Consider the following 56,827-nt stretch of genomic DNA (forward strand, 5'->3'; position numbering starts at 1 on the left):
CCGTGGCCGCGATCAGTGTCCGGGCCACCCGGAAAGTCCAATCGCGGCCACGGGCCGCTCCTACAAAACATAAGTTCCAGCGAACAAGGTAAATCACTATGGCAGGCGGAAAAGAAGTACGCACAAAAATTGCCAGCATCAAGAGCACGCAGAAGATTACCTCCGCGATGGAAATGGTCGCGGCGAGTAAGATGCGCAAGGCTCAGGATCGCATGGCACTGGGGCGTCCTTACGCCCAGCGCATTCGCGCAGTGATCGGCCACGTCGCCAACGCCTCGGCCGAATACCAGCACATCTACCTGCAGGAACGCGAAGTCAAGCGGGTCGGGTTTATCCTGGTATCCACCGATCGCGGTCTCTGTGGTGGCTTGAACATCAATATGTTCAAGGCGGCCATCCGCGAGATGCAGGCCTGGTCCCAGAAGGGGGCCGATGTCGAGATCTGTGCCGTGGGCAACAAGGCAGCCGGTTTCTTCAACGCCATCGGCGGCAAGGTTGTGGCCGCGGTGCGCGATCTGGGCGACCAGCCCCAGGCGAACCAGCTGATCGGTTCGGTCAAGGTGATGATGGACCGCTTCGCGGAGGGCGATATCGATCGCCTGTTCCTGGTGTCCAACGAGTTCATCAACACCATGTCGCAGAAGCCGCGGGTCGAGCAACTGCTGCCGCTGCCGAAAGACGACGACGAAATGCTCAAGCACGAGTGGGACTACCTCTACGAGCCGGATCCGAAGGAGTTGCTGGACGGCTTGCTGGCTCGCTATATCGAGTCTCAGGTGTACCAGGCGGTGGTTGAAAACAAGGCCTGCGAACAGGCCGCGCGCATGATTGCAATGAAGAGCGCCACCGACAATGCCGGTGAGCTGATCGACGCATTGCAGCTTGTGTACAACAAGGCGCGCCAGGCGGCCATTACCCAGGAGCTGTCCGAGATTGTGGGCGGCGCCGCGGCGGTATAAGGCTGCGAAGACAGAATTTAAAGCTGAGGATCCGGAAATGAGTAACGGGCAAATTGTGCAAGTGATCGGCGCGGTCATCGACGTGGAGTTTCCACGCGATTCCGTACCGAATGTATACGACGCACTCCTGTGTGAGGACAAGAACCTCACCATGGAAGTGCAGCAGCAGTTGGGTGACGGTGTCGTACGCGCCATCGCCATGGGGTCATCCGAAGGTGTGCGCCGCGGCTTGGCGGTGAAAAACACCGGCGCGCCGGTTTCCGTACCCGTGGGTACCGAGACCCTGGGCCGCATCATGGACGTACTGGGCAACCCGATCGACGAGTGTGGCCCCATCGGTGAGAAGGAGCGCGCCTCCATTCACCGCGCCGCGCCGACCTACGAAGAGCAGTCAAGCTCCACCGAACTGCTGGAGACCGGCATCAAGGTGATCGACCTGGTATGTCCTTTCGCCAAGGGCGGTAAAGTCGGCCTGTTCGGCGGCGCCGGCGTGGGCAAGACCGTCAACATGATGGAACTGATCAACAACATCGCCACCGAGCACTCCGGTCTGTCCGTATTCGCCGGTGTTGGTGAGCGCACCCGGGAAGGTAACGACTTCTACTTCGAGATGCAGGAAGCCGGCGTTGTTAACGTCGAGAACTTCGCTGAGTCCAAGGTGGCGATGGTCTACGGCCAGATGAACGAGCCGCCCGGCAACCGCCTGCGCGTGGCCCTGACCGGCCTGACCATGGCGGAAAAGTTCCGTGACGAAGGCCGCGACGTACTGCTGTTCGTCGACAACATCTACCGCTACACATTGGCGGGCACCGAAGTATCCGCCCTACTCGGCCGTATGCCGTCCGCGGTGGGTTACCAGCCGACCCTGGCGGAAGAAATGGGCGTGCTGCAGGAGCGTATTACCTCCACCAAGACCGGCTCCATCACCTCCATCCAGGCGGTATACGTACCGGCGGACGACCTCACCGACCCGTCTCCGGCCACCACCTTTGCGCACCTGGACTCCACCGTGGTACTGAGCCGCGATATCGCCGCCAAGGGTATCTACCCGGCCGTTGACCCGCTGGACTCCACCTCCCGCCAGCTGGACCCGCTGGTGATCGGTCAGGAGCACTACGAGTGTGCCCGCGGTGTTCAGTCGGTACTGCAGCGCTACAAGGAGCTGAAGGACATCATTGCCATCCTGGGTATGGATGAGCTGTCCGAGGAAGACAAGCAGATCGTTGCGCGCGCGCGTAAGATCGAGCGCTTCCTGTCCCAGCCGTTCCACGTGGCGGAAGTATTTACCGGCGCGCCGGGCAAATACGTATCCCTGAAAGAAACCATTCGCGGTTTCCAGGGTATCCTCAACGGTGACTACGACCACATGCCTGAGCAGGCCTTCTACATGGTTGGCACCATCGACGAAGCGGTGGAAAAAGCCAACAAGGCGAAGGGCTAAGCGACAGAGGCAGACAATATGGCCATGACAGTACATTGTGACGTTGTCAGCGCCGAGCAGTCTCTCTTCTCCGGACTGGTGGAGATGGTGATAGTGAGCGGAGTCGAGGGGGAGATTGGTATCTCCTACGGCCACGCACAGCTGCTCACCGCCCTGAAACCCGGTCCGGTGCGCATCATCAAGAAAGGTGGTGAAGAGGAAGTGCTGTTCGTCAGCGGCGGCTACGCCGAGGTGCAGCCGAGTATGGTGACCATCCTTGCGGATGTCGCCGAGCGTGAAATCGACGAAGACGCAGCGCAGAAGGCCCGCGAGGAAGCGGCCCACGCCCTGCACAAGGCGCCCTCGGAAATCGACTACGCCCGCATCTCCGCCCAGCTGGCCGAAGCCGAAGCGCGCCTGCGCACACTGCAGGCAATCCGCAAGGCGGCCGGCAAGTAAGTGGTTCTTACATCTCTGTAGGAGCCTGCTTGCAGGCGATCGAAAAAGCAGCTTCGGCTGCTTTTTTTTGTTTCCTAATCAATCAATAACCGTCAAATTCATCGAAAAGCGGGCCAGTGATAACCCCAAAGTATCGGAATGAGATTCTACCAATGATGTCCCCCACTATTAGGTCCGCAGTTTTTTCAATGGCAGCTTTGCTTTTGTCTGCCTGTGGAGGATCAAGTTCCTCCGGCGACAACACAAACACTGAGCCGGTGATGGACACAGAATTGCCAACTGCAAGTATTTTATTTCCTCGACAGCAGGGATTGTGGAGCGACCGGGATACACTGCTTGTGCGTGGCACCGCGAGCGACAATCAGGGAGTCGCCAGTGTTGTTGTAAATGGAATTGAAGCCACTTCCGATAATGGCTTTGCAACTTGGCTTGCGGAGATTCCTGTCAGTTACGGAGTATTGACCGAAATTCATGTCACGGTTGTCGACGTGAATGGAAACGCAAATGAGGGGGCTGCAGCCAGCACTGTCAACAGCTATGCGCAGAATGAAAGCTACAAATTTTGCGGCCCACTGGCCTTCGATCCCTCGCGAAATTCAATCTACGTATTTAACCCCCTTACAGAACTGAACCTGAATGAAAATACCGAAGCTCGCCTGGAATCCGAGCTGGAAGAGGTTACTGGTGCGCTATTCGATACTAGAAGTGGACAGTTTCTTGTTATCGAAAAGGACAACCTATTATCTCTGGACAAGCAATTCAACTCGGTTAAGGTTATTTCTTCTGCAGAGGATTCAGACGTATCATTTCGAGGATACTCTCAAATCGCGATAGATGAAGCTACAGGATCTATCTACGTCCTTGATGACGATCACTCAAATCTAATAAAGGTAAACCCGGAAAATGGTGAAAGGAATATTATAGACAGTTGGAAGTCGGAGGGTGACTTGTCACTTGGACAGCATCGCCCCGGGTTTGTTATAGATAGTGGAAGGTTTTTTGCAATAATAAGTGATGCGTTAATTGAGCTGAACCCACTAGATTGGTCTGGCACTGAACTATCGGGAAAAAACGTTGGTGAGGGGCCAAGCCTAAGGTGGCTTTCTGGACTTTCCATAGATATGGTTAACGGAAAAGCGTATGTAGGAAACTCCTATAACGAATTAATCGAGATTGACCTGAACACGGGAGATCGCACTCTCGTTTCAGCGGCGAATGAAGAAGACCCGCTCAACCTTTCTTTTAGATATTTGCGGAACGGATTCATTGATATAGGCGAATCCATAGCAATTAACTCCTGTTGGAGCGGGCAGACTTTTTCTATCGAGAAAAGTAGCGGTTCCAGGTTTTCAATATCAAGGCCCACTCGTGGAACTGGAACCTATTTCAATAGTGCCGAACAGCTAAAATTTGATGGTTTCAATAAGAGACTTTTAGTCTTAAATGAAGTTACTGCAGATCCGTGGAGTTACCCGCAATTCGATACGGCGGTTCAGCAGGTTTTGTCTGTCTCCCCTGAAAACGGGGATCGCAGTATTGTAACCGGGCCCAATACCGGGGAAGGGGATATCAATGCCTGGTTTGTGGATATTGCTGTTGATAGCCGTAATGGAAATATTTATGCAACAGACATGAGATCCAAATCTATTATTCAAATTGATCCGGTATCTGGTAATCGGCGAGTTCTATCCTCCGCAGAAAAAGGTTCTGGGCCAGGCGGTGCGGATCTTGGTCGTGCTGGGTTGACTGTTGATGAGTCGCGCAACCGCCTTTTGTTGGCTGGTGGAGTATCTGGAGAACCTGAATCATTAATCTCTGTGGATTTGGATACCGGAGATCGTTCTACCCTTGTTACTTATGGAGGGGCGGATACTGTCAAGTGGGTATCTTCATCTTATATTGAAGTGGATGACCTTTCAGTCTACGCCTATTTGGTAAATTACGAGGGAGTTATACTATCGGTTGATCTCGAGACCGGTCTCAGGCGGATTGTATCCGGAGATGGTGTCGGTGCTGGCCCAGATTTCCGGGAGATTAGCAATGTAGCTGTTGACCGAAAAAACAATCGCCTGCTCGTCGAGCACTATAAAGAGCGAGATCGTGAAAACCCGGAATATGACGGCCTACTTTACGAAGACCTGCCGATTGAAATGGAGTTGCTTTCAATCGATTTGGAAACGGGAGATAGGAAATCACTTCTCAGCTTTACGCAGAGAAAGAATGAAAGAATGATAATGACCCCGGCAGTCGACCCACAGAGTGGAGAAATATACCTGAGTTTGCCCAATCTCAGCATTTCTGTATTCGATGAAAAGACGGGTCAATACTTAACCGTTTCTCAGTGATAAAGGAGCCATCCCGGTCGGACCTCGAGAGCCTCTGTCTCAACCAGTCCAACGGAATTTATCGCGGGAGCTCTCTGCGTCCGTGGAAAAAGCAGTGAAGATTGCAATGTTTCAACCGCGAAACGGCTCAATCTGTCCTGTTGGCACAAAAAGCCCTCGCACAGATTTCCACTGAGTGCCTAAACTGATGCGCCTTAACAAACCTTCAGGGAGAGAGCGATGAGCGTGGATCTGATTTTCTACACCAACCCCCAGTCCCGCGGCCGCATAGTGCGCTGGATGCTCGAGGAAGTGGGTGTCCCCTATAAGACGGAGGTGCTGGAATACGGCACCACGATGAAAGCCCCCGAGTACCTGGCCATCAACCCGATGGGCAAGGTGCCGGCGATAGTGCACGGCGGTAGGGTGATCACCGAGGGTGCGGCCATCTGCGCCTACCTGGCCGACGTGTTTCCCGAGGCCGGGCTCTCCCCGAAAACTGCAGAAGAGAAGGCGAATTACTATCGCTGGCTCTTCTTTGCTGCCGGGCCGCTGGAGTCGGCGCTGAGCAACAAGGCGGTATTCAAGGAGAAGCCGGAAGCAGATAAGGAGATGACGCTGGGCTACGGCAACTACCGGAATACCCTGGATGCCCTGTCCATCGCGGTAAAGGCCAATCCTTATATCGCCGGCGACCGCTTCACCGCCGCCGATGTCTACGTCGGCTCCCATATTGGCTGGGGCATGCAGTTCGGCACTCTGGAAAAGCGCGATGAGTTTGTCGATTACTTCGCGCGCCTGCAGGATCGCGCGGCCTGTGTGCGCGCTGCCGAGCTGGACGACGCGCTGGTGAAGGAGACCAGCGAGGCTTGAGCCGATAGGTACAGTCCCCCTGTAGGAGCCTGCCTGCAGGCGGAAAGGAATGGAGTTCCAGAGCCATTCGCCTGCAGGCAGGGTCCTACGGTTCAGGGGTAGGAAAGCAAAAAATAAAAAGGCCGGCAGGTATTCTCTGCCGGCCTTTTTGTTTCTTGGTGAATTACGGCATCAGTGCACCCAGTGGTGCCGCTCCATCTTTTGCTGAATCGCCTCGGCGGTCGGTGCCGGCATGGCACTGATCGGCAGGCGCTCGTGGAAGAAGGCCAGGCGGTCCTCGGCGTCCAGTTCGTTCATCGTCTCCGCCTCAAAGACGCGACCGTTGATCACCGTGTAGCTGACGTTTTCCGACAGACGCAGATTCTCCAACGGATTGCCGTCGACGACGATCAGGTCCGCCAGCTTGCCGGCCTCGATACTGCCGATATCCCCGTCCATACCCAGGTAGCGGGCGCCGTCGATGGTACCGGCGCGGAAGGCCTCCCAGGGGGTAAAGCCGCCCTGCTCCATCATCCACAGCTCCCAGTGGGCGCCGAGGCCCTCGCGCTGACCGTGGGCGCCGATATGCACGGTGACGCCCTTGTCGCGCAGCTGCTTGGCATGCCTGGCCACATTGACGTGGTTGTAGTGGGAGTCCGGCGCCGTCGGGCGGCGGATGGAGCGCGGATTGACGATAAAGTCCGGCGTATAGCGGGTCAGGCGCTGGTTCTTCCACACCTCGGTGCGGTCGTACCAGTACTCCTCACCCCAGAGACCGCCGTAGGCGACGACGAAGGTGGGTGTGTAGCCGACCTTGGTCTGGCTCCACAGCTGCTCCACGTCCGAGTAGACGTTGGCGATCGGCAGCGAGTGCTCCACGCCGGTGTGGCCGTCCACGATCATGTTCATATTGTGCTGGTACTTGCCGCCGCCCTCGGGCACCACCATGATGCCCTGCTCGCGCGCGGCCTGCAGTACCTGCTGGCGCTGCTCCCTTCTCGGCTGGTTGTAGCTCTTCACGGAGATGGCACCCATTTCCTTCAGGCGCCCCAGGTGGAACTGCGCATCCTCCAGCGAGTTGATCTTGGCCTTGTAGCCGGGCCCCTTGGCGCCGTAGAGGATGGTGCCGGTGGAGAAGATGCGCGGCCCGGTGATGATGCCGGCCTTCTGCATCTCGGCGGCGGAGAAGATCTCGCTGCTGTCGTTGGACGGGTCGTGAATGGTGGTGACACCGAAGGCCAGGCTGGAGAAGAGGTTCCAGTTCTGCTGCGGGATTATCTCCTCGCGGCCCTGGGCGCCGTGGGCGTGGGCGTCGATCAGGCCCGGCAGCACCGTCTTGCCGCTGACATCAATGCGCTTGGCGCCGACCGGGATCTGTACCTGGTCGGCCGGGCCCACCGCGACTATGCGGTTGCCGCGGAAGACCACTGTGCCCCCCTCGATCACTTCCTGCGACTGCTCGGCATCGCGCATGGTAACCACCCTGCCGCCGGTCAGCGCGATCAGCTGGCCGTGGTTCTGGAAGCCTTGGCTGAAGCTGAGGTCGATTCCCGCGGCCACCGGCTCCGGAAGCTCGTCCGGCGCGCCGGCGACAAAGGCGAAGGCGTCTTTCAGTTGCCGCTCGTAGAGCTTGGGCCCGTGGGCCCAGCCCAGGGTGGCGCTGTCGGCGGACCAGTGCAGGTTCTCACCGGCGCGCGCGGAAACCTGGGTCACCGCCACTGCTTTTGAATCCGGACCTATGACCTCGGACTTGCCGGTGTGCATAAAGGGTGCCGCATAGGCCTTGAAGTCCTGGGTAAAGGCGAACCAGCGGCCGTCCGGCGACAGGCGGAAGGAAGTGATCTCGGTTCCGTGCAGATGCTCGCGCTCGTCCTTACCCTCGGCGTCGACGCTCTTCAGCACCCGCTTGCCGCCGCTCTCGTGCACGAACTCGGAGAAGTAGATGCGTCCGTCGTCGGCGCCGAAGTGCGGCTCGTAACCCGACTTGACGATGCGGCGCTGCCAGTCGCCATCGGCGTCCGCCAGGTAGATACCCGGCTCCAGGGAATACTCCGGGCTCAGCAGGTAACCGCCGGTAAAGCGGCGGAAGGCCACGGTATCGCCGCTGGGGGAGAAGGTCGGCTCCACATACAGCCCCGGCTGGCGTGTGATGTTTTCGCCGCGGCCGTTGCGGGCCGAGACCACGCGCACATGGCCGAGTTTCTCGTCGTCCCAGGTCACGTAGGTGATCTGGCGGCCGTCGCGGGACCAGCTGGGGTAGAACTCGAAGTGGTCATCCTGGCGCGTAAGGCGGCGGCGCTCGCCGCTGTCCACATCCTGGATATAGATCTTGCCCAGGGCCTGGAAGGCGATCTGCTCGCCGTCCGGGGACTTCTGCGCCCAGCGGATCATCTTCACGTCGAAGGCCTCCGGCGCCACTTCCACCGGGAAGCGCACCGCCTCGGCCACCTGCTTGTCGACTCTGATATGTGCGGTAATCTGCTCGATATTGCTGCCATCGGCAGCGATTCGCAGGAATTTGCCGCCGGTCCAGACGACCAGGGATTTGCCGTCCGGCATCCAGTCGTACTGCACATAGTTGCCGTGAGAGCCGAAAATCTCCTGCAGGTCGCGCTCGAGGCCGGCGTAGACCGGCCTCTCCAGGCCGGTCTCCAGGTCTTTCAGGAACAGTGATGTCCTGTCGTTCTGGCGGCGGATAAAGGCCAGTTGCCTGCCATCCGGGGATGGCACCGGTGCCACGGCGCCGCCGGGACCCGAGACGAAGGTCTCCTCCTTGCCGTCCTGAAGGTCGTAGCGGTTGATGGCGAAGATCTGCTGGGTGGAGTTCTTGTTGTACTCGAACACGGTACCCGGGGTGGTATCGATGGAATAGTAGACATAGCGACCGTCGGTGGAGAAGGCCGGATCGGCAATATTCTTCTGCGCGATTTCACCGCCGATACGCGCCTTTAACTGGCGCCCCTCGCCGCCGCCGTGGTGGTACATCCAGATTTCGCCGGCGGGGATGCTGCGTCCGGACATAAAGCCCTTGCGCGCGACCAGGTGCTGGCCGTCGGGACTCCAGTTGGGCGAGTGCAGCAGGTTTTCTTTTTCGTGGGTAAGCTGGCGCAGGTTTTCGCCGTTGCGGTCCATGACCCATATATTGTCGGCGCCGTCGCGGTCGCTGATAAAGACGATGGACTGGCCGTCGGGGCTGAAGCGCGGTTGCATATTCCAGGCGATCTCACTGGTGAGTGCCCTCGCCTCGCCGCCTGCGACCGGCACCGTGTAGATATCACCGAGCATGTCGAACAGGATGGTCTTGCCGTCCGGGCTGATATCCAGGTTGCTCCAGGTGGTCTCGCGGGTATCCAGGCGGATCGGCTTGAATTCGTAGGGCGGCTGGTTCACGTCCCAGGCCTGCGCCTGTTTTTCGCCCTCTTTCTCGCCGGCCTGTGCCGCGCCGGTTTCGGCCATGGCGCCCATTGGCAGGGCCAGCGCCAGGGCGGTCATCCCCAGCAGCCGGCGGTGGAATCTTTTCTGCTTGATTGTCGTCATTGATGCTTCCCCCCGCCGCGCCTTTTGAGCTGGCGGTTGTTATTGCTGTATTTGTCTGTCAGCGGATGCAATGGAATGTTTTGCGCGCAATAAACTATCCGGATTGGCGGTCGGCGGCAAATACATTGCGACAGCCTTCACGGATTCGGGACGACCCGAGGTCGGCGTGTCAGATGTAGGCCTCGTCCGTGGTGAAAACTACGTCAAATTCCTGTTCGGAGACGAAATCGGCCATGCGCTCGGTCAGCTGTTCGCGCCAGGCGTCCGCCTGCTCCACAGAGGCATTGCACTGGTCTTCCCGCAGCAGAATGCGCGCGTGCAGGTAGAGGGAGCGACCTGTCTTGGTCATACTCAGCGACCAGCGCCGCCCGGGAATGTCCTCCATGGCGGCGGCGAAGGCGCTGCGGATCTGCCGCTGCAGCGCAGATGACGGCGCGGCCAGCAGTACTTCCATCAGGTTGCGGTAGAGGATGCGCACCGGTACCGGCAGCATCACCGCCACCATGCCGATGACCATCCAGCTGTCCACAAAGGGCAGCCAGCCACCGAGCAGGTCGCCGAACTGCCACACGAAGGCGAAGGCGCAGAGCACCACGCCGCTCAGTATTCCGTCCATCATCCAGGCGAAGGCGTCCACCTCGAGCAGTGAGGAGCCGGTGCGCCGCGCAATGTGGCGCAGCACCAGGTGCACCGCGAGGCAGCCGATACTGGCCACGGCCGCATAGAAGGTGGCGATTCCCGCCTCGAGGGTGCGGCCGCCCTGGTAGAGCGCCGCCACCGCCGAGGACAGCGCCATCAGCATCACACCGAGAATCACCATGCTCTGCAACACATTGAAGGCAGGTTCGAAGCTGGCGTAGCCGAACGGAAAGCGCCGGTCGGCGCCGCGCCGTATCAGGCGCGACACGCTCAGCATCACCAGTGACATGACAAAGTTGACCAGGGAGAAGACGCCGTCGAGAAAGATGGCCTCGGAGCCGGTCCAGTGGGCAAAGCCGAAACCCAGCGCAGCCATGGCCAGGCAGCCGACAATCGACAGCCACAGACCTTTTGTTTCCATTGCCTACGTCTCCCTTCAGCGTCAGTTGGCGGCAGCCTGATTTTAGCCCGGGCGTCATTCCCCGCGCCAACTTGAGGTCTTCGTGCTTAGTCGCCACAATTCGCAGCCATTCTTGTATCTACAGCGCCGAAAGAAGAGTTTCCATGAGCATTGATATCGTTATCCTCGCCGCCGGCAAAGGCACCCGCATGCGCTCCGACCTGCCCAAGGTGCTGCACCCGATCGGCGGCGTGCCCATGCTGGGGCGGGTCATAGACGCCGCCAAGCAGTTGGGGGAAGTGGAGATCACCGTGGTGATCGGCCATGGCGCCGAGCTGGTGCGCGAGCGCTTCGCCGACAGTGGGGTGAAGTTTGTCGAGCAGACGGAGCAGCTGGGCACCGGCCACGCGGTGGCTCAGGCGATCCCGAATTTCCGCAGGGGCTCGACCGCGCTGGTGCTCTACGGCGATGTGCCGCTGGTCAAGAGCGGTACCCTGCAGTCCCTGCTGTCGGCTTCCGACAGGGGGCCGGCGCTGCTGTCGGTAGAGATGGCCAACCCGGCCGGCTACGGCCGCATAGTGCGCGACGAAGCCGGCCGCGTACTGGCTATCGTGGAGGAGAAGGACGCCGATGCGGACACCCTCGCCATCCGCGAAGTGAACACTGGCATACTCGCGGCCCCTTCGGACCTGCTGTCCCGCTGGCTGCCGGAGCTGTCCAACGACAATGCCCAGGGCGAGTACTACCTGACCGACGTGATAGCGCGCTCGGTCGGCGAGGAGACGCCGGTGACCGGCGTCATCGCCGGCGATCCGATCGAGGTGGCCGGCGTCAACAGCCGCGCCCAGCAGGCGCAATTGGAGCGCGCCCTGCAGCATGGGCGCGCACTGGCGCTGATGAACGCCGGTGTGACCCTGCTGGATCCGACGCGTATCGACGTGCGCGGCAGCCTCGAGTGCGATACCGACGTGTCCATCGATATCAACTGCATCTTCGAGGGCGAGGTGGTACTGGGCAAGGGCGTGCAGATAGGTCCCAACTGCCTGCTGAAAGACTGCCGCCTGGCCGACGGCACCATCGTCGAGGCCAGCTCGATCATCGAGGATGCTGAGGTGGGCGAGGCCTGCACCATAGGTCCCTTCGCGCGCCTGCGCCCCGGCACCCGGCTGGCGCAAGGCGCCAAGGTGGGCAACTTCGTCGAGACCAAGAAGGCGCAGATAGGCCGCGGCAGCAAGGTCAATCACCTGTCCTACGTCGGCGATGCCATCGTCGGAGACGGCGTCAATATCGGCGCCGGTACCATTACCTGCAACTACGACGGCGTGAACAAATCGATCACCGAGATTGGCGACGGCGCCTTTATCGGTTCCAACACCGCGCTGGTGGCGCCGGTGAGCGTCGGCGCCGGCGCCACCATCGGCGCCGGTTCCACCATTACCCGCGAAGTGGGTACTGACGAACTGGCGGTGGCCCGCGGCAAGCAGCGCAATATCTCCGGCTGGCAGAGACCCACCAAGAAGTCCTGATTACGGAACCGGCGGCGCCGCAGTCTCCGGCTTGCCCCGGCAGGCTGAAATCCGGCGCCCATCCCCTCCCCGGCCGGCCGGGGGCCCTGCACCCATCTACACTTGCGCATCGGGAAGAAGAGGAATTGCCCGATGCACAAACCCAGAATGCACCTGCTCGCCTCCTTCGATATCGCCCGGTTGCAGTACCTGGACGAAGAGGGGCGCGCGACCCAGGCGCTGCCGGATTTCGCCACCCCCGATACACTGCAGTCGCTCTACCGGCAGATGACCCTGGCGCGGCTGGTGGACGATCGCGCGGTCAAGCTGCAGCGCACCGGCCAGCTGGGCACCTACCCTTCCAGCCTCGGCCAGGAGGCCATCGGTGTCGGCGGGGGCGGCGCGCTGGAAAAGGACGACGTCTACTGCCCCTACTACCGCGAAACCGGCGCCCTGCTGGAGCGCGGTGTCGAAATCGAGGAGATTCTCGCCATCTGGGGCGGCGACGAGCGCGGCCAGGATTACCGGCACGCCCGCCAGGACCTGCCCCTGTGCATCCCGATTGCCACCCAGTTGCTGCACGCCGCCGGTGTCGCCTTTGCGCTCAAGTACAAGCGCGAGCAACTGAATGAGCCGAACCGCGTCGCGGTCTCCTGCGCCGGCGACGGCGCCACTTCCCGCGGCGACTTTTACGAGGCGTTGAACCTGGCCGGCGTCTGGCGGCTGCCGGTGGTCTTCGTGGTCAACAACAACCAGTGGGCCATCTCGGTGCCGCACGCGGCCCAGACCGCCAGCAAGACAGTGGCCCAGAAAGCCATAGCCGCGGGAATTCCCGGACTGCAGGTGGACGGCAACGACGTGATAGCCGTGCGCGCCGCGGTCGCGGACGCGGTGGCGCGCGCCCGCGACGGCGAGGGCCCGACGCTGATCGAGGCCACCAGCTATCGCCTCTGCGACCACACCACCGCCGACGATGCCGGCCGCTACCAGCCGCCGGGGGAAGTGGAGGAGGCCTGGCGGCGTGAGCCGCTGTCGCGCCTCGGCAATTACCTGCGCGGCGAGGGCCTGTGGGGCGACGCCCAGGAGGAGGAACTGCAACGGGAGCTGGCGGAGGTCATGGAGAAGGCGCTGCGCAGCTACACCGAGCGGCCGCGGGACAGGGACACCGCCATGTTTGATCACCTCTATGCAGAGCTGCCGGAGGCCTTTGTGGAGCAGTACCAACAGCTGGCGGGCCATCAATGAGCCAGATCACCCTGGTGGAAGCGGTGACCCTGGCGCTCGCTTATGAAATGCAGGCGGACCCCAGGGTGCTGGTTTTCGGCCAGGACGTGGGTCTCAACGGCGGCGTCTTCCGCGCCACCGAGGGACTGCAGGAGCGATTCGGTCGCGAGAGAGTGCTGGATACGCCGCTGGCGGAAAACATGATCGCCGGAATCGCCGTAGGTATGGCCGCGCAGGGGCTGCGCCCGGTGGCGGAGTTCCAGTTTATGGGCTTTATCTACCCGGGCCTGGACCAGATACTCAGCCACGCGGCGCGCTTCAGGAATCGCACCCGCGGGCGCCTGTCCTGTCCCGTCGTCTACCGGGCCCCCTATGGTGGCGGCATTCACGCGCCGGAACACCACTCCGAGAGTACCGAGGCACTGTTCGCGCATATTCCCGGCCTGCGCGTGGTGGTGCCCTCCTCCCCGGCGCGCGCCTACGGTCTGCTGCTGGCGGCGATTCGCGATCCTGACCCGGTGATTTTCCTGGAGCCGAAGCGCATCTATCGCGCCGTGCGCCAGGAGGTGCCGGACAGCGGTGAGGCGCTGCCGCTGGACCGCTGCTTCCGGCTGCGCGAGGGTGCGGATATCACCCTGATCGCCTGGGGCGCCTCGCTGAAGGAGACACTGGCCGCCGCGGAGCAGCTGGCCGGCGAGGGTATAGAGGCGGAGGTCATAGATCCGGCCACCCTGAAGCCGCTGGATATCCACGCCGTTATCGACTCGCTGGAAAAGACCCACCGCTGCCTGGTGGTACACGAGGCGGCGCGCTTCTGCGGGCTCGGCGCCGAAATTGCTGCACAGATCAATGAATACGCCTTCGACCTGCTGGATGCGCCGGTGCAGCGGGTGACCGGCTACGACACCGTCATGCCCTATTACCGACTGGAGGACAGTTATATTCCCGGTGTCGAGCAGATACTGGCAGCGGTGCGGGAGACCCTGGACTATCCGGACGGGGGGCGGCGATGAAGGTCTTCAAGCTGCCCGATTTGGGTGAAGGGCTGCCGGACGCGGTGATCCGCGAGTGGCACGTCGCCGAGGGAGACAGCATTGCCGCCCACCAGAGCCTGGTGACCGTGGAGACCGCCAAGGCGCTGGTGGAGGTGCCTGCCCCCTGGGGCGGCACTGTGGAGAAGCTGTTCGCTGCCGAGGACGAGACGGTCAATGTGGGCGAACCGCTGATCGGCTTCACCGAAGCCAGGGCCGGTGAGAAAGCCCCCCCTGTAGGAGTGGCCCATGGCCGCGATCGGACTCGCGGCGAAGAAAAGCAGGCCGACTCAGGCACAGTCGTCGGCAGGATCCAGCAGACCGGCGAAGTGCTGGGACAGGAAATAGCCCCCACCGAAATTTCCCGTCGACTGGCTACCCCGTCGGTGCGCGCCCTGGCCCGTCGCCTGGGCGTGGACCTGGGTGAGTTGCAGCCAAAAGGTGAGCGCTTCAGCGCCGACGAGGTGCGCGCCGCCGCGGGGCGCAAACCCGCAGTGGAAAAGCGCAAAGAGCCGGCCAGCCCCGACGCCGAGATGTCCCCGGCCCGCCGCGCCATGGCCATGGCCATGAGTCGCGCCCGCGATGAAGTGGCGCCCATGACTCTGTGCGACCAGGTGGATATCTCCGCCTGGTGGGGGAAGGAGTCCGCCACCCTGCGCCTGATTCGTGCGATGCAGCGGGCCTGCGAGGCAGAGCCAAACCTGAACGCCCTCTACGAAGACGGGCGCTTGAACCCTTCGGAGACCATCAATATAGGCCTGGCGGTGGACTCGCCCCGCGGTCTCTTGGTGCCGGTGCTGAGGGATGTGGCCGCGCGCTCGGACGGGGCGCTGTTGCAACAGATAGAGGACTACAAGGAACAGGCCCACACCAGGGGTATCGCCCAGAGCGACCTGCGGGGCGGCAGCATACTGCTGTCCAACTTCGGCGCCCTGGCCGGCCGCTATGCGACCCCGGTGGTACTGCCGCCGATGGTGGCCATAATTGGCGCCGGGCGCACTTTCGAGGGCGTGGTTGCGGTGGACGGAAAACCCGCGGTGCGCGCTTTACTCCCCCTCTCCATCAGCGCCGATCACCGCGCCGTCACCGGCGGCGAGCTGGCCCGGTTTCTCGGGGCCATGTTGGATTCCCTCTCTTCGTAGGCTGCGCTCCTCTGCCCATCCTACGGTTCCACGACTCTGATAAATCTTTGTGGGAATCTCGGTTTCACTTTGCTATCGTTAAGTTTCAAATCGAAACTTAACCGATCATGTCCAAACGCAATACCCAGCAACGCCGTCACCAGATACTGGCCCTGCTCAACGAGGCGGGAGAGGCCAGCGTAGAGAAATTGGCGCGCCAGTTCGAAACATCAGAAGTTACGATTCGCAAGGATCTGACCGCGATGGAGAACAGCGGCCTGCTGCTGAGACGCCACGGTGGCGCCATCCCGGTGCCGCGGGAACTGGTGATCGAGGAGGCGCCGTCCGAGGTCAAGCGCGCCATAGGCCGCGCCGCCGCGGCACTGATTCCGGATCACCACCGCATAGTGATCGACTATGGCCGCACCACCGCGGCCATGATCCCGGAGCTGGAGCGCAAGCGCGGCCTGGTGGTGATGACCAACTCGCTGCATGTGGCCAACGCCCTGCGCGAGCTGGAGAACGAGCCCACCCTGCTGATGACCGGCGGCACCTGGGATCCGCACTTCGAGGCCTTCCAGGGCCAGGTGGCCGAGCAGGTGTTGCGCGGCTACGACTTCGACCGCGCCTTTATCGGCGCCGATGGCATAGACCTGGAGCGCGGCACCTGCACCTTCAACGAGCAGATAGGCCTGTCGCGGGTGATGGCGGAGGTGGCGCGCGAGGTGGTGGTGCTGGCGGAATCCAGCAAGGTCGGGCGGCGCATCCCCAATCTGGAACTGCCCTGGGAGCAGGTGAATACATTGGTGACCGACAGCGGCCTGGACGACGGTGTCCGGGCGCAGCTGGAGGCGCTCGGCGTGCGGGTTATCTGCGCGGAAGTGAGTACTCACGCCTGATTCCGTCCCCCGGGGGCGGCGGACTGGCGCTATATTTTTCTGAGAATTACCGAGGTTGAAGTTATGTGTGGAATCGTCGGCGCGCTGGCCCAGCGCAATGTCAATGAAATCCTGCTGGAAGGGCTGCGGCGCCTGGAGTACCGCGGCTATGACTCCGCCGGCGTCTGCCTGCTGGACGGCGACCGCCAGCTGCAGCTGCGCAAGAGCCAGGGCAAGGTCGCGGACCTGGAGACGCGCCTGGACGCGGAGCCGGCGTCCGGTCGCCTCGGCATAGCCCACACCCGCTGGGCCACCCACGGCGCCCCGTCGGACGTCAACTCGCACCCGCATGTATCCGACAATATTGCCCTGGTCCACAACGGTATCATCGAGAACTACCAGTCCCTGCGCACCCAGTTGCAGGACAAGGGCTACCGGTTCCTGTCCGACACCGACACAGAGGTGGTGGTACACCTGATTCACTCCCTGGCGGCCTCCGGTCGCAACCTGCTGGCGGCGGTCACCGAGGCCACCAAGCAGCTGGAAGGTGCCTACGCGCTGGGGGTTATCAGTGCCGATGAGCCTGAGGTGCTGGTCTGCGCCAGATCCGGCAGCCCGCTGGTGGTGGGCGTCGGTATCGAGGAGAACTTTATCGCTTCGGACCCCATGGCCCTGCGCCAGGTCACCGATCGCTTTATCTATCTCGAGGAGGGCGACGTGGCCGAGATCACCCTCGGCGGCATCGCCGTGCGCGACAAGCTGGGCGAAGAGGTCAGCCGCCCGGTGCACAAGCTGAACGGCGGTCACGATGCCGCCGACAAGGGCCGCTACCGCCACTATATGCAGAAGGAAATCTTCGAGCAGCCTCAGGTGGTGGAGGCCACCCTGGCCGGCCGCATCGGCGAAAAATCGGTGTTGTCCGAGGCCCTCGGTGCCCGCGCCCACGAGATACTGCCGGAAGTGAAACAGGTGCAGATAGTCGCCTGCGGCACCAGCTATCACGCCGGCCTGGTGGCCCGCTACTGGCTGGAGGACTGGGCCGGTATCCCCTGCTCCGTCGAGGTGGCCAGCGAAATCCGTTACCGCAAGACCGCGGTGCGCCCGGGCACCCTCTTCGTGACCATCTCCCAGTCCGGGGAGACAGCCGACACATTGGCGGCGCTGCGCCAGGCCCGCCAACAAGGACAAGAGGAACTCGGCTACCTGGCCTCGCTGACCATCTGTAATGTGCCCAACAGCTCCCTGGTGCGGGAGTCCGAGTTGTCCCTGATGACCGAGGCGGGCCCGGAGATCGGCGTCGCCTCCACCAAGGCTTTCACCACCCAGCTGGTCGCGCTGCAGCTCTTCTGCATCGCCCTGGCCAAGGTCAACGGCTTGCCGGCCGAACGGGAGGCGGAACTGGTCTCTGCCCTGCACCAGCTGCCGCAACTGATGGAACAGTTCACCGGCCTGGACAGGCTGGTACAGCAGACCAGCGAGGCTTTCGCCGAGAAGCACCACGCGCTCTTCCTCGGCCGCGGCGTCGAGTATCCGATTGCCTTGGAGGGCGCGCTGAAGCTGAAGGAGATCTCCTATATCCACGCCGAGGCCTACCCCGCTGGCGAGTTGAAGCACGGCCCGCTGGCGCTGGTGGATGCGGATATGCCGGTGATCGTCGTCGCACCCAACGACGAGCTGCTGGAGAAGCTGAAATCCAACCTGCAGGAAGTGCGCGCCCGCGGCGGCCAGTTATTCGTATTCGCCAGCCCGGAGGCCGGCTTCGCCAGCGAGCCCGGCGTCACCGTGGTGGAAGTGCCGGACGCACCCGAGAGCCTGTCACCGATCCTGTACACCGTGCCGCTGCAGTTGCTCAGCTACCATGTGGCGCTGCTGAAAGGTACGGATGTGGACCAGCCGCGCAACCTGGCCAAATCGGTAACGGTGGAGTGATTGTGTCCTGAGATGATCGCCGCCAGCTGGCCGGTTGATTTACGGGGGTGCAGATTTTAATCTGCATCCCAAGATCTCTGGCAAGAAGAACAAAAAACATGCCGGACCAATGGATACTATCGATTGGCTTTGCCTGCTTCTTGATGGCCAGCCTGGTGGCAGTGGCAACCCCGGCCAGGAATTTCCCGTGGACCTTGCGCCTGTTCCTGTTCATTCTGGGATCTGCCGCCCTGCAGATGTCGCTGGTGCGATTCGGCTTAGCCGAGCGTTTTGCTGCGCTTACCTTTCTGATGGATCCTCTGGATATCGCCTTTGCGCCGCTCGCCTACCTATATTTGCGAAACCTGAATGGCAAATCCATACCCGTTTGGCGATTGTGCCTGCATTTCGTGCCGTCCCTCGTCGCTATCCTGGCGACGATTCCCTTCTGGTCAAGTCACGCTGAAAACAAGATCAACTATTACCGCGCCAGCATGGATTTCTCCAATTGGCGCTGGCCATCCGATGAAGGCACTGTTTGGATCATTCTTGTTCAACTCCTGCTCTACTCGCCCTTTGTCCTGGTTGAGTACCAGCGTCATATCCGTCAATACGACGGCCAGGTGCCAATGCATCGTCTTTGGCTTCACTGGTTTGTCGGCAGTTACTATGCATTGTGGCTGTTGATCGGTGCCCTGGCATTGCTGCAATTCCAGGTGTCCCTGCGATATCTTTTGCTGCTGGGGCTTCTGGTATTTATTGCCAGTTTTGTCATCGTGCTTCTGCGGGACCCCAACGCGATTTCCGGGGAATCCGATACAGAAAGGGTGCATCAGACCTGGCGATTTGCCATCGCTGCAGATGGCCTGGCAACACTGGCGGACAGACTTCATCAATATATGAGAATTACTCGATGTTATCTGGACTCCAGCCTGTCGCTACAGGAACTGTCGCGCCACCTGAAAACACAGCCGGCCAAACTCACCAGGGTGTTCAATCAGCATCTGGATATCGGCTTTTATGACTATGTGAACAACTACCGGATAAAAGCGGCGAAAAAAATGCTGTCAGACCCGGCGCGCAAAGCATTGTCGGTAACCGACATCATGCTGGCGAGCGGTTTCAGCAGCAACTCCGTTTTTTACGCCAACTTCAAGGCTGATACCGGTCTGACACCGGCCCAGTACCGAAAATCTAAGATAGAGAAGTCCGGCGCTACCGCTGAGCTCCCCTGAAAAAGACCGCTTTCAGTTTTCTTTTGATACAACAAGTTGTTGATCTGTAAAGGGGAATTATTTTTTTTCGGTTCGTTGTCGATACGGAAGTCACAGTTGCCGGATCTCCCTATAGTTTTCCCTCCCCCAAAGCGATGCGATGAGGAAAACGATAATGAAGACAATGTTCCGTGGTCTGGCTGTCGCCATGGCGCTGGCATCCAGCCAGGTTGCCGCCTACAGCTGTGGCGATACAGACGTCATATACAACCTCTACGATATGTTGTCGGAGATTGAAAACAGCAATGGCCCCGGCACCATAGGCCCCCGCCGCCTGGTCACCAATCAGGTATCCGAGATAGTGGCATTCACGGATAAGCGCTTTATCCAACCCCACCCGATGGACGTCGATCAAATTACCGTCAGGTTCACCAAGGAGCGGGGTACCTGGTTGGGCGGCGGCGTGGTCGAGGTGGTTTGCACAACTGATACCTACGGCAATGTGCAGAAGCTCGAAGAGGTGAAATTCAGCGGCGGCAGGAAAAACATTGGCGACGTGAAAACGCGCACTTACAGCGGCTTGAAAGGCAAGCGCCTTTCGATTCACGCGGTCGGCATAGGCGCGGTCGGAAGCTCGAGAATCCGCTTCGACCTGGTGCGCAATGCCAGTGAGGGCCAGCCGTGGATACCGGATATGACAGCGCCAGCCGGGCCCATCCCCGGTTTCGCGGACGTGCATGTGCACCAGGCGGCCGACTTGGCTTACAGCAAGGGGTGGTACTGGGGCAGCCACCAGCCCGGGGACCTGATGGCCCGGGTGCCCATGTGTTCCGGCGATAACCACGGAACCCTGGAGCCCCTGGGGATAGAGATCCACGAACTGGGCAATGCCCACCTGGGGCAGACCAGCGGCTATCCGGATTTCAACAACTGGCCGCGCTGGAACGATATCAAGCACCAGCAGGTCACTGCGGAGTGGCTGAAGGATGCGCATGAGAGGGGCCTGACGCTGATGGTTGCATCAGTCGTCGCCAACCAGACCCTGGCCGCAGGCATGATCGCCTCGGGCAACCACGACAATCGCACTGCCCCATTCGATATGGAATCGGTTCGCCACCAGATCAGCGAGCTGAAAAAGATGGACGAATCGGAAGACTGGTTCGAGATAGTACTGGATCCCTGGCATGCCCGCCGCGCGGTTGCCGAGGGCAAGCTCGCCGTTGTCCTGGCCATTGAAGCCAGCCACTTGTTTCCGGATGACGATGGTCCCTGGCGCGAGCAGCTGTACGACGTCTATGACATGGGCGTGCGTGCGCTACAGATTGCCCACCAGACCAACAACGACTTCTCCGGTGCGGCCTACCACCAGGACATCTTTGAAATCGTCACTCAGCTCAAGGCCTGGTATACCGGCGAGGTTGACTACGCCGAAGCCAGCGACGGCGTGCACAACGATATTGGTCTGAGTGTTCAGGGCTATGAACTGCTGGAAGAGATGATTCGCCTGAACATGATTATCGATATGGCCCACCTGCCATTGAAGTCCCAGCGCGAAATCTTCCAGCTAGTGTCCCAGTACCACGACTACTATCCGCTGTTTAACTCCCATACCCGAATCGATGAGCTGTTGTACCAGGAGGATAGAGATATCCTGAACGAACATGTAACCACTGACGAAACCCTGGAGTTTTACCGCGCAACGGGTGGTGTTATCGGATTGCGCACCGGGTTGCAGCGCATGAAAGACTATCCAGCTTCCGGTGTTGTGAACAACTGCGATGGCTCCGCGCGCTCCATCGCCCAGTTCTACCGCTACGCGGCCGATCGCGGCGTGAAGACGGCATTTGCTTCCGACTTCAACGGGTTTATCGAGATGAACCCGCCGCGCTTCGGAGCAGATGCCTGTGCGAGTGCGCCGGACGAAGTCTCGCGCCTGGTGCAGGCCGCGGCACAGGGAAGTGAAGACCCCGGCTGGCCGGATTACATCCGCGAATACAACGAGAAGGGCACTGCACATATCGGCCTGCTGCCCGCACTCTTGTGGGATATAGGAGAGGTCGGCGCGGATACCGCCGATCTCGAAAACTCCTCCGAGTCCATGGTCGTCATGTGGGAGAGGATCTACGATCCCAATCGTCAGAGGGTTCTATAGAGGGTTCGTTCAGAAGCACTCGCTAGCGGAACAGGCCCCGCCCGCGCGGGGCTTCAGTATGAGAGTGCCTTTTCGATTGGCGCCCTCCTCTCGCTCAAATGTCGAACACCGTGCTATAACCAGCCTTCCGCGGTATCGACGATGAGAGGATCGACCCATGACCACCGCAGAAAAAACAACAGAAAAGGCGGATATCAGCGACGCGGTAATGAACGGCGACGTCAATATGCTGATTGGCGAGCCGTCGCTGCCACCGGACCAGGTGCGCGAGGAGCGCAAGCGGAAGCTCACCGCCGCCTTCCGCCTGTTTGGCAAATTCGGCTTCGACGAGGGTGTCGCCGGCCATATCACGGTGCGGGATCCCGAGCTGGAAGACCACTTCTGGGTCAATCCCATGGGAGTCTCTTTCAAGCTGCTGAAAATGTCGCAGCTGCTGCTGGTCAATCACAAGGGCGAAGTGGTCGAGGGCGACGGCTACCTGAACGGTGCCGCCTTCACCATCCACTCCCATATCCACCGCATGCGCCCGGATGTGGTGGCCGCGGCCCACGCCCACTCCCTGCACGGCAAGGCCTGGTCCTCCCTAGGGCGCCTGCTGGATCCGATCACCCAGGATGCCTGTGCCTTCTTCGGCGACCACGGCCTGCTCGATACCTTCTCCGGCGTGGTGCTGGAGGTGGGGGAAGGCGAGGCGCTGGCCCGCGCACTGGGCAACAGGAAGGCGCTGATACTGCAGAACCACGGCCTGCTTACCGTCGGCAAGTCGATCGACGAGGCCGCCTGGTGGTATATCACCATGGAGCGCAGCTGCCAGGCGCAGCTGCTGGCGGAGGCCGCCGGTGAGCCGGTCTTGATTGAGCCGGAAGTGGCGATACGCACCCGTGCGGTAGTGGGTACCGAGCTGGCGGGACTCTTCAGCTTCCAGCCGCTTTATAACGTGATCTGCGCCGAACAGCCGGAAATGTTCGACTAGCACTGCGGCGGTTCCGCTCTCCTATACTCGCTGTACCCCATTCGATCTACGCGAGCGCGATGCACTACGTCGTCCTGGCTCTGGTCCTGCTGCTGGCGGTGGCAGTCAGCGGTATGATCGCGCGCCTCTCCCCGCTGCGCCTGCCGCTGCCGCTGATACAGATTGCGGCCGGCGCCCTGCTCGGCGGCCCGCTGGGCGTCGAGATTCCGCTGGATCCGGAAATCTTCTTTCTGCTGTTTATCCCCCCGCTGTTGTTCCTGGACGGCTGGCGCATTCCCAAGGGCGCTTTCTTTCGCGATCTGCGACCGATACTGACACTGGCCGTGGGCCTGGTGATTTTTACCGTCGTGGGGATGGGCTTCTTTATCCACTGGCTGGTGCCTTCCATGCCGCTGGCGGTGTCCTTTGCCGTGGCCGCAATACTGGCGCCGACGGATCCGGTAGCGGTATCCGCGGTGCGCGGCGACACGCCGGTGCCGCCGCGAATGCACCATATCCTCGAGGGCGAGGCACTGCTCAACGACGCTTCCGGGCTGGACCTGTTCCGCATCGCGGTGGCGGCGGTAGTGACCGGCAGTTTTTCACTGATGGAGACGGCGGTGGGTTTTGTCTGGGTGGCCTGTGTGGGTGTGGCCATCGGCGTTGCAGTGTCCTTCGTTTGCGGCTACGCGCTACGCGGGCTGGCGCGGATCGGCGGTGAGGATACCGGCGTGCAGATCCTGGTTAGCCTGCTGCTGCCCTTTGCCGCCTACCTGGCCGCCGAGCACCTGGGCGGTTCCGGCATTCTGGCGGCGGCGACGGCCGGAATTGCCAGCCACTATGTCAACCTGCACGGCTCAGAGCTGTCCACCACACGTATGGAGCGCAGGGCTGTGTGGAATATGGTGCAGGGGGTGATGAACGGTGTCATCTTTCTCCTGTTGGGGGAGCAACTGGTGCGCATTTTCACCGGGGATCTGGGCGAGGTGCGCCTGAGTCATTTCGGCGTTGGTGTCCTGCTGTTCTACGTGGCGGCGATTACCGCGGCGCTGCTGGCGCTGCGCTTTATCTGGGTCTGGGTACCGCTGTACTTTTCCAAACCGATCAATATCCAACTGGGCCGTCGCGGGCGCCTGCTGTTGGTGACGGCGGCCTCTGTCGCCGGTGTGCGCGGAGTCATAACCCTGGCCGGCGTGCTGTCGCTGCCGCTGTTGTTGCCGGACGGTTCGCCGTTTCCGGCGCGGCACCTGGCGGTGGTGATAGCGACGGGGGTGATCCTGCTGTCCCTGCTCCTGGCCTGCCTCACCCTGCCGGCCCTGATACGTCGCCTGCCCACGACGCCCCAGCTGCAGACCCTCGACGATGAACTGGGTGCGCGCCAGACTGCGGCGAGGGCGGCGATCGCGCGGCTGGAGTCCCTGCGCAGTGGCATAGAGGATTCGGATGGTGATGCGGGTATAGAGCGGGAGGCGCTCGACTATCTGCTGGAGCTCTACCGGCGCCGGTTGACCAGTGGCGACAGCGAAAACGACGACCGCATCTGGGCCCTGGCCGGGGTCGAGCGACAGTTCCGCCTCGCGGCCCTGGCCGCAGAGCGCGACCAGCTATACCAGCTGCGCTTCCGGCACCAGATCGACGACGAACTGCACCGCAAGCTGGTGCTCGAGGTGGACCTGCTGGAGGCCAGCCTCGGCTCGCGGGGCTGACTCAAAGTCCTGGCCTGGAATCCTCCCAGTAGTGATCCAGGTGCAGGTCCTTGTCGCGCCTGTCCTCGCGCAGCGCCTGCAGCAACTGTTCGCGGTAGATGCGCGTCTGCGCGATATGCTGGGACTCGTCGCGCCAGTAGGGAAACAGGGATTCCAGCATACGCTGGTCGTGCTGCTTGAACTTGCGCGCTGCGCGCCTGGCCTGCAGCGGGCTCAGGCCCAGCAGTTCCAGCGCCCGCTCGCCGATGGACAGGGCCGAGTCCACCGTCTCGCGAAATATATAGTGCACCCCCGCCTCCATCAGCGCGTACTGGTGCATGCGGTTGCGTGCCCGCGCCAGTATCGTCAGGTGTGGGAAGTACTTGCGCAGCTGCGCGACGATTTCCAGAGACGCCGCCTGGTCACTGAGGGTCAGAATCACCAGTTTCGCATTCCGGGCGCCGGCGGCGCGCAGCAGGTCCTCGCGCGAGGCGTCGCCGTAATAGGCCTGGATGCCGTAGCGGCGCACCAGGTCCAGCTGCTCGGCGTTGCGCTCCAGCAGCGTGGTGTCGAAGCCGCAGGCGTTCAGCAGGCGCCCGGCTATCTGGCCGAAGCGACCGTAACCGACGATGATGACCGGCGAGCCTTGATCCACCGGCGGTTCCTCTTCCCGTTCATCGCTCTCCGCACCGCGCCGGTAGCGCGGCTGTATGAGCTGCTCGTACATCAGCAGCAATATCGGCGTCAGCGCCATCGACAGCGCGATAACGGCGATCAGCAGGTTGCCGCTCATTCCGTCGAGGACGTTGTTCTGCACGGCAAAGGAGATCAGCACGAAGCCGAATTCCCCGGCCTGCGCCAGTGACAGCGCAAACAGCCAGTCTTCACCCGGTGACAGGCGGGTCGCGCGGGCCAGAGCAAACAGCACGGCGAACTTGACCGCCACCAGCAGCAGCACCAGCCCGAGCAGCAGCAGTGGGTACTGGGCGATCAGGTTGAAATTCAGGCTGGCGCCGACGGCGATAAAGAAGAGCCCCAGCAGCAGTCCCTTGAACGGTTGTATGTCCGCCTCCAGTTCGTGGCGGAACTCGCTTTCGGCGAGCAGCACGCCGGCCAGGAAGGTACCCAGTGCCGGTGACAGATCCAGCCAGCTCATCACCGCAGCGGCAGCGAGTACAATCATCAGCGAGGAGACGGTAAACATCTCCCGCACCTGGCTGCCGGCCACCAGGCGCAATAGCGGACCCAACAGATAGCGCCCGGCCACCGCAAAGGCGGCGAGGGTGCCGATCAGGGCCAGGCCATAGTGCCAGCCGCCGAGGCCACCGTCGTTTGCCTCCGGCGGGCTGCCGGACAGCAGCGGCAGCAGCGCCAGTATCGGGATCACGGCGATATCCTGAAACAACAGCACACCGAAGGCGCCGCGCCCGCCCTGGGTTTTCAGCAGCCCCTTCTCGGTCAGGGATTGCAGCACTATGGCCGTAGAGGAGAGCGCCAGAATCAGTCCTATCGCCACCGCACTGCGCCAGTCCTCCCTGAACAGCAGCAGGGCCACTGCCGCCACGGCGGCGGCGGTGAGCAGCAGCTGGGCGCTGCCAGTGCCGAGAATGGCGCCGCGCATCTGCCATAGCTTGCGCGGCTGCAGTTCCAGGCCGATCAGGAACAGCATCAGTGCCACGCCGAACTCGGCCACGTGCATCTCATCGCTGGCGTCGCCCACCAGGCCCAGCGCGTGGGGGCCTATGGCGACGCCGGCGAGCAGGTAGCCGAGTACCGAGCCCAGGCCCAGCCGGGTTGCGATGGGTACGGCGATCACCGCCGCGGTCAGGTAGATGACGGCCTGCAGCAGGAATCCGGTTTCTTCCATGGCGATCTATCGGTTCTTATCGGTGATTTTGCCGCTACTGTGCCGGCTCGGGCATGCGCTCCGGCTCGGCGATATCGCGGCTGCGGCGGATCAGCGGGGCTATGGTGGAGCCCTGCACGACGATGGAGAAGAGTACCACGCCGTAGGTCATCACCACCCACAGGTGGCGCAGGTCCTGGCCCTGGATCATTGCGTGGCCGGCGGGAATCGACATCGCCAGCGCCAGCGCCAGGCTGCCGCGCAGGCCGCCCCAGATCAGGATGCGCTCGGTATAGGGGTGGTAGCGGCGGAACCGCTTCAGGATCGTAAAGGGCACAGTCACCGCCAGCGCGCGCGCCAGCAGCACTATGACGATGCCGGCCACCATCAGCAGGTAGTCGAAGGGCCGCAGGTTGATGGTGATCAGGAAGAGGCCCACCAGCAGGAACAGGATGCCGTTCATAAAGTCCTCGGTGATCTCCCAGAAATTGTCCAGCTCGTGCTGGCTCACCCGGGAGAAGCCGGTCTCGCGGGTGAAGTTGCCGATGATGATGCCGCTGATCACCATCGCCAGGGCGCCGGACACGCCGAGGATATTGGCCAGGGAGAAGCCGGCGGTGGGAATCACCAGGGTCAGCATCAGTTCCAGGCTGTGGTTGCTGGTGGCGCCGATCAGCCAGTGGAAGAGGCCGCCGATCGCCAGCCCCAGTGCTATGCCGCCCAGCGCCTCCACCGCGAACAGATGCGCCACCGAAGGCAGCGTCGGTTCGCCGCCCTCAAACGCGACCGCGTAGATCACCGCGAAGACCACTATGCCGAAGCCGTCGTTGAACAGGGACTCCCCCTCCACCTGGATCGACACCTGCTCAGGCGCCTTGAGGCTCTTGATGATCGCCAGTACCGCGATAGGGTCCGTGGGAGAGATAAGGGCGCCGAACAGCAGGCAGTAGACGAAGGCCACAGGCATGCCCACCAGTTGCAGGAACCAGTAGAGCAGCGCGCCGACCGCGAAGGTGGAGATCAAGGTGCCGAACACCGCCAGCAGGCTGATTTCCAGCCGCTGGTTGCGCAGTGCCAGCAGGTCGATGTGCAGGCTGCCGGCGAACAGCAGGAAGCCGAGCATGCCTTTCAGCAGCAGGTCTTCGAGATTGAGCAGTGGCAGCAACTGGTCGGCCCAGTTGCGCAGGTCGAGCAGGCCCAGTTTGCCGAGGCCGATCACCAGCAGTGACAGTGCCAGGGAACCGGCAGTGATCGCGATGGTGGTCTGTGCGCGCAGTACATACTGGTTCAGGAATCCGAGAAATACCGACACCGCGGCCAGAAAACAAAAGGTGTAATAGACTTCCATATCGCGCGCGCGGCTCACTTCTCGGGTTGGTTTGGAATCTTGTAGGGGCGGACGGCCGCCCCACCGCTCCTACACAGGGAGATAAGGCTATCAGTCGGTCAGCGTGCCGTTATTGTAGTCGCGCAGCGCCTGCTCGATCTCCTCGCGACTGTTCATCACGAAGGGGCCGTAGTGGGCGACGGGTTCGCGCAGGGGCAGGCCGTGCAGGCACAGCAGGCCGGCTCCCTCTTGGTCCCGGGCGCGCAATTGTAGCGACTCACCGGTGCCGTACAACAGCATATTGCCGCGCGCTATGGTGCCGCGCTCGGTCACCAGCGCCCCGCGGTAGACGAACACCATGGTGCTGTGTTCCAACGGCAGCGGCAGATTGACCTCCGCGCCGGCCGCCAGGCGGATATCGGCGACTGCGGCTTCGGCGGCCGCGTCCGTCAGCGGCGCCCGCCTTTTCTCCCCGCCGACTGTCCACTCGCCGGCGATCAGGCGGATCAGCGAGCCGGCGCTGTCGAGCGCCAGCTCGGGAATCTCCGCGGACTGGATATCGCGCCAGGTGGGTTTGCTCATCTTGTCGGCGGCGGCCATGTTGATCCACAGCTGGAAGCCGTGCATGCCGCCCTCCGCAGGGTTCTCGGCCTGGGCCGGCATCTCCGAGTGCACAATGCCGCGCCCGGCGCGCATCCACTGGGCGCCACCGGAGGATACGGCACCGCGGTTGCCCAGGTGGTCCCGGTGCTCGAACTCGCCGTTCAGCATATAGGTCAGCGTCTCTATGCCGCGGTGAGGATGGGGCGGAAAGCCGGCGATATAGTCGTCGGCGTTCTCTGAGCGGATCTCGTCCAGCATCAGGAAGGGGCTGAAGTCCGGGCTGTCGAAACCGGCCACGCGCTGAATCCTTACCCCGGCGCCGTCCGCGGACGCCTGGCTGCCGACACCGCGCAGCAGCGGGCGGGCGCCGGGCCGTCGTTCAAATGCGTTGTTCATGGACACCTCCAATCGTGCGTTTGTAGGCAGTATAGGCCGACGATTTCGATTAAAAATGGTAAAAAATTGCTACTTTTATTCGAATCCATCGGTTGGTTGCGCTATAGATAATCCCCAACCGCGGAAATCCATTAACAAGGCAAAGGGAGTGCAGATGGCCAAGGTCACCCTGGAACAGTGGCGAATGTTTCAATCGGTGGTGGAGCACGGCGGCTTTTCCCAGGCCGCCGAGGCGGTGCACAAGAGCCAGTCCTCCATCAACCATGCGGTGCACAAGCTGCAGGAGAGTCTCGGCGTGGCGCTGCTGGAGGTGCGCGGGCGCAAGGCGGAGCTGACCGACGCCGGGCGCGTATTGCTGGCCCGCGCCGGCGGCCTGTTGAACGAGGCGGAGGCGCTGGAGTCGGTGGCCGCCAGCCTCGCCGGCGGCGAGGAGGCGACGCTGACCCTGGCGGTGGATGTGATCTTCGATTACGAGTGCCTGTTCAATGCGATTGAGCGCTTTGCCGGCGAATTTCCCCACACGCGCCTGGAAGTGCGCGAGACGGTGCTGTCCGGCGCCGAGGAACTGCTGCTGCAGCGCCAGGCGGACTTTATCCTGACCGCGCGGGTACCCCAGGGTTTTGTCGGAGAACCGGTGGCCCGGGTGCGCTTCGTGCCGGTGGCCCACCCCCGCCACCCGCTGCACCAGCTGGGGCGACCGGTGGCGCGCAAGGACCTGAAGGCCAGCCGGCAGATAGTGCTGCGGGATTCTGCGATCAAGAATCGCCAGGATTCCGGCTGGCTCGGCTCCGACCAGCGCATTACAGTGACCAATGTGCAGACCTCGGTGGAGCTGATCGAGCGCGGTCTCGGCTTCGCCTGGCTGCCGGAGACGCGCCTGCGCGATTCCCTGTCCGCCGACCGGCTGTTGCCGCTGCCCACCGAGGAACCCTGGGAGCGGGATGTCACCGTCTACCTGGTCTACGCCGATGCGGATCGCTGCGGTCCGGCCGCCAGCTTCCTGATACGGGTTCTGCGCGACGGCCTGGGACACTTCGAATAGCGAATTGCGTGCTAATTCCGGTCTGCTTTTAAAAAAATCGAAAGTTATTCGCGAATTTTTGCGGTTTTCTCAGTAAAAAATAGAACTACACTGAATGCAGTTTCACTATCAATGACTGACTGATCTCACAGAGGATTCGGCAATGACAAATGGCGTCTACTGCGATCTCACCAAACTGCTCGGCCGGGTGTTGATGTCCCTGATGTTCATCACCGCCGGCTGGAACAAAATCGGCGGCTACGCGGGTACCCAGTCCTATATGGAATCTGCCGGCGTGCCGGGCCTGCTGCTACCGCTGGTCATACTGGTGGAGTTGGGTGGCGGCCTGGCGATACTGCTCGGACTCTTCACTCGCTGGGCGGCACTGGCACTGGCGCTCTTCTGCCTCGCCAGCGCGGTACTCTTCCACTATGTACCGGACGACCAGGGGCAGATGATCAGCTTTATGAAGAACATCACCATCGCCGGCGGATTTTTCATTCTCGCCTGTGCCGGCGCCGGCAGGCTGAGTCTGGACCACAAGATTCGCGGCAAGTAAGCACCGCGGCCCTGGCGCGGGGAATCCCCGCGCCGCACCTGCCTCCCTATTTACATTTTCACCTTCCCGATTCCTGGAGATTGCTATGGGCCTTCTCGTCAAGGGCCAGTGGCAGGACCGCTGGTACGATACCGATAAGAGTCACGGCGAGTTCGTGCGCGAGGCTGCGCAGTTGCGCAACTGGATCACCGCCGACGGCAGCGCCGGATCCAGTGGCGAGAGCGGCTTCGCGGCGGAAAAGGGTCGCTATCACCTGTACGTATCCCTGGCCTGCCCCTGGGCGCACCGCACGCTGATCTTCCGCAAACTGAAGGGCCTGGAAGATTACGTCGCCGTGTCGGTAGTGAGCCCCTATATGCGCGAAAACGGCTGGACCTTCGATACCGACGAGGGCAGCAGCGGCGATGCGCTGTTCAATGCCGACTATCTGTACCAGCTATATGTCAGGAACAAGGCCGACTACAGCGGCCGCGTGACGGTGCCGCTGCTGTGGGACAAAGAGCGGCGGCGGGTGGTCAGCAATGAATCGTCGGAAATCATCCGAATGTTCAACGGCGCCTTTGACGGCCTGACCGGCAACGAAGACGATTTCTACCCCGAGGCGCTGCGCGGCGATATCGATGCGACCAACGATATCGTCTACGAAAATATCAACAACGGCGTCTACCGGGCCGGCTTCGCCACCTCCCAGGACGCCTACGAGCACGCCTACGAACGGCTCTTCAGCACCCTGGAACAACTGGAGCTGCGTCTCGGTAACAACCGCTACCTGACAGGCCCGCGCATCACAGAGGCGGACTGGCGGCTCTTCACCACCCTGATCCGCTTCGATGCCGTCTACCACGGCCACTTCAAGTGCAACAAGCAGCGGCTGGCGGACTACCCGAACCTGTGGGGCTATGTGCGCGAGCTCTACCAGTGGCCCGGCGTCGCCGATACGGTGGATTTCCACCATATCAAGACCCATTACTACGCCAGCCACGCCACCATCAACCCCACCGGCATAGTGCCGAGGGGACCGGAGCTGGATTACGCGGCGCCCCACGGCCGCGGTTGATTCAGCCCCCGCCCGCCTGCTGCCCGGTTGGCAGAATACTGCGAATGGCGGTGTAGCGGCGGCTCTCAGCCTCGGCCGCGCGCTCAAGGCGCTGGTACTGGAAGTCGAATTCGCCGCTGCTCGCCGGCCGCCCCTGCAGGGCGCGCCTGGTCGCACGCACTTCCCGCTGCAGCTGGCGCAGGTCGGGGTCAAAACAGTAGCGCGCGATAACCCGCGGCTTCTCGTCCCGGTAGCGCTCGAAAAATTCCTGCAGCAACTCCCGCGCCCGCGTGTTGTCCGGGTTCAGGGTCAGGGTGGAACAGCCCGCCTGCAGGCGCCGCCGCTCCCCTGCCGGCAACAGCTGGCCGAAGGCCCGCGCCGCATCGGCGGAATCTGCCACCGCCGCCGCCAGCTTATCCTCCAGCTGCCGATGTTCCGCCAGCAGCTGGCGTCGCGGGTCCGGCTGCTCTGCCGCTATCGGGGCGGCAGCGGCGCCGGTGGCGGCCGCCCAGAAAGCGGCGGCGAGCCAGAAACTGTAGGGTTTGCACAGCATTATTTCCTCCATGAATTGCGGTAGTTGTTCGGGACAGATACAAAAAATTGGGGCCATAGGGCGGCCCGGCGCCAGCTTATTGCAATCGGCACAGAGATAAATTGAACAGTTGCCACCGGAAACTGTGGCTTTCGACAAGAAATGTGCGGAATTCAACCAAAAGTGGTGGCATTGCCGCTCGCCCACCGGCCGCGGCCGCCGCCTATACTTCCTGATCGGCCGCCTTCTGAATCTGGAGAAACTGCCATGAAACTCTTCTACGCCCCCGGCGCCTGCTCCCTGTCACCCCATATCGTCGCCTGCGAAGCGGGCATTGATCTCGAGTTGTGCAAGGTGGATCTCGGTGAGCACAAGACGGAGAGCGGGGTCGATTACACCCGGATCAATCCCAAGGGCTATGTGCCGGCGCTGCAGCTGGAGGGGGGCGAGGTGCTGACCGAGGGGCCGGCCATAGTGCAGTTTATTGCCGAGCAGAAACCGGACGCGCAGCTGGCACCGGAATACGGCAGCCTGGATCACTACCGCCTGCTGGAGTGGCTCAACTACCTGGCTTCGGAGGTGCACAAGGCTTTTCTGCCGCTGTTCTGGAACGGCACAGACGAGGAAAAGGCGCGGGCGAAGAAGTCGATCGCCAGGCACTTCGATCATATCGAAAGCCGGCTCGATACCGACTACCTGATGGGCGACGATTTTACCGTTGCCGATGCCTACCTGTTCACCATAGCCGGCTGGCTGGACGCGCAGAAGATGGATACGTCAGCCTGGCCGCGACTGCGGGCTTTCCAGCAGCGGATGTCCGAGCGACCGGCGGTGCAGAAGGCGCTGCGCGAGGAGGGACAGTTACAGAAGTGAGCGCTCGCTCAGCGCGGAATAAAGCGCCGGGTTACCGGCACCTCCACCTCGATGGGCTCCCGCGCCCGGGCGATAAACACCGCCGATAGCAGTGCCACTACCGCACAGCCGAGCATGGCCGCGGCAATGGGTACCAGGGTGCCCGTGTGCAGGCCGTTGACTATGCCGCCGAGGACGCCGCCGGTAATGAATATGGTGGCGCCATAGAGGGCGTTGGCGCTACCGCTGATCCTGGGGAAGAACTCCAGGAAGCAGGCCGCGGCGTTGGGGCCGGTAATGCCGATGCAGCCCATCACCAGTACCAGCGGTACCATCCACAGCACTATCTCCTTCACTCCCGTCAGGGTCCCCAGCAGCAGCAGGCCGCAGCCGAGCAGCTGCAGGGTTATGCCTGCCAGCAGGATATTGCGCGGCTCGAACAGGTTCAGCAGGCGGATATTGACCTGCACCATGCAGATAAGCCCCAGCACACAGGTGCCGAAGTAAAGCGGGAAATGGGTCGCGGGCACCTCGAAATACTGGATGAACACAAAGGGCGCGGTGGTGATATAGATAAACATGGAGCCGCTGACACAGGCCTGGGCGGCGAGGAAACCCAGCGCGCGGCGGTTGCCCACCACCTGTGAATAACTCTTGACCAGCGATTTCATCGGCGTGCGCTGGCGCCGCGCGCGGGAAAAGCGCGATACCGTTTCCGGCAGCAACAGCCGTACCAGCACCAGCATGGCGGTGGCGTAGACCATCAGGAACACAAAAATGCTCTGCCAGCCGCCTGCGGCCAGCAGCAGTGAGCCGATCACCGGCGCTATCAGCGGTGCCACCAGCATCATGGTGCTGATCATCGAGATGGTCCTGGCCGCCTCCCGTCCGCTGTAGAGGTCGCGCACTATGGCCGCGCAGATTACCGTGGCGAAGCCACCGCCGATGGCCTGGAGAAAGCGCAGCAGAATCAGCTGGTCCACGTGGTCCGCAAACAGCACCAATACCGAGGTAACGATATAGATACCGATGCCGATGGTGCCCACCCAGCGACGTCCCCAGCGGTCGGACAGCGGGCCGCCGCACAACTGGCCGATGGCAAAGCCGAGCAGGAAGCTGGACACCGAGTGCTGCACCCGCGCCACTTCGGTGTCCAGGGCCGCGGCCATGGCGGGAATTGCCGGCAGGTAGCTATCGATCGAAAAGGGAGTCAGTGCCACCAGTGCCGCCAGCCATACCGCCAGCCAGCGCGGCGGTGTCTTTTCGGCGGGAATGGCAATGGAACTCATAGATCGGCTCTGGTACAGCTTGGCGGAGTGGCGGGGTGACATCGGCCGGGGCGGCCGAGTTAAAAGATTAGCCCGGAAAATGACAGCCGGGCGCATCATGGTAGCGACGCATCGCTGCCTGTTCCAGCGGCGTCTAAAGATAATTTTTAGGGTGGGGTTTCAGTGCTTGTCTTCGCGCAGTGTATAGAGCCCCTGCTTGAGTTTCAGCAGGTGTTCCTGCAGCTGGGGGCCTTTGCGCTGGGCCACGCCGATGGCCAGCACGTCGATCACCACCAGATGGGCAATGCGCGACGACAGCGGTGTGTAGATCTCTATATCTTCCTCGACATCCACTTCCAGCGGGATAGTGGCCTGACGGGCCACCGGCGAGCCGCTCGGTGCCAGGCCGATGACGGTGGCGCCCTGCTCTTTCGCCATACCCATGGATCGCAGCAGCGCCTTGGTGCGCCCGCTCTGGGAGATGGCGACCACCACGTCGCCGGGCACCATGGACATGGCGGACATGTTCTGGATGTGGTGATCCGAATGGGCGGCGGCGGCCAGCTGCAGGCGGAAGAACTTGTGCTTGGCGTCCGCGGCCACGGCACCAGAGGCGCCGAAGCCGAAGAATTCGACCCGCTTGGCGGCGGCGATGGCGGTGACCGCCGCCTCCAGGGCGCGGGCGTCTATCTTGTCGCGCACGTTCAGCAGGGTGTCGACGGTGGAATCGAATACCTTGCGCTTGTACTCGGCGATGGTATCGGTCTCGGTGACCGCGATCTGGCCGAAGCTGGGGCTGGAGGCCAGCTGCTGGGCCAGGTTCAGCTTGAATTCCTGGAAACCGGAGCAGCCCACCGCGCGGCAGAAGCGCACCACCGTCGGTTCGCTGACCTGGGCCTCGGTGGCCAGGTCGACGATGCGCATATGGATGATCTCATCCGGGTTGGCGAGGATATACTCCGCCACCTTGCGCTCCGATTTGCGCATGGATGACAGCTGTTCGCTGATTTTCTGCGTGACTTCCGCCGGTTTCACTGGACTTCCTTCTATAAGCCGGACTGCGCAGTTTAGCCGCAAGTACCGGTGCTGGCGAGCGGCTAGATTCGAGTTGTGTGGCGGCACCGCTACCGGTGGGCTTTTGCGGGACACGGGCTAGGCGCCCCCCTTAACCCATCCCTGGGGGCTAGTCTGCGAGGTAGCCCGGCCGCTTCAGGTATTCACGGCGCTTTCGGCCCCTCTCGCAGACAGTCCCGCAAAAGCCCAGCGGCATCGGCACCTTCGCATCGAAACGGGTGGTTCTTTTCGACCCCGAAAACCTGTTTATTTACACAGGTAACAGCCCCCACCTCTGTTACAATCGCCGCCCATGGACGTATCTCAGATTCTAGACCCCCTCAACGATGCCCAGCGCGAGGCCGTAGCCGCGCCCGCGGGCAACCAACTGGTACTGGCCGGCGCCGGATCCGGCAAGACCCGCGTGCTGGTGCACCGCATCGCCTGGCTGATGCAGGTGGAGGGTGCGTCGCCCTACTCCATCCTCGCCGTGACCTTCACCAACAAGGCGGCCAAGGAAATGCGCGCGCGTATCGAGGAGCTGCTGGGGGTGAACACCTTCGGCATGTGGGTGGGCACCTTCCACGGCCTGGCGCACCGGCTGCTGAAAGCCCACTGGCAGGAGGCCAAGCTGCCGCAGAACTTCCAGATTCTGGACAGCGACGACCAGCTGCGCCTGATCAAACGGGTGCAAAACGATCTGCAGCTGGACGAGAAGAAGTGGCCGCCGCGGGAGACCCAGTGGTGGATTGGCGCACAGAAGGATGAGGGCCTGAGACCCCAGTACATCAACGCGGGCAGCGATCCCTGGCTGGCGACCATGGTGCGCATCTACTTCGCTTACGAGGAGGCCTGCCAGCGCGGCGGCCTGGTCGACTTCGGCGAGCTGCTGCTGCGCGCCCACGAACTGTTGCGGGACAACGATGCGGTGCTGGCCCACTACCGCCGCCGCTTTCCGCACATTCTCGTCGACGAGTTCCAGGACACCAATACGATTCAATACGCCTGGCTGCGCCTGCTGGCCGGCGACCAGTGCCATATCACCGCCGTCGGCGACGACGACCAGTCCATCTACGGCTGGCGCGGCGCCAAGATCGAGAATATCCAGCATTTCGAGAGCGATATGCGCGACGTGCTGACGGTGCGCCTGGAACAGAACTACCGTTCCACCTCCACCATCCTCAACGCCGCCAACGCAGTGATCGCCAACAACGCCGGCCGACTGGGCAAGGAGCTGTGGACAAGAGGCGAGGAAGGCGAGCCGATATCCCTGTACGCGGCCTACAACGAGCAGGATGAGGCGCGTTTTATCGTCGAGCGCATCAATGACTGGGTGCGCGACGGCAACCGCCGCGACAGCATCGCCATCCTGTACCGCTCCAATGCCCAGTCGCGGGTGCTGGAAGAGGGCCTGCTGCGCGAACAGGTGCCCTATCGCATCTACGGCGGCCAGCGCTTTTACGAAAGGCTGGAAATCAAGAACGCCCTCTCCTATATGCGCCTGGTCAGCAACCGCGACGACGACACCGCCTTCGAGCGGGTGGTCAACACGCCGACGCGGGGCATAGGTGCGCGCACCGTGGAAATGGTGCGCAGTTACGCCCGCGAGCAGGGCTGTTCCCTGTGGCGGGCGGCGCAGCTGATGCTGCAGCAGCGGGTGCTGGCCGCGCGTGCCGGCAATGCGCTGCAGTCCTTCCTCGACCTGGTCAACCAGCTCGCGGCCAATGCCGAAGACAAACTGCTCGACGCGATCGCCGAAGATGTGATTGAGACCAGCGGCCTGCTGGAATTCCACGGTAAGGAAAAGGGCGAGAAGGGCCAGACGCGGGTGGAGAACCTGCAGGAACTGGTCAGCGCCTGTCGCGCCTTCGACGGTATCGACCAGCCGCCCGGTGAGGAGACCGAAGAAGAGGAGCGGCCACTGCTGGACCAGTTCCTCGACAGCGCCGCCCTGGACGCCGGCGAGGGCCAGGCGGACGAATTCGAGGACGCGGTGCAGCTGATGACCCTGCACTCGGCCAAGGGGCTGGAGTTCCCGCTGGTGTTTATGGCCGGCGTGGAGGAAAACCTCTTCCCGCACAAGATGTCGGCCCAGGAGCCCGGGCGCATGGAGGAGGAGCGACGCCTCTGCTATGTGGGCATCACCCGCGCCATGCAGAAGCTGTATATCACCTATGCGGAAAACCGCCGCCTGTTCGGCTCCGAGACCTACAACAGTCCGTCGCGCTTTATCGGCGAGATACCGCCCAATCTGGTCCATGAGGTGCGCCTCAAGACCGAGATATCGCGGCCGCTGTTCCAGCCGGACTACGGAAAACTGGGTGCATTGTCCGATCCCGCCCCGGATTTCGACGACCTGCCCCCCCTGGCCCTCGGCGGCCGCGTCGATCACCCCAAGTTTGGCGAGGGCACGGTAGTGCAGTTCGAGGGCAACGGTCCGCGCACGCGGGTGCAGGTCAACTTCGACGACGCCGGCAGCAAGTGGCTGGTGGTGGCCATGGCCAGGTTGCAGCCGCTGTGACAACCGCGGTCCCGCGCCATTCGTTGGGCGGGACCGCAATCTCCCCTTCCCCGCCGCACAACGCCAGACTTTCACAGCGGCCTGCTGGCTGGTAGCCGATACACTCCATCGGCCGGTTCGCGTGCGCTGCCATCCGGTATTGCATCGCGATCACTGTGTTTCCCCTCCGTAGCAGCGACCGCTGCTGAAAGACCAGTCGTCGACATCGTTGCAGGTGATCACCACCATCAGATCGGCCGGATCCAGCCCCAACTGCTGCCGGCAGGCAGTGGCCAGTGCGCTGTAGAGAGCGCACTTTTGCGCGCGGCTGCGACGTCGCCCCGCGGTGATCTGTAGCAGCAGGAAGTCGCCGCTGCGCGCCGCTGTGTCACCGTAGGGATAGTGGGGATCTACTACCCGGTTTCCCGCCGTGTATTCATCAAACAGTTGGAAGCAGTCCCGCGGCGGCACTGCGAAATGCTCTTCCAGTGCCCGCTGCAACAGCGCACTGAGGCGCGCCCGGTAGTCAGCGCCTAGCCCCCGGCGCAGAGAGATTCTGGTCATAGGCATGGCTGTTCTTCCCTCTCTGCCAGGCGTGAGAGTGCTGACACGGCGGCGGGCCAGCCGGTGTAGAAGGCCAGGTGCGTGAAGGCTTCCGCCAGCTCTTCCCTGGACAGGCCGTTGCGGTGTGCCAGTGCCAGGTGAAACGGCAACTGCTCCACCCGGCCGAGCGCCGTCAGTGTCGCCAGGGTGATCAGGCTGCGTTCGCGGCCGCCCAGAATGTCGCTCTGCCAGATATCGTCGAACAGCAGCTCCCGGGTTATCGCGCCGAGTTTCGGCGCCAGTATGGCTATGCGTTCCAGGTCGGCGTTGTCAGCCATGGTTTACCTCCAATCGCTTAAATCGAGGTCGCTATACTGGCGTCGTAAAATTGTTTATAAAATCAAAACTTTTTTGATTGAATGTCCTGTTATTCGGGATCAACGAGAGCCATGCCAACACTCGATCTACAGGCACTGCGCGCCTTTGTGTGCGGCATCGAGCTGGACAGTTTCGCGCTGGCCGCCCGCCGGCTGCACCGCTCCACCTCCGCGGTCAGCGCGCAGTTGAAGAAACTGGAGCGACAGGTGGGCAGCCCGCTGGTCCAGAAGCGGGGTCGCCGGCTGGTGCCCACAAGAAGCGGCGAACTGTTGCTGAGCTACGCGCGCCAACTGCTGGCGCTCAATGACGAAGCCCTACAGGCGGTCGGCGACGCGGAGCTGGCGGGCGAGTTGCGTTTTGCGGCCCAGGAAGACTTCGGCGAAAGCCTGCTGGCCGAGGTGTTGGGGCGCTTCGCGCGGGCACACCCGCAGGTGCAACTGTCGACCTTTGTGGGGCGCAATGCGGACTTGCTGGACGGCTTGCGCGGGGGGCGCTTCGACCTCGCCCTGGGGTGGGGCGAGCCGCAACCCGGCCTGAACAGCGAGCGTCTATTGCAGGCGCCGCTGCGCTGGTTGGCGGCGGCAGACTTTCCGCTGCCGGAGCAGGCCAACGGCGATAATCCAGTGCCGCTGGTGATGTTCGAGCGCCCCTGCATCATGCGCGCGCGCGCCACCGAAGCGCTGGACCGCGCTGGTATCCGCTGGCGAGTCGTTCACACCAGCCACAGCCTGAGCGGTATCTGGGCGGCGGTGAAGGCGGGTCTCGGCATTACACTGCGCAGCGACTTCGGTCGGCCGCCCGGCCTGGTGGTTGCCGATCGCTTGCCGCCGCCCGGCAGCCTGGATCTGCAGATGCACCGGCTGCGCCCACAGGCCGCGGCGCAGGTCCAGCGGCTGGAGCAAATCGTGCGCGCGGCTCTAGAGCCCGGCGCCTGATTTCCGCCCACCGCTTTTGGTAGACTGTCGGATTACATCAACCGGTGCGGTCGTTCGCACTGGCGCGAGCAAAAACAGGAAGTACAACAACAACAGCGATGAAAAAAATAAACTGGTACCCATTGATCATCCTCGGCCTCCTCGCCCTGCTGGTGATCACCTTCGGCGCCCTGGTCGCCTCCCGCGCAACCCAGGGGCCTGCCCAGCACTTTACTGAGGGGGGCGACCAGGAAATATTCGAGTGGAAGCTCGTCACCACCTGGCCAAAAAACTTCCCCGGCCTCGGCAGTGCACCGGAGCGCTTTGCGAAAAAAGTCGATCTCATGTCCGGTGGTCGCCTGAAGATAAAAGTCTATGGTGCCGGTGAGCTGGTGCCGGCGATGGGCGTGTTTGGTGCCGTCTCCGAGGGCGCCGCGCAGATGGGCCACGGGGCCGCCTATTACTGGAAGGGCAAGGTGCCGGCCGCACAATTCTTTACCGCGGTACCTTTCGGTCTCAATGCGCAGGAGATGAACGGCTGGCTGCACCACGGTGGAGGCCTTGAGCTGTGGGAAGAGGTCTACGCACCTTTTGATTTGATACCTATGGCCGGTGGCTCTACCGGCGTGCAGATGGCGGGCTGGTTCAACAAGCAGATCAACACGGTTGAAGACCTGAAGGGTCTGAAGATGCGCATCCCCGGCCTCGGCGGCGAGGTACTGAACCGCGCCGGCGGCACTGCAGTGACCATTCCCGGCGGAGAGCTGTACACCGCGCTGCAGACAGGCGTGATAGATGCAACCGAGTGGGTGGGCCCCTACAACGACCTGGCTTTCGGTTTCTACCAGATCGCCGACTACTACTACTATCCGGGCTGGCACGAGCCGGGATCCATCCTCGAATTTATCGTCAACAAGACCGCCTTCGAGAAGCTGCCGAAAGATTTACAGGAAATCGTCCGCACCGCCGCCCGCGATGCCAATCAGGACATGCTCGACGAGTACACGGCGCGCAACAACCGCGCGCTGAAGGAACTGGTGGAGAAGCACGGAGTGCAGCTCAAGCGACTGCCGGCAGATGTCATAGCGCACCTGAGGACAATCAACACCGAGATAATGGAAGAGACTGCGGCCGAGGATCCGCAGTTTGCCCGTGTCTACGAGGCTTTCAGGGAATTTGAGCAGCAGGTGATCCCCTATCACCAGATCAGTGAGGAGGCCTACTACCAGGCGCGGGCGCTGGAAGAAAATTGAAAACCGCGAAGTCTGTGAAGTGAACTGGACTGGCGTCGGAAAAAATCCGGTTGAATTTCCATAATTATAAATAAGTCACAATAGACAGCTTTCACATCCCCAATATATTCGAATAATCGGTGATCCGGTCGCAGCGTGACCGGAATAACATCAAGAAGAACCCAGGGGGATTGAATGAAGACTCTGTTGCGGCTGTCTTTTGCAGCCATTTTTGCCGCGCTCGTCGGCTGTGCCACTCCGCAGGTTCCAGTACCGCTGGACCAGAGCTTTTACACTGCGGACAAGAAGACGGTCGGTCTGATGCTGGAAGCTCCGAAGGCGCCGGGCTTGGCGCTCGAGGGCAATATCGGCCTGCTCGACTACGCGATCATCGCTGCGGCCACCAGCTCACTGACAGACCATATCGAGGGCCAGGACCTGGGGGAGTTTCTTGCCGTGGCGGAAGAGCTGAGCCAGAACCTGGAAAATGAAGGTTTCGAACTGGTTCGACTTCAAGTACCTGAAAAAGCCCCAAAGCTGGCCAAGTTCAAGGACCCGGACGGCAAGGACACCACCTACTTCGCGGCGAAGGATCACCGTACTCTCGCGGATCAGTATCAGGTGGATTACCTGCTGAAACTCACCGCCACTCGCGCCGGCCTGGCCAGGCCCTATTACGGTTTTATCCCCACTGATGCCCCGCGCGCAGTGTTCAATGTGCACGGTGAAATGATCGATATGTCGTCCAACCAGTTGCTCTGGTACTCGGATATCGCCCACTCTGCCTACGCCACCGGAGAATGGGATGAGGGCCCGAGTTTCCCCGGTCTGACCAACACCTACTATGTCGTAATGAATAAGGCCAAGCAGGATGTGCTCGGTGCGCTGGCGAAGCGCGAGAGCGCTACCGGTACCCTGGCCCTCAATGACGACGAAGAAGCAGAGGCGACAGAGAGTTCGGAAACTCCGGCCGAAAGCCAACAATAACAATAATCCGGAACGGCGGCGTCCTTTGACGCCGCCGATACAGATATGAAAACAATAAAAATTCTCGCGCTGGCCGGCGCCCTGCTGTCCGGCTGTGCGCACACCTCCAAATACCATATCGCCAGTGGCGACCTGCACAGTATCCAGAACCTCGATCACATTTATCTCGAAGTTGAACCGCTGGAAAACGGACCACTGAGCGTGGAAATTCACCCGGAGCCCTGGCGTTACCATGCTGCGGCCTCCCACGTTGCTGCCGCGCAGTACTCGACCCCGCCGCCGCCTCCGGGCACCAGCACCGGCCAGGCTGCCGCGGCGGGGGTGGCCGGTGGATTGATCGGTACATTAATTGTCCGCGAGATGGCCAAGAGCCAGGCTTTGTCGGCGGCACAGGAGCCGGCTCAACCATTGATCGAGGCGCTGGCGGGGCGCGCCATAGAGCGCGATGTGCGCGAGGCAGTGGTGGACGGATTGCTGACCTCGGACTTTGCCCAGGGCAATCCCCTTGAGTACGGCCCCCAGTCCGAAAAGGGCGCGCCGCGACTGCTGTTGCAGCCGTCGATCAAGCTGACCAATGGGCTGAATGTTCTGAAATTCAATATCAATGCCGAACTGCGCGCCGGCGGCAAGCTACCGCTGTACCGTAACTCTGTCGAGTACTGGTCTGCGGGCACCGGATACAGCGAAAAGCAGGAAAACCTGGCCTTCTGGAAGGCTTCCGATCTGGAGTTCTTCTACAGCGAGCTGGAGCAGGCGATTATGCACACATCCAGCTATCTGGCGCAGTCACTGGGGGGCACCCTACCAGAGGCGGAAGAGAAAGCGGCGACGCACAAGATCGCCGGCAATGATGGTTGGGTAATGATGCGCGGTAATCTGGTGCACAGCACTGATGAATTCACTGTGCTCAAAGACCTGCGCGGCAATATCAAGATTATCCGCGGCGCGCTGGTGCTTTGAATTTGGCCTGGGTGCCCGTTTTCACTGCGGTTCGCAGGTGCCCGCGGTGCGGTCATAGCGACCGCCCGCGTCCAGGCAACTATCCATCAACCAGAATTCAGCGTAGTGCATCCGCACCAGCAGCAGCGCCCCCAGGGCCATCAGCACCACTCCGGTCTTGGTGGCCCAGTGGCTCCAGCGCAGACGGGAATAGATCAATAGCAGCAGGCCGGCGGGTATCAGCAGTATGCCCGCCAGCACCAGCGTGTGTTCGAGAAATGATTCGATCATCCCACTTGTTATAGCACCCGGACGGGCTGGCGCGGGGCCTTGTCTCGGAAAAGGCTATTGTGCGCCGACGTGTTCCTGCGGCAGCGGAATAAATCTGACCAGCAGCAGTTTGTACACAAAGGCTCCGCCCAGCATCAAGAAGAAATAGTAGCGCCCCGCCAGTTCCGCCACGCGCAAATCTGCATCGAGTGCAGCCGGAATCAATGCGCAGAGTAAGAAGCTGAACAAGAGTGCACCCACTCGCAACAGGGCAGTGTACAGCTTGCTGCGGATCCTGCGTGCCAGCGCCATGCCGGCGTAGAAGGTGATGGTGGATATGGCGGCTATGGCCAGAGCGGTGATGGTCATTACTCACTTCCTTGTGGTTCTTCGATACCGGTATCAGGGAAAACCTGAGGGAAAGCCGGGCAAGGCACCAGAATATTCCAGGCGCCTATCCGCTATTCGGAATCTCTCTATTCCGGCAGCGGTCTTGTGCGCCCGCGGTCGTCTATGGCCACGAACACAAACTCGCCCTCGGTGACCTTTACCTGTTCACCGGAGTCTACTCGTGTCAGCCAGACTTCTACCATGGTTCTTATGGAGGAGCGGCCCGCCTCGAGGGTCTCGGCATAGCAGCTGACGGTGGAACCTACCGGTACCGGGCGCAGGAACACCATGCTGCCGACGGCGACGGTGGTGACGCGGCCGCGGGCGATGCTCTGGGCCAGGATGGCGCCGGCCAGGTCCATCTGCGACATCAGCCAGCCGGCAAAAACATCCCCCTGGGGATTGGTGTCCCGGGGCATAGTCTGGGTCTGCAGGGTCAGGGTGCCTGTAGGCTGCGGATTCTCATCGAGTGCGGACATCGATTGCTCACGAATTGTTAGAGTTATTCGGTACCGCCGGGGTTGGCGGGGTGGCGCATTCTAGCACAATTTGACCACCAAATAGCCAGTCGTCTCCCGGCAAAATCTGTCTCAGTTTGCGATCCTGTCCGGCAGCCAGGTGGCCAGCTCCGGCCACAGCGCCAGTAGGCAGAGCAGCAGCAGCTGGATGGCGATAAATGGCATTACGCCGCGGTATATGGCCCCGGTGGCTACACCGGCCGGCGCCACCCCGCGCAGGTAGAAGAGCGCAAAGCCGAAAGGTGGTGTCAGGAAGGAGGTTTGCAGGTTGATCGCGATCATGATGCCGAGCCACACAGGATCCACACCCATGGCCAGCAGCACCGGGCCGACGATGGGCACCACCACGAAGGTGATCTCGATAAAGTCGAGGATAAAGCCGAGCAGGAAGATCACCGCCATCACCAGCAGGGTCGCACCGACCACACCGCCTGGCAGGCTGTGGAAGATGCCGGTCACCAGCTCCTCGCCGTCGTAGCCGCGGAATACCAGGGAAAACAGCGAGGCGCCGATCAGTATCGCGAACACCATCGCGGTGACCTGCAGGGTGCTGCGCCCCACCTCGCCGGCGCGGGCCCAGTTCAGGGCGCCGCGGCTGCGGGCCAGTATGCCGGCGCCGAGGGCGCCCACCGCGGCCGCTTCGGTGGGCGTGGCGGCACCGCTGATGATGGAGCCCAGTACCAGCAGCATCAGGGCGATGGGCGGCAGCAGGCTCCGCAGCGTCTCCCCGAGATCGATCGTCTCGCTGTCGCCGGCCGGTGCCGCGGCCGGCTCGCGCCCGGCGACGAACAGCAGGTAGACGATATAGGCCGCCACCAGCAGCAGGCCGGGAATGATTGCGCCGATAAACAGGTCGCCGACGCTGACCGGTTGCGGGTTGAAGATGCCCGCAGACAGCTGTGCCTGCTGGTAGGCGTTGGAGAGGGTATCGCCGAGCAGCACCAGGGCGATGGACGGCGGGATTATCTGACCCAGGGTGCCGGTGGCGCAGATTGTGCCGGTGGCGAGCCGGGGCGAGTAGCCGCGCTTCAGCATGGTGGGCAGGGACATTAGGCCCATGGTCACCACTGTGGCACCGACGATACCGGTGCTGGCGGCCAGCAGCGCGCCCACTACCACTACAGAGACCGCCATGCCCGCCGGCACCCGCGCAAATACCCGCGCCAGGTTGACCAGCAGTTCCTCGGCGATGCGCGCCCGCTCCAGCATCACGCCCATCAGCACGAACAGTGGCACCGCCATCAGGGTACCGTTCTGCATGATGCCGTAGAGGCGGTCGGGAAAGGCGCGCAGCAGCTCCGCATCGAAGGCGCCGAAGACAATACCCAGCCCGGCCGCCAGCAGCGCCGTACCGCCGAGGGTGAAGGCCACCGGGTAGCCGAACATCAACAGGCCGCACACGGCGGCAAACATCAGCAGGGGGACCAGCTCCATCATGCGCCGGCCTCCTCTGCTTCCCGGTGGCAGACTTGTTTGGCGATGGGGCACGGGGTGTCTGTGCTGGAGGCCTGCATCAGCTGTGCCAGGGCACGGCCGAACTGCGCCAGTCCCTGCAGCGCCAGGGTGAACGCCGCCAACGGAATCAGGCTCTTGAGCAGGAAGACCCCGGGCAGGCCGCCGGCACTGGCGCTGGATTCGAGCACTGCCCAGCTGCTGGCGGCGAAATGCCAGCTTCCCACCAGGATAAAGGCGCACACCGGTAGCAGGAACACCAGTGTGCCCACGGCATTGACCCAGGCCTTGCCGCGTTCGCCCATGCGGCGATAGAAGACGTCCACCCGCACATGGGCGTCGGCATGCAGGGCGTAGGCCAGGCCCAGCATAAAGGCGGCGCCGTGCAGATAGACCACTGCATCCTGCAGCGCCACCGAACCGCCGTCGAAGCCGTAGCGCAATATCACCACTGCACTCTGCAGCAGCACCATTGCCAGGGTGAACCAGCCAAGTAGGTGGCCGGCGCGGCTGGCCAGCCGGTCGAGGAAGCGCGCGCTCCCGAGCAGAAGGGACATGGGGAGATCTCTCAGTACATCTTATTTTTGTCGTGTGAACGGAAGCCTACCGCCTAGGCGGATTCGGCGCCAGCTGTACTATCTGGCGATCTGTAACCTTTTTGTCATCTTTCATTCATAGAATCGTCACCCGTTCTACATAGCATCGCCGCGTGAACCCAATACACACACTGGAGTTATCCATGAACAAACGCCCTGTTGCCAAGAAAATAGTGGCTTCGTCCCTGGCGGCACTGACTATCGCCGCGTCCCAGGCGGCCATGGCGGCCCGCGATCATATCAGCATCGTCGGCTCTTCCACCGTCTACCCCTTTACCACCACCGTAGCCGAGCGCTTCAGCCGCGCGACCCAGTTCAAGACTCCGGTTGTGGAATCCACTGGTACCGGCGGTGGCATGAAGTTGTTCTGCCAGGGTGTGGGCGAGAACACCGCAGACATCACCGGCGCCTCTCGCCGCATCAAGCAGTCCGAACTGGACATGTGTAACGACAACGGCGTCGATGTGGTCGAGGTACAGGTCGGCTTCGACGGCATAGTCCTGGCCAACGCCAAGACCGCCAAGCCGTTTGAACTGAGCCGCAAGGACATTTTCCTGGCCCTGGCCAAGGAAGTACCGAATCCTGACGGTTCCGAGATGCTGGTTGAAAACCCCTACAAGACCTGGAAAGACGTGAATCCGGCCCTGCCGAATGCCAAGATCGAAGTCCTGGGCCCGCCCCCGACATCCGGCACCCGCGACGCTTTTGCCGAACTGGCGATGGAAGGCGGCTGCAAGAAGTTTGACTGGATCGCAGCCAAGAAGAAAGAAGACAAGAACGCCTATAAGGCCATCTGCCACACAGTGCGTGAAGACGGTGCCTATGTGGAAGCCGGCGAGAACGACAACCTGATCGTGAACAAGCTGGTGGCCAACCCGAATGCGCTGGGTATCTTCGGCTTCAGCTTCCTGGACCAGAACGCCGACAAGGTGCAGGGCTCCCTGATCGAAGGCAACGCGCCGACATTCGACTCCATTGCCGAGCAGAGCTACCCGGTTTCCCGTCCGCTGTTTATCTACGTGAAGAAGGCCCATGCCGACGTGGTTCCGGGCATCAAGCAATTCCTGGCCGAATTCACCAGCGAGCGCGCCTGGGGTGATGAGGGCTACCTGGCCGACAAGGGCATGATCCCGCTGCCCACCGCCAAGCGCCAGCAGGTTGCCACCGACGTGCGCAAGCTGAATGCCCTGAGCAACCTGGCTGCGAAATAAGACCGATTCCGGAAAAACACCAAGTAAACGGACTTACCGGCCAAGCCCGAGAGGGCTTGGCTTTTCTTATATCTGCGCACAATGCAAACGCAACAAAAAGTCCGGATAATGCCGGCAATAAACCTGATGGCACGGTAAATTGATGCAAACACCTACCTTGTTCGCCCTGCTATTGCTGCTGGTACTGGTGGCCTATGGCACTGGCTTCAGTCGCGCGCTGGCGGCCGCGCGGAGCCGCGGCGGAATGCGCAACCTGTCTTCGCTGCCCAGCTATTACGGCCTGCACACCGCGCTCTGGTGCGGCCTGCCGGCGCTGCTGCTGCTGGGCGCCTGGCTCGCTTTCGACGACGCGATCATCCGCGCGCTGGTGATGAACGGCATCGCCGACAAACCGGACACCATCGCCGGGCAGAACCTGCTCTACGCGCAGATACAGAACCTGGCCGCTGGCCATCTGTTCGGCGACGCGTCGCCACAGGTGCAGGCCGCCGCCGAGCGCCTGAGCAGTCTGCAGAGCGGTTCGCGCAACCTGCAGGCGGCGCTGAGCCTGATACTGGCCAGCGGTCTCGGCGCCTTCGCGGCGCTGCGCTTTTCGCCGGAGCTGCGCGCCCGCGAAAAGGTGGAAAAGGTCCTGCGCGGTGTGCTGATCACCTGCGCCTGCGCCGCCATTTTTACCACCGTCGGCATTCTGCTGTCGGTGCTGTTCGAGTCCCTGCGCTTCTTCCAGTCTGTGCCGGTGACCGAATTCCTGTTCGGCCTGCACTGGAGTCCGCAGATGGCCCTGCGCGCGGACCAGGTGGGTTCCAGCGGCGCCTTCGGCGCCGTGCCCCTGTTCACCGGTACCCTGATGGTCTCCGCCATCGCCATGTTCGTGGCGGTACCGGTGGGCCTGATGTCCGCTATCTACCTGGCCGAGTACGCCAGCAAGCGGGTGCGCGCCATCGCCAAGCCGATTATCGAAATTCTCGCCGGTGTCCCCACGGTTGTTTACGGCTTCTTCGCCGCCCTGACGGTCGCGCCCTTTATTCGCGACCTGGCCAACTCCGTGGGCCTGCAGGCCTCCAGTGAGAGCGCCCTGGCCGCCGGCCTGGTGATGGGCATCATGATTATTCCGTTCATCTCGTCCCTGTCCGACGATGTGATCAATGCGGTGCCCCAGTCTCTGCGCGATGGCTCCCTGGGCCTGGGATCCACCCGCTCCGAGACGGTGCGAAAGGTGGTCATTCCGGCGGCCCTGCCGGGGATCGTCGGCGGTGTGCTGCTGGCGGTATCCCGCGCGATCGGCGAGACGATGATCGTGGTGATGGCCGCGGGCCTGGCCGCCAATCTGACCGCCAACCCGCTGGAGTCGGTGACCACCGTGACGGTGCAGATAGTCACCCTGCTGGTGGGCGACCAGGAGTTCGACAGCCCCAAGACCCTGGCCGCCTTTGCCCTGGGCCTGATGCTGTTCGTTTCCACCCTGGTACTGAACTTTATCGCCCTGCACGTAGTGAAAAAATACCGGGAACAGTATGACTGATTCGACCCAAACCAATTTGACGCAGCAGCAGGTACGCGAGCGCATAGAGCAGCGTCTCGCCAGTCGTCACCGCAAGGAAAAACTCTTTCGCGGCCTGGGTATCGCCAGTATCGCCTTTGGCGTGCTCGCGGTAGTGGTCCTGTTCACCGATATCATCGGCAAGGGCAGCGGCGCCTTCGTGCAGAGCGCGATAGAGTTGCGCGTGCACTACGACCAGCAGGTGCTGGGTATCGACGAGGTGGACGACGAGAGCCTGGCCTGGGCCAACTTTACCGGCGTGATCCGCGAATCCCTGCGCGAGCGTTTTCCGGAGGTGAGTGGTCGCGGCGAGAAGCGCGAGCTCTACAGCCTGGTCTCCACCGGTGCGCCCTTCACCCTGCGCGACCGCCTCAGGGCCAACCCGGAACTGCTCGGCAAGACCGAAACCCTGTGGCTGGCCGCCGACGACGACGTGGACACCTTCGTCAAGAGCCTGTCCGATACCGAGGAGGGCTTTCGCGGCCGCACGTCGGAGCAGAAGGCCGGCTGGATACAGCAACTGCTGGGCAGCGGCGAAATGAAGAAGCGCTTCAACAGCACCTTCTTTACCAACGGCGACTCGCGAGAGCCGGAGCAGGCCGGTATCCGCGCCGCGCTGATGGGCTCCCTGTTCACTCTGCTGGTGACCCTGGCGCTGTCCTTCCCGATCGGTGTGGCCGCGGCCATCTATCTCGAGGAGTACGCACCCAAGAACAGGTGGACTGACCTGATTGAGGTGAATATCAACAACCTCGCTGCGGTGCCGTCCATCGTTTTCGGCCTGCTGGGCCTGGCGATCTTTATCAATTTCTTCGAGCTGCCGCGTTCGGCGCCATTGGTGGGCGGCCTGGTACTGACGCTGATGACATTGCCGACCATCATCATTTCCAGCCGCGCCGCACTGAAGGCGGTGCCGCCGTCCATCCGCGAGGCAGCCATGGGCATGGGCGCCTCGCGCATGCAGGTGGTCTTCCACCACGTGCTGCCGCTGGCGATGCCGGGGATGCTCACCGGCGCCATCATCGGTATGGCGCAGGCCCTGGGCGAGACGGCGCCGCTGCTGATGATCGGCATGGTGGCCTTTATCGTCGACGTGCCCGGTGGCGTTACCGATCCGGCCACGGTACTGCCGGTTCAGATTTTCCTCTGGGCCGACAGCCCCGAGCGCGCCTTCGTCGAGCGCACTTCCGCCGCGATCATGGTGCTGCTCAGCTTCCTGATCGTGATGAATACCAGCGCGGTGCTGCTGCGCAAGAAACTCGAGCGCCGCTGGTAGCGGCCCCGCACCGCAAACCGAGTGCTAAGATAACGGGATTATTTATGAACACCATGACCCTGGACGCCGCCGGAGCCGAGCCGGCAAAGCCCGAATCAGTGGAAAGAAAAGCCGTGGATACCCTGACCAAGGTGCGCGAAACAGTGGGCCAGCCGCTGTGCGACGACGCCAAGCTGCGCATGCGCAACGTCAACGTCTTCTACGGCGAGGCCCAGGCCATTCACGATGTGAGCCTGGATATCGGCCGCAACGAGGTGGTGGCGATGATAGGCCCGTCCGGCTGTGGCAAGTCCACCTTCCTGCGCTGCCTGAACCGCATGAACGACACCATCGAGGGCTGTCGCGTCGAGGGTGAACTGTCCCTCGATGACGAACCCATCTACGGCCCCAGGGTGGACGTGGTACCGCTGCGCGCGCGGGTGGGCATGGTGTTCCAGAAGCCGAATCCCTTTCCCAAGTCCATCTACGACAATGTCGCCTATGGCCCCAAGATCCACGGTATCGCCAGCCGCCGCGCGGAACTGGACGAGATCGTCGAGAACAGCCTGCGTCGTGCCGGTCTGTGGAACGAAGTGAAGGACCGCCTGGACAAACCCGGCACCGGTCTCTCCGGCGGCCAGCAGCAGCGCCTGTGTATCGCCCGCGCCATTGCCGTCAGCCCGGAAGTGATCCTGATGGACGAGCCCTGCTCGGCTCTGGATCCCATCGCCACCGCGCGCATCGAGGAGCTGATCGACGAGCTGCGCGAGAACTACACTATCGCGATAGTGACCCACTCGATGCAGCAGGCCGCGCGGGTCAGCCAGCGCACCGCCTATTTCCACCTGGGCCATCTGGTGGAGGTCAACGATACCGAGACGGTATTCACCAATCCGCAACACGAATTGACCGAGGCCTACATCACCGGCCGTTTCGGTTGATCAGAGGGAGACCAATATGGAAATGCATTTCGATCAACACATCTCCCGTCAATTCAACGAGGACCTGGAAAGCATCAAGACCGAGATGCTGGAAATGGGTGGCATGGTCGCTCGCCAGGTGGCCGATTCGGTGGATGCCCTGTCCAACGCCGACAGCGAGCTGGCGGAAAAGGTACTGCGTGTCGAGGAGGAGATAGACAAACGGGAGATGGCGTTGGACGAACACGCCACCCTGATCATCGCCAAACGCCAGCCGGCGGCCTCAGATTTGCGCATGGTGATGTCGGTGACCCGCATCGCCCGCGACCTGGAGCGCGTCGGTGACGAGGCGCAAAAAATCGCCAAGATGGCCATAGCCCTGACCGACGAGGGCACCTCACCGCGCGGCTACACCGAGATACGCCATATCGCCAACGCCGTGCGCAAGATGCTCAACGATTCTCTCGACGCCTATACCCGCTTCGACGTCGATTCCGCAATGCGCACTCTGGCGGAAGATGAGCAGGTGGATATGGACTACCGCACCGCAGTACGCGAGCTGATCACCTATATGATGGAAGATCCGCGCAGCATCTCGCGGGTGATCAATGTCCTCTGGACTCTGCGATCCCTGGAACGCATCGGAGACCACGCCAAGAATATCTGTGAGCAGGTGGTCTACCTTGTGGAGGGCGCGGATATCCGCCACGGCCACGAGGACAAATTGAAAAAAATCTGATTACAGCTTTCGCAGAAGTGAGATTGTCCAGTTGAATCAAAAATGGCCGCGCAAAGCGGCCATTTTTTATGGTGGCGACACGGATGCCATGCCGATGAAATATATTTTCGAAGTCCATATCAAGGAGGGCCACACCGCCGAGGAGTACGCTAGAGCCTGGGTGCGCGCCTCCGAACTGATCCAGCGGGCCCCCGGTGCGCTGGGCACCGAGCTGCATCGCAAGATCGGTGACCCGACCACCCTGATTGCCATTGCCAGCTGGGATAGCAAGGCACACCGGGATGCCATGGAGGCGAATCGCGACCCGGAGATCGACGAGATCATCCGCGCCGCGGCCCCCTTTGTCGAAGTGCGGCCAATCGGCGAGTTCGAGACGCCGGAATGGGTGGTAAACCCACCGGACAGGCAGTGTTGAAATAGTTTCAGGTGTTAGCGTCTGTAGCCGGGCAAATATCGCGCGAAACAATTCATTTACCGTTCAGGAAAAATCCTTAGAATGCGCGGCTCCTATCGGAACTACAGTTAAACAAGGAAATTGTGATGAAATTCAAATTTGCCGCGCTTCCCCTGATGGTCTTCGCAGCCTCTGCAGCCGCGGAAGAATACACCTCCATCTCTGAAGCCAACTACACCAATACTGAGTACGCTTCCACCGATACCGACCGTTTCGATATCGGTACCACCTATTTCTTTGCCCCCAAGGAAAGCCTGGGCCCGCTGAAAGAGTTTGAATACATCAACAAGGTAACCAATATCGGAGCCGGCTACAGCTACCTGGATTTCGATGGTGGCGACGCGGATACCCTGAACGTTCGTGGTGAATATTTCACAGCCAGTGGTTTTGTTTTCGGCGCTTCCTATTCCGATACCAGTTTTGATTCGGATTTTCAATCCGGAGATTCTGACAGCCACACCCTGTCTGCCGGCTACCTTTTTAATCCGGATTTCCTCGCCCAGGTACACCGCGTGAAGGGCGATGATAGCGATGCTGTTTACTTTGCGGACCTGCGCTACAACCACCGCCTGAGCGGCAATGACTATATCGGCTTCAACTTCGTTGCCGACGACGAGTTCGACAGCCGCACCCTGTCATCCAAGCTGTTCAAGGACCTGGGGGGGGAGACTTACCTGACTGCCAACGCGACCTATGTCAGCAACGACGATGCTGACAACTACTGGTCCGTCGGTGCCGAGTACTACTTTAGCAAGGAAACTTCCGTTTTTGCCGACTACGACGAAGTCGAAACTTTCGAGCTGGGTGTATCCCACTTCTTTAACCGCAATGTCGCCGGCAAGCTGGCTTACACCACCAACAACGACACCGACGTCGACGCATTCCTGCTGGGCGTAACCGTCCAGCTCTGATCGCCGGTTTCAGCCGGAAACGAAAAGGGCCGCATCGCGCGGCCCTTTTTTATTGTTACTGTTCCGTTATCCCTGATTCCCGATCGCCTGCATCCGCGCCTGCGCCTTGCTGCCGATATCCCCACCGGCGCTGGCCGCTGTCTGGTAGTGGCTGTAGGCATTCCTGGTATTGCCCTGCTTTTCGTACACCTGCCCCAGATAATAGTGGGCGTGCGGTGTCTCCAGGTAGCGTAGCGAGCGATTCAGGTCCCGCTCCGCGGCTGTATAGTCCTTCAATTGCGCGCTGACCATGCCGCGCTTGAGCCAGTTGGAGAAGAGTGAGGGGTTCTTCTGCACCGCGCGATCGTAGGCGCTGTGGGCACTCTTGTACTGCTTCTTGTGGGCCAGCAGATCGCCCTCGAGGGCGTAAAATGTCGCCTCCCTGGGCTGCTGCTTCTGCGCCTGCCGCACCAGGCTCAGGGCTCGGTCGTACTGCTTGTCGTTGATGGCCGCCATGGCGTCGTCGTAGCTCTTGTAGGCGTCGGCGTCACGTTTCAGCTGGGCTATCGCCTTCTGGTAGGCGGCGCGATTGCTGGTGCCGCCCTTCGGCAGCTGTTTGGCGTGCTGGATATTCGCGTCGACGCGCGACTGTGACGGCGGGTGGCTGGCGAAGAGCGCCTGCAGGCCGCCAGCCTGCCGGCCTTTGGACAGCTCGACAAACTTGCGCTGCAGCCGCACCGCGCCCTGGGAATCGTAGCCGGCCGCGGCCATGTATTTCATGCCGTACTGGTCCGACTCCAGCTCATTGCTGCGGCCGTAGCGGGCGATATAGGCGGAGCCCCCCAGCTGGCCGCCCAGCGTTACCAGGTCGCCATAGGCTGTTTCCCTGGTAGCGGCGCCGAGTACGGCCAGGCCGGCGCCGAGCACCTGCTGCTGGGACATGGCCGCGGCCGAGTGGCGCGCGGCGGCGTGGACTATTTCGTGGCCGAGCACGGCCGCCAGCTCGGCCTCATCTTCCAGCAATACCAGCAGGCCGCGGTTGACCGCTATCTTGCCGCCCGGCAGTGCCCAGGCATTGGGCACCGAGTTGTTCAGCACCACGAACTCGTAGGGCAGCTGTGGCTGGTCTGAGACCTTCGCCAGCTTCTGGCCGACGCGGTTGACATAGGATTGCAGAGCCGGGTCGATATTGTACTGGCCGCCCTGCTGCTGCTGGTTGATCGGGTATTGCTGCTCGCCCAGCGCCAGCTCCTGGCCCTGGGACATCAGCGACAGCTCCTGCTTGCCGGTGACCGGGTTGACGGCGCAGCCGGCCAGCAGCGATGCGACCAGGGCGGTCGCAACAGTATTGAATCTGAGTGTGCGCGAGATCATCGCCTCCTCCCTGTATAATGCTCGGTTTTACCGCGATCAATTGTACACAGTCCGGGGAGCGAGGTTATGACGGCACTTCAAGTTATCGAGTTATTCGCCGGTATCGACCCCGATGGCGAGCCGGTGGTAGAGCGGCTGCAGGTGCGCGTCAACGAGGACGACAGCTGTCAGCTGGTGCGCTCGCCGGCCTTTATCAAGGGCATCGCCAGCGGCGACACCATCAAGGTGAATAAAGATGACCAGCAGTTCGAACTGGTCAAACGCTCCGGCAACCTGGCGCTGAGGGTCTTCTGCAAGACCGACAGCGCGGAGCTCTCGGACCGGCTGACCCCGCAACTGGAGAAGCTGGGCGGCGAGCTGGATATGGAGAGCCCGCGCCTGCTGGTCTACTCGATTCATGTCAGTTGCGGTTTCGACAAGATCGAGGGAATTCTCAACAGCGTCTGTGACGGCGCCAATAGTGTCTGGTACTACGGCAATGTCTACGATCCCCAGGATGGCCAGACGCCACTGAACTGGTGGCAGGATATCCTCAAGCCGGAATAGTCGCATTCAATTCCATCAATAACTCGTCATTCCGGCGCAGGCCGGAATCCAGTACCTCAGAAGCTGGGTCCCGGCCTGCGCCGGGATGACGACAACCAGTTAGTTACCCCAAGAAAGAAACATGTTAATCGTTATCTCCCCGGCCAAGACCCTCGATTACGACAGCGATATTCCCTCGCTGGAAACCACGCAGCCCGACTTCCTGAAGGAGTCCTCGGCGCTTATCGGGGAACTGCGGGCACTGAGTCCGCAGCAGATCTCCGGCCTGATGAAAATCTCCGACAAGCTGGGTGCACTGAACTACGATCGCTTCCAGCAGTGGAAGCGTCCCTTCACCGAGAAAAATGCCCGCCCCGCCCTGCTCGCCTTCAAGGGCGATGTGTACACGGGTCTCGAGGCCGGGACCATGGGCAAGCGGGATTTCAACTATGCGCAGAAACACCTGCGCATGCTCTCCGGGCTCTACGGCCTGTTGCGCCCGCTGGACCTGATGCAGCCCTACCGGCTGGAGATGGGTACCAGGTTCGCCAACGCGCGCGGTAAAAACCTGTACGAGTTCTGGGGCGACAGAATTACCCTGGCACTCAATGAACAGCTGCACAGCCTGAAGAGCAAAGAGCTGGTAAACCTGGCCTCCAACGAGTACTTCAAGTCGGTGCAGCCCGAGGCGCTGCAGGCGGACATCATCACCCCGCACTTCAAGGACCTGAAAAATGGCCAGTACAAGATGATCAGCTTTTTCGCCAAGAAGGCGCGCGGCATGATGAGTCGCTGGGCTGTGGACAACCGGGTAAAAAAGGCCGAGGAATTGAAAGGCTTCGATGTGGCCGGCTACGGATTCAATGCCGAAATGTCCAGGGGCAGCGACTGGGTCTTCACACGGGATGAGGCACTCTGATGGAACTGCCAGACGCGCCCTCCTGCGCGCGCAATCGCGAGCCGATACTGGAGCAGCTGCGGCGCCTGCTCGCCAGCAGCCGCCATGTGCTGGAAATCGGCAGCGGCACCGGCCAGCACGCGGTCTACTTTGCGCCGCGGCTGCCGCAGCTGGTCTGGCAGACCTCCGACCGCGCCGAAAACCTGCCCGCTATCAGCGCCTGGCTCGAGGCGGAGCCGGCGGACAACCTGCGCGCGCCGCTGGAACTGGATGTGAGCGGCGACTGGCCACCCATCGACGTCGACACTATTTTTACCGCCAACACCCTGCACATCATGTCCGCCGACTCGGTGCGGCTTTTTTTCCACAGGCTGCCGCAGGTCTTGCAGCCCGGCGGCCAGCTGATAGTGTACGGTCCGGTAAAGGTCGGCGGCGAATATATAGGTCCGACCAATGCGGACTTCGACCTGTGGCTGAAGGGCCGCGATCCGATGAGTGGTATCCGCGACCTGGAGTGGCTGGACCAGCTGGCGCTGGCAGTGGGCCTCGCGCGCGAAGAATTGCATTACCTGCCGGCCAACAACCAGCTTGTGGTCTGGCGCAGAAAAACGAAGGGGAGTTGAAATGCCAGAGTGGTTTGAAACAACGGTCATTATCGCATTTGCCATTGCCGCGGTATTTTTCTTTGCCAAATATCGCGAGACGGCCGCCGCCCTGCACGAGTGCGAGCGCATGAAGAATCGCCTATCCAACGACCTGGACCGCTACCGCGATATGCCGCGCCTGCGCGCCCTGCGCGACGCCCTGGTCTGTGCCGACTCGCTGCCGGTGGACGACGACGGCCGCGAACACCTGCTGCTGCGCGACGGCGAACTGCAGTTGCACCACCTGACCCTGCGCCGCCAGTGCAATGCGGTGGGCGAGGGGGAAGAAGTCTCCTATACAAAGAATGGCGAGGAAGTGGTGCTGGAGGAGTTGGAGTAACTCCCAACCCTGCAAGCGGATCGCTGTAGGAATCGGAATCGATCAGGCGGTGGCAACCGAACCCAGCTTCCGGGTCGGGAAGTGCAGCGTAAAGGTACTGCCGCGCCCCGGTGTGCTGTCGACACTCATCTCGGCGCTGTGGCGCAGCAGTACGTGCTTGACGATGGCGAGGCCGAGGCCGGTGCCGCCGCTGTCGCGGGAGCGACCGGCGTCGACGCGGTAGAAACGCTCGGTCAGGCGCGGGATATGGATGGGATCTATACCGATGCCACTGTCCCTGACCGCGAAGTGACCGCCGCGGTCGTCCACCCACCAGCGCATTTGTATCTGGCCGCCGTCGGGGCTGTACTTGACCGCGTTCAGGACCAGGTTGGCGAAGGCACTGTGCAGTTCGGTGGCGTCGCCGGTGATAGTCGTGTTCTGCTTGCAGTCCACGCCTATCTCATGGCGCCCGCCACTGAGGCTGCGCGCCTCCTGCGCCACTCTCTCCATCAGCTCTCCCACCGCAATCTGTTCTCGGCCGCTGTCGCGCTCCGAGGTTTCCAGGCGCGCCAGTAGTAGCAGG

52 protein-coding genes (1 of these 52 cut by a window edge) are annotated in these 56,827 nt (G+C 61.9%); 35 read left to right on the top strand and 17 right to left on the bottom strand.

The window, feature by feature from the left end; all coding sequences use genetic code 11:
• Nucleotides 1-98 precede the first annotated feature (98 nt).
• The 5 genes from atpG (at nt 99) to IG627_RS05035 (ending at nt 6,035) form a co-directional block, all read left to right on the top strand.
• Nucleotides 99-959: a F0F1 ATP synthase subunit gamma gene (gene atpG, locus IG627_RS05015; protein ID WP_193190603.1), complete on the top strand. Its 861-nt coding sequence runs from the start codon at nt 99-101 to the stop codon at nt 957-959.
• A gap of 37 nt (nt 960-996) precedes the next feature.
• Complete coding sequence (atpD, locus tag IG627_RS05020) at nt 997-2,400, top strand: F0F1 ATP synthase subunit beta (RefSeq protein ID WP_193190605.1); 1,404 nt, start codon at nt 997-999, stop codon at nt 2,398-2,400.
• Between the two features lie 18 nt (nt 2,401-2,418).
• Complete coding sequence (locus IG627_RS05025) at nt 2,419-2,838, top strand: F0F1 ATP synthase subunit epsilon (RefSeq protein ID WP_193190607.1); 420 nt, start codon at nt 2,419-2,421, stop codon at nt 2,836-2,838.
• A gap of 152 nt (nt 2,839-2,990) precedes the next feature.
• Complete coding sequence (locus IG627_RS05030) at nt 2,991-5,183, top strand: YncE family protein (RefSeq protein ID WP_226864739.1); 2,193 nt, start codon at nt 2,991-2,993, stop codon at nt 5,181-5,183.
• Nucleotides 5,184-5,402: 219 nt separating this feature from the next.
• The gene (locus tag IG627_RS05035) at nt 5,403-6,035 is read left to right on the top strand and encodes a glutathione S-transferase family protein (protein ID WP_193190610.1); all 633 of its coding nucleotides are present in this window, start codon (nt 5,403-5,405) and stop codon (nt 6,033-6,035) included.
• A gap of 171 nt (nt 6,036-6,206) precedes the next feature.
• Here the strand turns inward: IG627_RS05035 and IG627_RS05040 are convergent, their stop codons facing one another.
• Nucleotides 6,207-9,551 carry an amidohydrolase family protein gene (locus IG627_RS05040; protein ID WP_193190612.1) on the bottom strand — a complete coding sequence of 1,115 codons (3,345 nt, stop codon included), beginning with the start codon at nt 9,549-9,551 and terminating at the stop codon, nt 6,207-6,209.
• Nucleotides 9,552-9,720: 169 nt separating this feature from the next.
• Nucleotides 9,721-10,611: a cation diffusion facilitator family transporter gene (locus IG627_RS05045; RefSeq protein ID WP_193190614.1), complete on the bottom strand. Its 891-nt coding sequence runs from the start codon at nt 10,609-10,611 to the stop codon at nt 9,721-9,723.
• A 143-nt stretch (nt 10,612-10,754) separates the two neighbouring features.
• Between IG627_RS05045 and glmU the strand changes: the two genes are divergently transcribed.
• From glmU to IG627_RS05095, 10 genes are all read left to right on the top strand, one after another.
• Entirely contained in the window at nt 10,755-12,116 is a 1,362-nt protein-coding gene (gene glmU, locus IG627_RS05050) for a bifunctional UDP-N-acetylglucosamine diphosphorylase/glucosamine-1-phosphate N-acetyltransferase GlmU (RefSeq protein WP_193190616.1), read from the top strand.
• Nucleotides 12,117-12,248: 132 nt separating this feature from the next.
• Nucleotides 12,249-13,340 (top strand): pyruvate dehydrogenase (acetyl-transferring) E1 component subunit alpha, encoded by a 1,092-nt coding sequence (gene pdhA, locus IG627_RS05055; protein WP_226864740.1) that lies wholly within the window; start codon nt 12,249-12,251, stop codon nt 13,338-13,340.
• The gene (locus IG627_RS05060; protein WP_193190618.1) at nt 13,337-14,332 is read left to right on the top strand and encodes an alpha-ketoacid dehydrogenase subunit beta; all 996 of its coding nucleotides are present in this window, start codon (nt 13,337-13,339) and stop codon (nt 14,330-14,332) included. The genes pdhA and IG627_RS05060 overlap by 4 nt, the downstream gene beginning before the upstream one ends.
• Nucleotides 14,329-15,492 (top strand): dihydrolipoamide acetyltransferase family protein, encoded by a 1,164-nt coding sequence (locus IG627_RS05065; RefSeq protein WP_193190620.1) that lies wholly within the window; start codon nt 14,329-14,331, stop codon nt 15,490-15,492. The genes IG627_RS05060 and IG627_RS05065 overlap by 4 nt, the downstream gene beginning before the upstream one ends.
• Before the next feature lie 107 nt (nt 15,493-15,599).
• A complete protein-coding gene (locus IG627_RS05070; protein WP_193190623.1) occupies nt 15,600-16,370 on the top strand; it encodes a DeoR/GlpR family DNA-binding transcription regulator in 771 nt (256 codons plus the stop codon).
• Nucleotides 16,371-16,433: 63 nt separating this feature from the next.
• Nucleotides 16,434-18,278, top strand: coding sequence for a glutamine--fructose-6-phosphate transaminase (isomerizing) (glmS, locus tag IG627_RS05075; RefSeq protein ID WP_193190625.1), 1,845 nt, complete (start codon nt 16,434-16,436; stop codon nt 18,276-18,278).
• Between the two features lie 98 nt (nt 18,279-18,376).
• Nucleotides 18,377-19,492, top strand: coding sequence for a helix-turn-helix domain-containing protein (locus IG627_RS05080; protein ID WP_193190626.1), 1,116 nt, complete (start codon nt 18,377-18,379; stop codon nt 19,490-19,492).
• Nucleotides 19,493-19,646: 154 nt separating this feature from the next.
• Nucleotides 19,647-21,623 carry a membrane dipeptidase gene (locus tag IG627_RS05085; RefSeq protein WP_193190628.1) on the top strand — a complete coding sequence of 659 codons (1,977 nt, stop codon included), beginning with the start codon at nt 19,647-19,649 and terminating at the stop codon, nt 21,621-21,623.
• 157 nt (nt 21,624-21,780) lie between these two features.
• Entirely contained in the window at nt 21,781-22,596 is an 816-nt protein-coding gene (locus tag IG627_RS05090; RefSeq protein ID WP_377483269.1) for a class II aldolase/adducin family protein, read from the top strand.
• Nucleotides 22,597-22,655: 59 nt separating this feature from the next.
• A complete protein-coding gene (locus IG627_RS05095) occupies nt 22,656-24,281 on the top strand; it encodes a Na+/H+ antiporter (protein WP_193190630.1) in 1,626 nt (541 codons plus the stop codon).
• 1 nt (nt 24,282) lies between these two features.
• Here IG627_RS05095 and IG627_RS05100 read toward each other — a convergent pair whose 3' ends face one another.
• From IG627_RS05100 to IG627_RS05110, 3 genes are all read right to left on the bottom strand, one after another.
• Nucleotides 24,283-26,127: a monovalent cation:proton antiporter-2 (CPA2) family protein gene (locus IG627_RS05100; protein WP_193190632.1), complete on the bottom strand. Its 1,845-nt coding sequence runs from the start codon at nt 26,125-26,127 to the stop codon at nt 24,283-24,285.
• A gap of 34 nt (nt 26,128-26,161) precedes the next feature.
• Entirely contained in the window at nt 26,162-27,472 is a 1,311-nt protein-coding gene (locus IG627_RS05105) for a cation:proton antiporter (protein ID WP_319024504.1), read from the bottom strand.
• A gap of 72 nt (nt 27,473-27,544) precedes the next feature.
• Nucleotides 27,545-28,432 carry a pirin family protein gene (locus tag IG627_RS05110; RefSeq protein WP_193190635.1) on the bottom strand — a complete coding sequence of 296 codons (888 nt, stop codon included), beginning with the start codon at nt 28,430-28,432 and terminating at the stop codon, nt 27,545-27,547.
• A 154-nt stretch (nt 28,433-28,586) separates the two neighbouring features.
• On the opposite strand from IG627_RS05110, the gene IG627_RS05115 reads away from it, so the two are divergent.
• From IG627_RS05115 to IG627_RS05125, 3 genes are all read left to right on the top strand, one after another.
• Entirely contained in the window at nt 28,587-29,474 is an 888-nt protein-coding gene (locus IG627_RS05115; RefSeq protein ID WP_193190637.1) for a LysR family transcriptional regulator, read from the top strand.
• A gap of 142 nt (nt 29,475-29,616) precedes the next feature.
• Complete coding sequence (locus IG627_RS05120; RefSeq protein WP_193190639.1) at nt 29,617-30,012, top strand: DoxX family protein; 396 nt, start codon at nt 29,617-29,619, stop codon at nt 30,010-30,012.
• Between the two features lie 85 nt (nt 30,013-30,097).
• Nucleotides 30,098-31,069, top strand: coding sequence for a glutathione S-transferase family protein (locus IG627_RS05125; protein ID WP_193190641.1), 972 nt, complete (start codon nt 30,098-30,100; stop codon nt 31,067-31,069).
• A gap of 1 nt (nt 31,070) precedes the next feature.
• Here the strand turns inward: IG627_RS05125 and IG627_RS05130 are convergent, their stop codons facing one another.
• Nucleotides 31,071-31,601: a hypothetical protein gene (locus IG627_RS05130; RefSeq protein WP_193190643.1), complete on the bottom strand. Its 531-nt coding sequence runs from the start codon at nt 31,599-31,601 to the stop codon at nt 31,071-31,073.
• 246 nt (nt 31,602-31,847) lie between these two features.
• Between IG627_RS05130 and gstA the strand changes: the two genes are divergently transcribed.
• Nucleotides 31,848-32,453 (top strand): glutathione transferase GstA, encoded by a 606-nt coding sequence (gene gstA, locus IG627_RS05135; protein ID WP_193190645.1) that lies wholly within the window; start codon nt 31,848-31,850, stop codon nt 32,451-32,453.
• Nucleotides 32,454-32,461: 8 nt separating this feature from the next.
• Here gstA and IG627_RS05140 read toward each other — a convergent pair whose 3' ends face one another.
• Both IG627_RS05140 and hexR read right to left on the bottom strand, forming a co-directional pair.
• On the bottom strand, nt 32,462-33,721 hold the full coding sequence (locus tag IG627_RS05140; protein WP_193190647.1) for a multidrug effflux MFS transporter: 1,260 nt from the start codon (nt 33,719-33,721) through the stop codon (nt 32,462-32,464).
• A gap of 159 nt (nt 33,722-33,880) precedes the next feature.
• Nucleotides 33,881-34,735: a transcriptional regulator HexR gene (hexR, locus tag IG627_RS05145; protein ID WP_193190649.1), complete on the bottom strand. Its 855-nt coding sequence runs from the start codon at nt 34,733-34,735 to the stop codon at nt 33,881-33,883.
• A 331-nt stretch (nt 34,736-35,066) separates the two neighbouring features.
• Here hexR and uvrD point away from each other — a divergent pair, with 331 nt between their 5' ends.
• Entirely contained in the window at nt 35,067-37,274 is a 2,208-nt protein-coding gene (gene uvrD, locus IG627_RS05150) for a DNA helicase II (protein WP_193190650.1), read from the top strand.
• A gap of 150 nt (nt 37,275-37,424) precedes the next feature.
• Here the strand turns inward: uvrD and IG627_RS05155 are convergent, their stop codons facing one another.
• Both IG627_RS05155 and IG627_RS05160 read right to left on the bottom strand, forming a co-directional pair.
• A complete protein-coding gene (locus IG627_RS05155; protein WP_193190652.1) occupies nt 37,425-37,823 on the bottom strand; it encodes a tautomerase family protein in 399 nt (132 codons plus the stop codon).
• Entirely contained in the window at nt 37,814-38,134 is a 321-nt protein-coding gene (locus IG627_RS05160; RefSeq protein ID WP_193190654.1) for a carboxymuconolactone decarboxylase family protein, read from the bottom strand. Before IG627_RS05160 ends, IG627_RS05155 begins: the two co-directional genes overlap by 10 nt.
• Before the next feature lie 111 nt (nt 38,135-38,245).
• Here IG627_RS05160 and IG627_RS05165 point away from each other — a divergent pair, with 111 nt between their 5' ends.
• The 4 genes from IG627_RS05165 to IG627_RS05180 all read left to right on the top strand — a co-directional run bounded on the left by IG627_RS05165 (nt 38,246) and on the right by IG627_RS05180 (nt 42,267).
• Nucleotides 38,246-39,109 (top strand): LysR substrate-binding domain-containing protein, encoded by an 864-nt coding sequence (locus tag IG627_RS05165; RefSeq protein WP_193190656.1) that lies wholly within the window; start codon nt 38,246-38,248, stop codon nt 39,107-39,109.
• 98 nt (nt 39,110-39,207) lie between these two features.
• Nucleotides 39,208-40,341: a TRAP transporter substrate-binding protein gene (locus tag IG627_RS05170; protein ID WP_193190657.1), complete on the top strand. Its 1,134-nt coding sequence runs from the start codon at nt 39,208-39,210 to the stop codon at nt 40,339-40,341.
• Nucleotides 40,342-40,515: 174 nt separating this feature from the next.
• Nucleotides 40,516-41,307 (top strand): hypothetical protein, encoded by a 792-nt coding sequence (locus tag IG627_RS05175; RefSeq protein WP_193190659.1) that lies wholly within the window; start codon nt 40,516-40,518, stop codon nt 41,305-41,307.
• 45 nt (nt 41,308-41,352) lie between these two features.
• Nucleotides 41,353-42,267 carry a hypothetical protein gene (locus IG627_RS05180; RefSeq protein WP_193190661.1) on the top strand — a complete coding sequence of 305 codons (915 nt, stop codon included), beginning with the start codon at nt 41,353-41,355 and terminating at the stop codon, nt 42,265-42,267.
• A gap of 21 nt (nt 42,268-42,288) precedes the next feature.
• On the opposite strand, the gene IG627_RS05185 is transcribed toward IG627_RS05180, so the two are convergent.
• The 5 genes from IG627_RS05185 to IG627_RS05205 all read right to left on the bottom strand — a co-directional run bounded on the left by IG627_RS05185 (nt 42,289) and on the right by IG627_RS05205 (nt 45,433).
• Complete coding sequence (locus IG627_RS05185) at nt 42,289-42,537, bottom strand: hypothetical protein (protein ID WP_193190663.1); 249 nt, start codon at nt 42,535-42,537, stop codon at nt 42,289-42,291.
• A gap of 54 nt (nt 42,538-42,591) precedes the next feature.
• A complete protein-coding gene (locus tag IG627_RS05190) occupies nt 42,592-42,885 on the bottom strand; it encodes a hypothetical protein (RefSeq protein ID WP_193190664.1) in 294 nt (97 codons plus the stop codon).
• 107 nt (nt 42,886-42,992) lie between these two features.
• Nucleotides 42,993-43,385: an acyl-CoA thioesterase gene (locus IG627_RS05195; protein ID WP_193190666.1), complete on the bottom strand. Its 393-nt coding sequence runs from the start codon at nt 43,383-43,385 to the stop codon at nt 42,993-42,995.
• 111 nt (nt 43,386-43,496) lie between these two features.
• A complete protein-coding gene (locus IG627_RS05200) occupies nt 43,497-44,861 on the bottom strand; it encodes a TRAP transporter large permease (protein ID WP_193190668.1) in 1,365 nt (454 codons plus the stop codon).
• Nucleotides 44,858-45,433, bottom strand: coding sequence for a TRAP transporter small permease subunit (locus IG627_RS05205; protein WP_193190670.1), 576 nt, complete (start codon nt 45,431-45,433; stop codon nt 44,858-44,860). Before IG627_RS05205 ends, IG627_RS05200 begins: the two co-directional genes overlap by 4 nt.
• 182 nt (nt 45,434-45,615) lie before the next feature.
• Here IG627_RS05205 and IG627_RS05210 point away from each other — a divergent pair, with 182 nt between their 5' ends.
• The 7 genes from IG627_RS05210 (at nt 45,616) to IG627_RS05240 (ending at nt 52,502) form a co-directional block, all read left to right on the top strand.
• Nucleotides 45,616-46,683 carry a PstS family phosphate ABC transporter substrate-binding protein gene (locus IG627_RS05210; RefSeq protein ID WP_193190672.1) on the top strand — a complete coding sequence of 356 codons (1,068 nt, stop codon included), beginning with the start codon at nt 45,616-45,618 and terminating at the stop codon, nt 46,681-46,683.
• 142 nt (nt 46,684-46,825) lie between these two features.
• Nucleotides 46,826-48,205 (top strand): phosphate ABC transporter permease subunit PstC, encoded by a 1,380-nt coding sequence (gene pstC, locus IG627_RS05215; protein WP_193190674.1) that lies wholly within the window; start codon nt 46,826-46,828, stop codon nt 48,203-48,205.
• Entirely contained in the window at nt 48,198-49,499 is a 1,302-nt protein-coding gene (gene pstA / locus IG627_RS05220; RefSeq protein ID WP_193190676.1) for a phosphate ABC transporter permease PstA, read from the top strand. The genes pstC and pstA overlap by 8 nt, the downstream gene beginning before the upstream one ends.
• A 44-nt stretch (nt 49,500-49,543) precedes the next feature.
• A complete protein-coding gene (gene pstB / locus IG627_RS05225; RefSeq protein ID WP_193190677.1) occupies nt 49,544-50,419 on the top strand; it encodes a phosphate ABC transporter ATP-binding protein PstB in 876 nt (291 codons plus the stop codon).
• 16 nt (nt 50,420-50,435) lie between these two features.
• The gene (phoU, locus tag IG627_RS05230) at nt 50,436-51,137 is read left to right on the top strand and encodes a phosphate signaling complex protein PhoU (protein ID WP_193190679.1); all 702 of its coding nucleotides are present in this window, start codon (nt 50,436-50,438) and stop codon (nt 51,135-51,137) included.
• A gap of 94 nt (nt 51,138-51,231) precedes the next feature.
• Entirely contained in the window at nt 51,232-51,552 is a 321-nt protein-coding gene (locus IG627_RS05235; RefSeq protein WP_193190681.1) for an antibiotic biosynthesis monooxygenase family protein, read from the top strand.
• A 125-nt stretch (nt 51,553-51,677) separates the two neighbouring features.
• Entirely contained in the window at nt 51,678-52,502 is an 825-nt protein-coding gene (locus tag IG627_RS05240; RefSeq protein ID WP_193190683.1) for a putative porin, read from the top strand.
• Nucleotides 52,503-52,568: 66 nt separating this feature from the next.
• Here IG627_RS05240 and IG627_RS05245 read toward each other — a convergent pair whose 3' ends face one another.
• Entirely contained in the window at nt 52,569-53,855 is a 1,287-nt protein-coding gene (locus IG627_RS05245) for a M48 family metalloprotease (RefSeq protein ID WP_193190685.1), read from the bottom strand.
• Between the two features lie 66 nt (nt 53,856-53,921).
• On the opposite strand from IG627_RS05245, the gene IG627_RS05250 reads away from it, so the two are divergent.
• From IG627_RS05250 to IG627_RS05265, 4 genes are all read left to right on the top strand, one after another.
• The gene (locus IG627_RS05250; protein ID WP_193190687.1) at nt 53,922-54,401 is read left to right on the top strand and encodes a DUF4265 domain-containing protein; all 480 of its coding nucleotides are present in this window, start codon (nt 53,922-53,924) and stop codon (nt 54,399-54,401) included.
• Between the two features lie 121 nt (nt 54,402-54,522).
• On the top strand, nt 54,523-55,299 hold the full coding sequence (gene yaaA / locus IG627_RS05255) for a peroxide stress protein YaaA (RefSeq protein ID WP_193190689.1): 777 nt from the start codon (nt 54,523-54,525) through the stop codon (nt 55,297-55,299).
• Complete coding sequence (locus IG627_RS05260; RefSeq protein WP_193190691.1) at nt 55,299-55,901, top strand: DUF938 domain-containing protein; 603 nt, start codon at nt 55,299-55,301, stop codon at nt 55,899-55,901. The genes yaaA and IG627_RS05260 overlap by 1 nt, the downstream gene beginning before the upstream one ends.
• Before the next feature lies 1 nt (nt 55,902).
• Complete coding sequence (locus IG627_RS05265) at nt 55,903-56,262, top strand: hypothetical protein (RefSeq protein WP_193190693.1); 360 nt, start codon at nt 55,903-55,905, stop codon at nt 56,260-56,262.
• 42 nt (nt 56,263-56,304) lie between these two features.
• On the opposite strand, the gene phoR is transcribed toward IG627_RS05265, so the two are convergent.
• On the bottom strand, nt 56,305-56,827 hold the final stretch of the coding sequence (phoR, locus tag IG627_RS05270; RefSeq protein WP_193190695.1) for a phosphate regulon sensor histidine kinase PhoR. It continues 773 nt past the right edge of the window; only the last 523 of its 1,296 coding nucleotides appear in the window; its start codon lies beyond the right edge, outside the window; it ends in the stop codon at nt 56,305-56,307.

Origin of the sequence: Microbulbifer taiwanensis (assembly GCF_014904815.1) — a bacterium.
In the GTDB taxonomy this organism is placed as follows: domain Bacteria; phylum Pseudomonadota; class Gammaproteobacteria; order Pseudomonadales; family Cellvibrionaceae; genus Microbulbifer; species Microbulbifer taiwanensis.

Coding starts and splice junctions, on each gene's coding strand:
- atpG (WP_193190603.1), top strand. CDS start 99: ATGGCAGGCGGAAAAGAAGTACGCACAAAAATTGCCAGCATCAAGAGC.
- atpD (WP_193190605.1), top strand. CDS start 997: ATGAGTAACGGGCAAATTGTGCAAGTGATCGGCGCGGTCATCGACGTG.
- IG627_RS05025 (WP_193190607.1), top strand. CDS start 2,419: ATGGCCATGACAGTACATTGTGACGTTGTCAGCGCCGAGCAGTCTCTC.
- IG627_RS05030 (WP_226864739.1), top strand. CDS start 2,991: ATGATGTCCCCCACTATTAGGTCCGCAGTTTTTTCAATGGCAGCTTTG.
- IG627_RS05035 (WP_193190610.1), top strand. CDS start 5,403: ATGAGCGTGGATCTGATTTTCTACACCAACCCCCAGTCCCGCGGCCGC.
- IG627_RS05040 (WP_193190612.1), bottom strand. CDS start 9,551: ATGACGACAATCAAGCAGAAAAGATTCCACCGCCGGCTGCTGGGGATG.
- IG627_RS05045 (WP_193190614.1), bottom strand. CDS start 10,611: ATGGAAACAAAAGGTCTGTGGCTGTCGATTGTCGGCTGCCTGGCCATG.
- glmU (WP_193190616.1), top strand. CDS start 10,755: ATGAGCATTGATATCGTTATCCTCGCCGCCGGCAAAGGCACCCGCATG.
- pdhA (WP_226864740.1), top strand. CDS start 12,249: ATGCACAAACCCAGAATGCACCTGCTCGCCTCCTTCGATATCGCCCGG.
- IG627_RS05060 (WP_193190618.1), top strand. CDS start 13,337: ATGAGCCAGATCACCCTGGTGGAAGCGGTGACCCTGGCGCTCGCTTAT.
- IG627_RS05065 (WP_193190620.1), top strand. CDS start 14,329: ATGAAGGTCTTCAAGCTGCCCGATTTGGGTGAAGGGCTGCCGGACGCG.
- IG627_RS05070 (WP_193190623.1), top strand. CDS start 15,600: ATGTCCAAACGCAATACCCAGCAACGCCGTCACCAGATACTGGCCCTG.
- glmS (WP_193190625.1), top strand. CDS start 16,434: ATGTGTGGAATCGTCGGCGCGCTGGCCCAGCGCAATGTCAATGAAATC.
- IG627_RS05080 (WP_193190626.1), top strand. CDS start 18,377: ATGCCGGACCAATGGATACTATCGATTGGCTTTGCCTGCTTCTTGATG.
- IG627_RS05085 (WP_193190628.1), top strand. CDS start 19,647: ATGAAGACAATGTTCCGTGGTCTGGCTGTCGCCATGGCGCTGGCATCC.
- IG627_RS05090 (WP_377483269.1), top strand. CDS start 21,781: ATGACCACCGCAGAAAAAACAACAGAAAAGGCGGATATCAGCGACGCG.
- IG627_RS05095 (WP_193190630.1), top strand. CDS start 22,656: ATGCACTACGTCGTCCTGGCTCTGGTCCTGCTGCTGGCGGTGGCAGTC.
- IG627_RS05100 (WP_193190632.1), bottom strand. CDS start 26,127: ATGGAAGAAACCGGATTCCTGCTGCAGGCCGTCATCTACCTGACCGCG.
- IG627_RS05110 (WP_193190635.1), bottom strand. CDS start 28,432: ATGAACAACGCATTTGAACGACGGCCCGGCGCCCGCCCGCTGCTGCGC.
- IG627_RS05115 (WP_193190637.1), top strand. CDS start 28,587: ATGGCCAAGGTCACCCTGGAACAGTGGCGAATGTTTCAATCGGTGGTG.
- IG627_RS05120 (WP_193190639.1), top strand. CDS start 29,617: ATGACAAATGGCGTCTACTGCGATCTCACCAAACTGCTCGGCCGGGTG.
- IG627_RS05125 (WP_193190641.1), top strand. CDS start 30,098: ATGGGCCTTCTCGTCAAGGGCCAGTGGCAGGACCGCTGGTACGATACC.
- IG627_RS05130 (WP_193190643.1), bottom strand. CDS start 31,601: ATGCTGTGCAAACCCTACAGTTTCTGGCTCGCCGCCGCTTTCTGGGCG.
- gstA (WP_193190645.1), top strand. CDS start 31,848: ATGAAACTCTTCTACGCCCCCGGCGCCTGCTCCCTGTCACCCCATATC.
- IG627_RS05140 (WP_193190647.1), bottom strand. CDS start 33,721: ATGAGTTCCATTGCCATTCCCGCCGAAAAGACACCGCCGCGCTGGCTG.
- uvrD (WP_193190650.1), top strand. CDS start 35,067: ATGGACGTATCTCAGATTCTAGACCCCCTCAACGATGCCCAGCGCGAG.
- IG627_RS05155 (WP_193190652.1), bottom strand. CDS start 37,823: ATGCCTATGACCAGAATCTCTCTGCGCCGGGGGCTAGGCGCTGACTAC.
- IG627_RS05160 (WP_193190654.1), bottom strand. CDS start 38,134: ATGGCTGACAACGCCGACCTGGAACGCATAGCCATACTGGCGCCGAAA.
- IG627_RS05165 (WP_193190656.1), top strand. CDS start 38,246: ATGCCAACACTCGATCTACAGGCACTGCGCGCCTTTGTGTGCGGCATC.
- IG627_RS05170 (WP_193190657.1), top strand. CDS start 39,208: ATGAAAAAAATAAACTGGTACCCATTGATCATCCTCGGCCTCCTCGCC.
- IG627_RS05175 (WP_193190659.1), top strand. CDS start 40,516: ATGAAGACTCTGTTGCGGCTGTCTTTTGCAGCCATTTTTGCCGCGCTC.
- IG627_RS05180 (WP_193190661.1), top strand. CDS start 41,353: ATGAAAACAATAAAAATTCTCGCGCTGGCCGGCGCCCTGCTGTCCGGC.
- IG627_RS05185 (WP_193190663.1), bottom strand. CDS start 42,537: ATGATCGAATCATTTCTCGAACACACGCTGGTGCTGGCGGGCATACTG.
- IG627_RS05190 (WP_193190664.1), bottom strand. CDS start 42,885: ATGACCATCACCGCTCTGGCCATAGCCGCCATATCCACCATCACCTTC.
- IG627_RS05195 (WP_193190666.1), bottom strand. CDS start 43,385: ATGTCCGCACTCGATGAGAATCCGCAGCCTACAGGCACCCTGACCCTG.
- IG627_RS05200 (WP_193190668.1), bottom strand. CDS start 44,861: ATGATGGAGCTGGTCCCCCTGCTGATGTTTGCCGCCGTGTGCGGCCTG.
- IG627_RS05205 (WP_193190670.1), bottom strand. CDS start 45,433: ATGTCCCTTCTGCTCGGGAGCGCGCGCTTCCTCGACCGGCTGGCCAGC.
- IG627_RS05210 (WP_193190672.1), top strand. CDS start 45,616: ATGAACAAACGCCCTGTTGCCAAGAAAATAGTGGCTTCGTCCCTGGCG.
- pstC (WP_193190674.1), top strand. CDS start 46,826: ATGCAAACACCTACCTTGTTCGCCCTGCTATTGCTGCTGGTACTGGTG.
- pstA (WP_193190676.1), top strand. CDS start 48,198: ATGACTGATTCGACCCAAACCAATTTGACGCAGCAGCAGGTACGCGAG.
- pstB (WP_193190677.1), top strand. CDS start 49,544: ATGAACACCATGACCCTGGACGCCGCCGGAGCCGAGCCGGCAAAGCCC.
- phoU (WP_193190679.1), top strand. CDS start 50,436: ATGGAAATGCATTTCGATCAACACATCTCCCGTCAATTCAACGAGGAC.
- IG627_RS05235 (WP_193190681.1), top strand. CDS start 51,232: ATGAAATATATTTTCGAAGTCCATATCAAGGAGGGCCACACCGCCGAG.
- IG627_RS05240 (WP_193190683.1), top strand. CDS start 51,678: ATGAAATTCAAATTTGCCGCGCTTCCCCTGATGGTCTTCGCAGCCTCT.
- IG627_RS05245 (WP_193190685.1), bottom strand. CDS start 53,855: ATGATCTCGCGCACACTCAGATTCAATACTGTTGCGACCGCCCTGGTC.
- IG627_RS05250 (WP_193190687.1), top strand. CDS start 53,922: ATGACGGCACTTCAAGTTATCGAGTTATTCGCCGGTATCGACCCCGAT.
- yaaA (WP_193190689.1), top strand. CDS start 54,523: ATGTTAATCGTTATCTCCCCGGCCAAGACCCTCGATTACGACAGCGAT.
- IG627_RS05260 (WP_193190691.1), top strand. CDS start 55,299: ATGGAACTGCCAGACGCGCCCTCCTGCGCGCGCAATCGCGAGCCGATA.
- IG627_RS05265 (WP_193190693.1), top strand. CDS start 55,903: ATGCCAGAGTGGTTTGAAACAACGGTCATTATCGCATTTGCCATTGCC.